This is a genomic window from Anoxybacillus sp. J5B_2022 (assembly GCF_026847645.1).
Classification (GTDB): domain Bacteria; phylum Bacillota; class Bacilli; order Bacillales; family Anoxybacillaceae; genus Anoxybacteroides.
Map to the genome: position 1 here is coordinate 1 of NZ_JAPSMC010000018.1, position 53144 is coordinate 53144.

The window sequence follows — 53144 nt, forward strand, 5'->3', positions numbered from 1 at the left end:
TTATATTTATTTTAATATTTTTCAATATTTGTTATAATGATGGTTGCAAAGATAATTTTTAAATAATAAGGGGTTTATATGGAAAATAAAAATGAAGATTTGATAATTAAGAAAACTAAACAAAATACTTTAGCTGGCTGCCTTATTGTTTTATTAGTATTAGCCGGTATTGTTTCCTATTTTATTTACCATTTTATGTTTTCTATGTCTAATTTACCAAAAGGTGAATTTATTAGTAAATTTGATTCCCCTAATAAAACATACACTATTGAAATATATAGAGTAGATAGTGGCGCCACTACTTCGTATTCTATTAGGGGTGAACTTGTTAATAATAAAAGTAATAAGAGAAAAAATATTTATTGGGCGTATAAAATCGATAAAGCTATTGTAGAATGGGAAAGTAACTATGTAGTTGTAATTAATGGGGAAAGGCTAGATGTTAGAAAAGATGTGTATGATTGGAGAAGGAAGTAAATACTATGTATTATCACGCGTGTTGATTAACCAGTAATATCCATAAACATCATAGAAAAAAGAGCACCTTTCCTGTAGAATGTAAGTAGCTACACAAACAAACTCAGGAGGTGCTCTCCATGAACAAGCATACCACACTCCCAAATTTGATGCAAAAAATTGTTTCTGATAGATTGAGTCAAGAGTTTGTGGGAGTTTTTTTGATATTCCGATTATCTGGATATATTTGATTGGAATAACCTAGTTTTTGTAAGCATTTTCTAATTCTCTCATCCTGTTTTCGTTCCCTTTTTTCCCTTTTTTAAAAACCTTTCAATGCCTTCAACGCTTCATAAATAGGCGTTCCACACGACTGTTGGAGATAGCGAATATTGCCGCGTACCACTTCCGCCACCTTTGCTTCTACCTTCTTGGTTCCTTTCTATCGAAATTTATCCGTCTGAAACTTCTCCATCACCGCTTGTAGTTCATCGGTCAATTGCCGCATCATTGTCACTTTTTCTGCCATATTTTCAAACGCGGTAAGCTGTTCAGACATGGAAGCCGCAATTTCTTCGCTGCCAGCTGCTGATTCTTCTACAACCGCACTAATGCTCTCGACGTTTTGCAACACTTGCTCGCCTAGCTGCTTCGATGCCGCTACCGCTGTCACCAATGAATGAATATCGCTCGAAATACCAGCAACTTTCGTTTCAATTTCAGCAAACGCCGAAGCGGTCGCCTCAAGCGACTGCGATTGCTGCTCCGCAATTTTCACTCCTTGCGCCACAGCAGAAGATACAGATACGACACCGTGCTTAATCTGGGAAACGGTCGCAAAAATTTGCTTCGTCGCCTGCCCGGATTGTTCCGCCAATTTGCGCACTTCTTCCGCAACGACCGCAAATCCTTTTCCTGCTTCCCCTGCTCGCGCTGCCTCAATTGCCGCATTTAACGCCAGCAAATTCGTCTGCTCCGCAATGTCCGCTACAGCCTTGGCCATTTGCTCGATGTTTGCAGCATATCTTGTAAACTCATTCGTTGCCTTCTCAATTAACGCAGTTGCCTCAGCGTTATCACGAATACATTTCCCTTGCTGTTCAATCGCCATCTGCCCGTTACGAATCGCCTCAACTGCCATCTCGCTATATTGTGCCGTTTGCTCCGTCCTTTCCACTGTTTGTGCAAACGTCTCATCCATCTTTTCAATGAGTAGTACGGCTTGTTGCAATTCTTCCGAAATGCTTTGCGCACCGGATGATAGTTCGTTAGTTGATACAGCCACTTGGCGATTAATTTCCGTTAACATTTGATTTTCTTTTTCAATTTCTTTCGCAAACGTTTCAACCTGCTTGCTGGCAGCGTCGACCGAATGAAGCAATCGCTGAAGTTCATCGACCATCGTATTGAACGCTGCGCTCAGTTCGCCAATTTCATCGTGATGCTTGTATGAAACGCGCTCCACCAGCAAATTGCCGCCCGCAATCTCTTTCGCATTGCTTGCTAGGAGCTCCATCGGCTTCGTAATGGAGCGGGTTAATCTTAAGCTGCTTCCTCCAGATAATAACAAGAGCACGAAGCTGCCGATGATTGCTGTCCAAACAACAAAACGAATTTGCGTCTGTAAATCCCGCTGCAGTTGGTTATAAAAATCGTTTGTGTACAACTGCAAAACATGCAAATCGTTAATCGCTCCTTCAATTCGTATCGCTTGTCGTCTCGTTTCGGATGCATCGCGGCTCTCCAGCGCTGCGAAAGAACGGGTATGTACATCCGCAAACTTTTGTTTCGCATTTTCTAACAAAACGCGGAACTCTTTTTGCTTTAAGATCTTGTCGAGTTTCTGTAGCAACTGTTCCGTTTCGTTGACTTGAGCGGTTACATCTTGCTTATTCCCCTCTGTCATATTATAGGCAAAGTTATTCAAGCTTTGTTTCGTCGCTTTCATGTTTGCTTGCGCTTGCTGCACCGTCAACAACATCGGAACAACATCTTTATTCATCGCTTGAATTGACAACATGTTCACAATAATAAATCCCATTATGCCCATCGATAGTAAAATAGAAATAATCGAATGAAGCCAGAGTTTTTTTCGAAGCGTCATCATAATCCCCTTTTCTATTCATTCGTTGTGACTTCGCCATTTTCAATTTTTTCTTTCCATTGCTCGACCAGTTTTTGCTGCGGTTCGCTCCATGGCACAACACGAATCGGCGCAAGACCAACCCCGTTTTCTTTCAATCCAAGTTGAACCGTTCCGCTTTCTAACTTTCCTTTCTCTACATATTGTTTTAAAACAGTGAATAACGCCACATCCACATTTTTGACCATCGATGTGACAACGGCTTTTTCCGCGTAAAAATATTGGTCGCTATCTACGCCAATAGCATAAACACCGTGCACTTCTGCTTCTTTTAGTGCACCAACTCCCGTAAACCCTGCCGCTGTATATACTATATCGCACCCTTTCGCAAACATTCCTTTTGCAATATTGGCTCCGAGTTTGTCATTCCCAAAATCGCCGGCATACACCACTTCGACAGCAGCGGCCGGTTTTAGCGCATGTACCCCTTTTTCAAACCCAACGGCAAATTTACGAATAAGCGGTACATCTGCCCCGCCGATAAATCCGATTTTATTCGTTTTTGTCGTCATCGCCGCGACAACCCCAGCAAGGAAGCTTCCTTCATCTTCTTTGAACGTAATGGATGTGACGTTTTTCAAATTCGACACAGAGTCAATTAAAATAAATTTTTGCTTCGGATATCGTTTCGCCACCTTTTCCAAATCTTGCTGCACCATAAATCCAAGCCCGATAACGATATCATTCCCTTCTTTCACTAACTCCTCTAACCCTTGTTCATACGTTTTCGTTTCATGCAATTCCCGGTAGTCAAAAATGATACCTAATTCGTCACGCGCTTTTATTAATCCGCGAAAAGCAGAGTCGCTAAACGATTGATCGCCAAGTCCGACGTCAGACAACATAATCCCGACTTTTATCCGTTTTTTCGTTTTCACACTCTCCTGTGCCGAACAACCGGCAAAAAGGCTTACAACCATGATCATTGCCATGATAAGACGGAATCGTTTCATCAGCCTCGTCCTTTCAATATAAATATGTCCACTATTTTTATCGGTCATTTAGCAAAATATTTTTAGTTTTTCAAGAAAAAAAACGGAGCCTTGTTTGCTCCGCTTTATTCACTCTTCTTCTTTTACGATATATGTCCATCCGTTTTCTTGATATACTTTTTTCGCTTTCATTAGACGGCCTAACGCTCGTTTGAAGGCTGCTTTGCTCATGTGGAAGCGCGCTTTGATATCGACTGGGTCGCTTTTATCATGATACGGCATCGCTCCACCTCGGCTTTCTAAATAACGGTAAATCATGTCCGCATCTTCATCTAAACTTTCGTGTTTACGCGGAAGAAGCGACACGTTCACCGTCCCGTCTTCTTTCACGCCGATCACCCGTCCTTCGACGACTTCGCCAAGGCGCGGTTCTGTGCGGCGTTGCGATTCATGAATAAATCCGATATAGCCAACGTCAGAAATCATAAACGCCCCCGCTTTTATTAAACGATACACGCGGCCACGAATATTTTGATTAAACGCAGACTCCGTCGCTCTCACCGCTAGTTGCTTCATCACCTCATCTGTCGCTAGTTGTGCCAGCAGCCGTCCGCGCTTATCTGTTTTTAACGAACAATATAATTGATCTCCACGCTTTGGCCATAGCTCCGGAAGCGGCGGCAAATCATCGATCGATACGAGTACATCTTTCGAAATACCGATGTCGACAAACACACCAAGTTTCGGCACTATATCGACTACCTCGACCCAATCGTATGTATCGTTCGTAATTTTCGGCGTTTTCGTCGTGGCACATAGCCGCCCTTGATGGTCGTGGTACAAAAAGACCGTCACTTCTTCATCTACTGTAAGTGCATGTTCTGTTTCGCTCTTATGAAGCAACACTTCTTCCGTACCATCTGTCAAAAAATACCCAAACGGCACTTCTCGTTTTACTGTTAATGTCATCATTTCTCCAGCTATCATGGTGGCATCTTCCTTTTTATTGTTTCTCACGCTACATTTTACTATAATAAAAACAAAATGACCAAATCTTGTTGGAGGTAATATATGTCGAAAGAAAGTTCATTTGATATCGTATCCAAAGTAGACCTTTCTGAAGTCACCAATGCGGTAAATATTGCGTTAAAAGAAATTCAAAACCGCTATGACTTCAAAGGCAGCAAAAGCGACATTTCGCTCGAAAAAGATGAGCTCATTTTAATTTCCGATGACGAGTTTAAACTTGAACAATTAAAAGACGTATTAATTGGTAAACTTATCAAGCGCGGTGTTCCGACGAAAAACATTCAATACGGGAAAATCGAGCCCGCCTCTGGCGGAACGGTGCGCCAACGTGCGAAACTCGTCCAAGGCATTGACAAAGACAACGCAAAAAAAATTAACACCATCATTAAAAACACAGGCCTAAAAGTAAAAAGCCAAATTCAAGAAGATCAAATTCGCGTCAGCGGCAAAAGCAAAGACGACTTGCAAAAAGTAATCGCCGCCATCCGCGAAGCCGACTTGCCAATTGATGTGCAATTTGTAAACTATCGCTAAGAAGGCGTTATGCCTTCTTTTCTTTTTCAAAAAAGAATAGTTGAATATTTCAAAAAAATCCGTTACATTTATATATAAATATTTTTTACAACCGCATACGCAATCTTATCGAGAGAGGGGGAGGGACTGGCCCGGTGAACCCTCAGCAACCTGACGCATGTCAAGGTGCTAATTCCAGACAAGCGATCCGCTTGAAAGATAAGAAGAAGAAAAAGAAAAGTCTTCTTCTTCGAAGGCTTTTTTATTTTATAAGAAACGGGGGAACGCACGTGGGTCTTTTAGAAGACGTCAAGAACCGAATCGTCCTCGCCGATGGAGCGATGGGAACGTTATTATACTCGCACGGCATCGATCGTTGCTTTGAAGAATTAAATCTATCAAAACCGGAGGAAATCGTTCATATTCACGAAGCTTATATCGCTGCCGGCGCGGAAGTCATTCAAACGAATACGTACGGCGCCAATTATGTCAAGCTCGCTCGCTACGGGCTACAAGATGACGTCCAAGCAATTAACCGCGCCGCTGTCCAGCTCGCTAAACAAGCAGCAATGGGACGCGCCTACGTCCTCGGAACGATCGGGGGCTTGCGCAGCATTAACAAAAGCGCCATTACTCTTGAAGAAATAAAGCGCACATTCCGTGAGCAATTATACGTCCTTTTGCACGAAGATGTTGACGGATTGCTTTTAGAAACGTATTACGATTTAGAAGAATTAAAAACGGTGCTAGCCATTGCCCGAAAAGAAACAGATAAACCGATCATCGCCCACGTCACCTTGCACGACGTCGGCATTTTACAAGACGGCACCCCACTAAGCGAAGCATTAACACAGCTTGAACAGCTTGGGGCTGATATCGTCGGGCTTAACTGCCATCTCGGCCCGTATCATATGATTCGCTCGCTTGAAGAAGTGCCGTTGCCAAATCAAGCGTTCCTTTCTGCCTATCCGAACGCAAGCCTCCCTGATTATCGCGACGGCCGACTCGTCTATGAAACAAACGCGGATTATTTTAAAGAAACCGCGTTAGCGTTTCGCGACCAAGGCGTTCGCTTAATCGGAGGCTGCTGCGGAACGACGCCAAAACATATTGAAGCAATGGCAAAAGCGTTAGTCGACCGGACACCTGTCCAACAAAAACACGTCAAACAGCGGACGCTCAGTATTTCCGTTCCAGCGCCATCAGAGCAAACGGAACCGCCGTTGCCAGACATCGTGCGCAAGCGCCGATCCGTCATCGTGGAGCTTGATCCGCCCAAAAAGCTAGGCATCACGAAATTTTTAGAAGGGGCACAAGCGCTCAAAGAAGCGAACATCGATGCGTTGACGCTCGCCGATAATTCATTAGCGACTCCGCGCATTAGCAACGTCGCCCTTGGTACGATCGTCAAACAACAAATCGGCGTTCGCCCACTCATTCATATTACGTGCCGCGACCGCAATTTAATCGGCTTGCAGTCGCATCTCATGGGCTTGCATACGCTCGGCATCACCGATGTGCTCGCCGTCACGGGCGATCCTTCAAAAATCGGTGATTTTCCTGGCGCAACGTCCGTCTATGATTTGTCATCGTTCGATTTAATTCAGCTCATTCGCCAGTTTAACGAAGGCTTATCGTATTCCGGACAGCCGCTCGGGCAAAAAACAAAGTTCTCCATCGCGGCCGCCTTTAATCCAAACGTGCGGCATTTAGACAAAGCGGTGCAACGGCTTGAGAAAAAGATTCAATGTGGCGCGCATTATTTTATTACGCAGCCGCTCTATTCAGAAAAACAAATCGAAGCCGTATATGAAGCAACGAAACATTTAAATACACCAATTTATATCGGCATTATGCCGCTGACAAGCGCGCGCAACGCCGAATTCCTTCACCATGAAGTGCCGGGCATCACGTTATCGGACAACATTCGCGCCCGGATGGCCGCTTGTGCCAACGATCCGATTCAATCAACAAAAGAAGGAATCGCTATCGCTAAATCATTGATCGATGCTGCCTTTGATCTATTTAACGGCATTTACTTAATTACGCCGTTTTTACGCTACGAAATGACCGTCGAGCTCGCTCAATACGTCCACCAAAAAGAGCAGGCGGCAAAAGAAAGGAAGGTGCTTCATGGCTAACCAACAGCTATACGAACAACTACAAAAGAAAATTTTAATTATTGACGGAGCAATGGGAACGATGATTCAAAGCGCCGGATTAACAGCTGCTGATTTCGGCGGCGAGGAATACGAAGGATGCAACGAGTATTTGTCGCTTACCGCTCCACACGTGATCGAACGCATTCACGAAGCTTATTTAGAAGCAGGGGCAGACATTGTCGAAACGAATACATTTGGCGCTACGAACATCGTTCTCGATGAATACGGCCTCGGTCATTTGGCGCTTGAACTGAACATTCAAGCAGCAAAATTAGCTAAACAAGCTGCCGAAAAATACTCAACCTCCACTTGGCCGCGCTTTGTCGCCGGCTCAATGGGACCGACGACAAAAACATTATCGGTCACTGGCGGCACGACGTTTGCGCAACTCGTTGCCGCTTATGAAGAACAGGCGCGCGGACTGCTGATCGGCGGCGTCGACCTGCTTCTTTTAGAAACGTGCCAAGATACGTTAAACGTCAAAGCCGGATTTATCGGTATTTCCGAAGCGTTTAAAAAGCTTGGAAAACGCGTGCCAATTATGATTTCCGGAACGATTGAGCCGATGGGAACGACGCTAGCCGGACAAACGATCGAGTCGTTTTTTATCTCCGTCCAACATATGAAACCGTTCGCGGTCGGATTGAACTGTGCGACCGGCCCGGAATTTATGACCGATCATTTGCGCTCGCTTGCCCAGTTAGCCAACACCGCCGTCAGCTGTTATCCGAACGCCGGCCTTCCGGATGAAGAAGGGCATTACCACGAAACGCCGGAGATGCTTGCGAAAAAAATCCAGCGCTTTGCCGAAAAAGGTTGGATTAACATCGTTGGCGGCTGTTGCGGAACGACGCCCGATCATATTCGCGCCATCGCCGAAGCGGTCCGTGATCTTCCACCTCGGGAAATTCCGGCATCGTTTGACATGCACGCCGTTTCCGGAATCGACCCGCTCCTTTATGATGAAACGATGCGGCCGCTTTTTGTCGGTGAACGGACGAACGTCATCGGTTCGCGTAAATTTAAGCGGCTCATCGCTGAAGGAAAATATGAAGAAGCGGCGGAAATCGCCCGCGCACAAGTGAAAAATGGCGCGCACGTCATCGACATTTGCTTAGCCGATCCGGACCGCGACGAAAAAGAAGACATGGAACAATTCATCCAGCAAGTCGTCAAAAAAGTAAAAGTGCCGCTTGTGATCGACTCCACCGATGAGAAAGTGATCGAATGTGCTCTTTCCTACTCACAAGGAAAAGCGATTATTAACTCGATTAACTTAGAAGACGGCGAAGAGCGGTTTGAAAAAATTGTCCCGCTTATTCACAAATACGGCGCTGCGGTCGTTGTCGGCACGATCGATGAACAAGGAATGGCGGTTCATGCCGAACGAAAACTCGAAATCGCCTTGCGCTCATACGATTTGCTCGTCAACAAATACGGCTTATCGCCGCACGACATCATTTTTGACCCGCTTGTGTTTCCGGTCGGCACAGGCGATGAACAATATATCGGCGCCGCCAAAGAAACGATTGAAGGCATCCGTCTCATTAAAGAACGGCTTCCGCACTGTTTAACGATGCTCGGTATCAGCAACGTTTCATTCGGCTTGCCGCCGGTCGGACGCGAAATTTTAAACTCCGTCTTTTTGTATCATTGCACACAAGCCGGACTCGATTATGCGATTGTCAATACGGAAAAATTAGAACGGTTTGCTTCCATTCCAGAAGAAGAAGTAAAAATGGCCGAAGCACTTCTATTCCACACAAACGACGAAACGTTGAACACGTTCATTCAATTTTATCGTGACAAAACGAAAGAAACGAAAAAAGCGAACGAAAACTTAACGCTGGAAGAGCGGCTTGCAAACTATGTCGTCGAAGGCACAAAAGAAGGATTGTTTGCCGATTTAGAATTGGCGCTACAAACGTACAAAAGCCCGCTTGATATCATTAACGGGCCGCTCATGGCCGGCATGGATGAAGTCGGGCGATTGTTTAATGATAACCAGCTGATCGTAGCCGAAGTATTGCAAAGCGCAGAAGTGATGAAAGCAGCCGTCGCTTTTCTAGAGCCACATATGGAAAAAACGGAAACAAGTACAAAAGGAAAAGTGATACTAGCAACAGTCAAAGGCGATGTTCATGACATCGGCAAAAACTTAGTCGACATCATTTTAAGCAACAACGGCTTTCACGTCGTCGATTTAGGCATTAAAGTAACGCCACAGCAGCTCATTGAAGCGGTGCGGGCCGAACAGCCGGACATGATCGGATTATCCGGGCTTCTCGTCAAATCGGCGCAGCAAATGGTGCTCACCGCCCAAGATTTAAAGCAGGCGGGCATTTCGCTGCCGATTTTGGTGGGCGGCGCGGCGCTGTCACGGAAGTTTACGGAAAATAAAATTGCGCCTGAATATGACGGCATTGTGCTCTATGCGAAAGATGCGATGGACGGATTGGCGCTGGCAAATCGTCTACAACAAAACGAAATAGAATATGAACGAAAAGAAAGAAGCAGCCCTATATCAAAACAAACGACGCTAACAGCTACGCTCGTTCGCTCGAACGTTTCTACCACCGTTCCTGTTTTTGTGCCGACTGATCTAGAGCGCCATGTGTTAAAAGACGTACCGCTTGCCCATATCGAGCCGTACATTAACTGGCAAATGCTGCTCGGTCACCATCTCGGCTTAAAAGGAAACGTGAAAAAACTGCTTGCGGAGCAAGACGAGAAAGCGGTCATGCTGAAACAACTTTTAGATGATCTTCTTTCGGAAGCAAAACGGCAACAGTGGATCACGCCAGCGGTTGTATATCAATTTTTTCCAGCTCAAAGCGATGGCAACAAAATCTACATTTATTCTCCAGCGGACAACAAAACGATCATTGAAACGTTCGAGTTTCCGCGGCAGCCGAAAGAGCCATACCTTTGTTTGGCAGACTATTTAAAATCCGTCGACAGCGGCCAAATCGATTATGTCGGCCTATTTGCCGTCACCGCAGGAAAAGGAATTCGCGAACTCGCACAGCGTTGGAAAGAAAGCGGTCAGTTTTTGAAAAGCCACGCGATTCAAGCGTTGGCGCTTGAAGTTGCCGAAGGATTGGCCGAGCGCACGCACCAGGTAATGCGCGACCGCTGGGGCTTCCCAGACGATCCGGACTTTACAATGGAGGAGCGTTTTGCGGCAAAATATCAAGGGCAGCGCTTCTCATTCGGCTATCCAGCTTGCCCAAATTTAGAAGATCAAGAAAAACTATTCCGTCTCTTGCATCCTGAAGAAATTGGCATTCATTTAACGGAAGGATTTATGATGGAGCCGGAAGCATCCGTATCCGCGATCGTTTTCGCTCATCCGGAAGCGCGATATTTCAATGTATTGTGAAAAAGCTGACCCGATGCGGTCAGCTTTTTACGTGCCTTTGATCGATGTCCCATATTTTTGATGAATATGTCCCTCACTCGCTTGCTTTCGAATCTGATCCCATTTTCTTGCGCTTTTAATGCTTTTTGGCGGCATACTGCCAAATAACAATAACAACGGATGCTTTCTTTTCAACTTTACCATCACATCCTTTTTTCACCTTATATTACCTCACATTATAACATATCCAATTTTGAAGCACTTCAAATATTTTTTTTACATTGTTCCATACTAACGATGAAATAACGATTCGAGGAGGAATGACCATGGTCACAAAACAACAGGCAACGCTGCCGCCGCAGCATCAAAACCGTCAGCCGGGCTTGCAGACGGAAATGAACCCGCAGCCGATTTCTGAGGATCCGAGTTATCGCGGCAGTGGGAAACTAAAAGATAAAGTTGCGCTCATTAGCGGTGGTGACAGCGGCATCGGCCGCGCTATTGCTATTTACTTTGCTAAAGAAGGGGCGGACGTCGCAATTATTTATTTGAATGAACACGAAGACGCGGAAGAAACGAAACGGCAAGTCGAACAAGAGGGGCGGCAATGCCTGCTCATCGCTGGAGATGTCGGTGACGAGCATTTTTGTAAAGAAGCGGTCAAACAAACGGTTCAGACGTTTCGTAAACTTGATATCGTTGTCAATAACGCAGCGGAGCAACATCCGCAAAACAGCTTACTTAACATTACATCGCAACAATTAGAAAAAACGTTCCGCACGAACGTTTTTGGCTACTTCTATTTAACAAAAGCCGCGCTCCCTTATTTAAAAGAAGGCAGTTCGATTATTAACACCGCTTCGATCACCGCTTATGAAGGTCATGAACAGCTGCTTGATTATTCCGCGACAAAAGGAGCGATTGTGACGTTTACACGGTCATTGGCCAAGTCGCTTGTTCAGCAGAACATTCGCGTGAACGGCGTTGCCCCCGGCCCGATTTGGACGCCGCTCATTCCATCAACGTTTTCGCGCGAACAAGTAGCAACGTTCGGTTCCAATACGCCGATGAAACGACCGGGTCAACCAGAAGAAGTCGCGCCAAGCTACGTTTTTTTAGCGAGCGATGACGCTTCTTACATCACAGGGCAAGTGATTCATGTCAACGGTGGAAAAATTGTGAATGGATAGAGGAAGAATTTTTAACAAATTCGCACATTTAATGTTAGGTTTTCTAACATTTTTCTTGATTTTTTGTCAACAAACCGATTATGATGAGAATGTGCATTGTTTCATATTCGACCTTTTGAACGCAAACAAAAGGTCTCCCTCTCTTCCCTTTGAACTTGCAACAGCTGTTGCAAGTTTTTTTATTTATAAAAAGAAAATAGTGGTGGCAGCGAATACGTTCTACTACATGAGTTATAAACATATGTTGATATAAAGGGAGGGTTTCTCTGTGTTTAAAAATAAAAAAATATGGGGGAAACGTGGTCCGCTACCATTTAAACATGCGTTTTTACTATCATTTGTAATTTTTATGATTATAACATCCCAAAGCTTATGGCTTACGAATACACTTATTGAACCAACTTTACTTAGTATAGCTAAAACAAAAACTCGCCAAATGGTATATCAAGCTATTGATAATGCCATTTCAAAGGAAATTGTAGAGAACATGGATATTAGGAAGTTAATCATTATTCATGAAAACAATAAAGGGGAAGCTATAGGTTATAGCTTTAATCCTCAAATATATAATCGTCTTCTTGCAGAGACAAATATGAGAATACAACAGTACTTAAACTACATTGAAACTGGTGAATTAGAAAGGCTAGAATCCTTTGAGATGAATGATATACATGTTGATTATGATCAAACGAAAAAGCAAAGGGGAATTGTTTATTATATTCCACTAGGTATGGCTACAGGCAATGCTCTTCTCGCAAATTTAGGTCCAAAATTGCCGGTTCGATTTGAAATGATCGGAGATACGAATTCTGATATCGAAACAAAGGTAAAAGAATTCGGAATCAATAATACGTATCTTGAAGTTTACCTAAATATTCGTGTTCGGATGAATCTTATCGTTCCTTTTTCAGATATGACTATGAAAATATCCCATTCAATGAAAATAGCTGACTTATTTTTGCAAGGAAAAGTCCCACGGTATTATAACGGATCAGGTAGCACGAATGAGGGAATTGATATCCCCCCGCTCGATTAAAAAATTTTTTCTTTCAACGAAAAGACCACACGCGCGTGGTCTTCTCGTTTTACTTTCGCACATAATCGCATGAGAACCGTTTTACGAGCTTGTGAGGAATAATGATTCGTTTCACCGGTTCGTTCGGATTGGCCACTTTTTCGATTAAGTTTTTCGCCGCTTCGTAACCGAGCTGGAAAATGTGGATATCGACCGATGTTAATGGCGGGCGCGACATTTCCGCAAGCAACGTGTTGTTAAAGCTGACGAGCGAAATATCGTCTGGAACGCGTAAATTCATTTCATCAAGCAATTTTAATACGTCAAGCGCTATTAAATCGTCAACAACCACTAAAGCGGTCGGCGGTTCGTCGAGCGAAAGCAAGTTTCGCATTCCTTCTTGGTTCGCTTTTTGCAAAAACTCTTCATAAATCACATATTCCAGACGATAAGAAAGCCCTGCCTCTTCGAGTGCTTCTTTATAACCTAATAGCCGATCTGCCGTCACTAAATACGTTTCATTCCCTCCGACGAACGCAATTCGTTCATGTCCAAGCTCGATTAAATGTTGCGTCGCTTCTTTTCCGATCCGGTAGTTGTCGTTGTCTACGTGCGTAATTTGTTCCGCTCGTTGATGCGGCTTTCCGATCACGACAAACGGAAAATCGTGTCGCAGCAAATATTTCATCAATTTATCGTTCACACGCGAATAGAGCAAAATCACGCCGTCCACGCGGCGGCCTTGCAACATTTCAATGACTTCTTCATAAATTTCATCCTCTTTTTCCCCTGTTGACATTTGCAGCGCATATTTTTTTTCATGCGCTGCTTTGCTAATGCCGCGAATCACTTCTGGGAAAAACGGATGCTGTAACGCCTGATCAGCCGAGCTTGGCATGACGATCCCGATCACTTGTGATGTTTGGCTAGCTAGGCTGCGGGCAATAAAGTTAGGATGATAACCTAACTCTTTCATCGCTTCCCGCACTTTCCGTTTCGTTTTTTCACTAATGCGCGGACTATCTGCAATGACCCTAGAAACGGTCGAAGGAGCAACATTCGCTCGTTTCGCAACATCTTTAATCGTCACATTCATTGTATCCCTCCTTTACTCGTTTTTGATCCATAATATGCTCCGCTCGCGATCCCACGTTCCTTGCTGCTCATTTCCGTTCAGCATTACTTTCGTCTGCTCTGTTGCTCCGTGGATCGCCAACGACCATGTCCAGCTTGGTTCATATGTTCCTTCCGTTTTCGTCACCAGTTGAACGGTATGCTCGCTGTACTCCATCTCGAGGTGCATGCGGAAATACTGTCCTTTTTCGTAAGCGAATGTCTGACCGTCATCGTCGTACAGCGTATACATCGCTTTGCCTTCATCGGCTTTATATAGGTGAATGAAGCGCTGTTCATCGGGGCTGTCGGTAGAACGGCGGACGTTGCCGAGCGCGATGGCGGAACCTTGTTTCACAAAAATCGGTAACGTTTCTAAATCGGCATGAACGAGGTGATGACGTTCCCCTTCCAATACCTCGTCCGTCCAATAATTGACCCATTTCCCTTTTGGCAAATAGACAACTCGGTGCATCGTCTTCGGCGTCATGATCGGTGCGATGAGCACGTTATCTCCCACAAGAAATTCATCCGACAAATGGTATGTGTTTTCATCATTCGGGTATTCGAATACGAGCGGCCGCATCACTGGTGCCCCAGTTTCATGCGCTTCTGCAAATAACGTATACAAATGCGGCAACCATTCATAGCGCATTTGTATATATTTTTTAATAATGCGCTCATACGTTTCACCGAATGCCCACGGTTCTTGACGGCGGAACCCGATGGCGCAATGGTTGCGAAAATATGGCATAAACGCTCCCACTTGCGTCCAGCGCGTCAAAAGTTCTCCATTTGTATGATGGGCAAAACCGCCGACGTCCGGCCCGCAAAACGCCACACCAGATAATCCTAAATTCATGCACATCGGCAGCGACATTTGCAAATGCTCCCAAAAGCTACGATTATCCCCCGTCCAAACGGCTGCATAACGCTGAATGCCGGAAAAGCCTGCACGCGTCAACAAAAACGGCCGTTTTCCGTTTAACAGCTTTTTCATTCCTTTATACGTCGCTTCTCCCATCATCAAGCCGTACACGTTATGAAGTTCGCGATGTGTTTTCCACTCCCCATCATAATCGTGCATGACCGTCACATCCATCGTTTTCGTTTCATTAAATACCGATGGCTCATTCATATCGTTCCAAATGCCTTCGATGCCTAAATCCGTATAAAATTGATGATTCCCCCCCCACCATCTGCGCACTTTTTTATTCATAAAATCCGGAAACGCGCTTTTTCCCGGCCACACTTCACCAAAGAAAATGTTCCCCTCCATGTATTTACAGAAATAATCACGGCGAACGCCTTCTCGGTACACGTGATATTCCGGATCGGCTTTTACCCCTGGATCGACAATCGGTACAACGTGAACACCTTCTTCTCTCAAGTCGTGGATAAGCTGTTTCGGATTAGGAAAACGGTTTCGATCAAAGGTAAATACACGGTAGCCGTCCATATAATGAATGTCTAAATAAATGGCGTCGAGCGGAATGTCTTTTTCTCGGAACGTTTGCATCAATTCTCTCACTTCTTGTTCCGTTTCATAGCTATAGCGCGATTGATGATACCCGAGCGCCCATTTCGGCGGAATCGGCATCCGCCCCGTCAAATCCGTATATTGCTCGAGCACGTCTTTCGGAGCCGGACCGGCCAAAATGTAATAGTCAATAGCTCCTCCTTCTGCGGAAAAACAATATTCGTCATCGGCCGTTTGAAAATCAAACGTTGTTTTATGTGTGTTGTCAAAAAACAAGCCGTGTGCATATCCGTTTCTTACCGTCATAAAATATGGATGCGACTGGTAAAGCGGATCCGTTTCTGGATTGTGCGGCGCATACACATCCGTATTCCACATCGTCATCTTTTCGCCGCGCTTATCAAGAAATCCCGTTTTCTCACCAAAGCCGTAAAAATGATCGGCTTCATCCATCCGTTTATAACAATAGACATGTCCTCGATGCGTAAACGCCATTCCTCTTTCGCCTTCTGCGACAAGGAGGCGCCCTGCATCATCATAAACAAAGACACGGAACGGACGCTTTTGCAGCACGACGGTCAATTTCGTTGATGTGAGCGTAACGGCTTCATCTGTTTCGCGCGCTGCAACTTCCACTTTTTCTGGCTGTTTGATAACCGCAACGCTTGTTTTTAAACTTGTTTCTCCAAAAGGATGAAAAACGACACGAACTACATCCTCACGATAAAAACGAATTTTGACAACACCTGTATCGCATGAAAAAGAAAAAACATGTTTTTCCCGCAAAAAAGCAAGCATATTTCCGATATCGATCAAGCGTCCTTCATTCGTTCCATCATTTTGTTCTGGCAAAATCGCAAAACTTGTATCTTCAAGCATCTGCTCCGCCTCCTACGTCGTCTGTTTCGACCGCTTTTTTGCATAATATAAAAACCAGCCAAATAACACGTAAATCGCTATTAACATGACAATAAACGGAATATTCAGCCCTGTCTTTTTCGCAACCACATAAATTTCGGCAGTTTCTCGATTCAAAATCACATCATATCCGTTTTGATCACTCCGAACTAAATCATCGGCAAGCAGCCCTCGGAGCTCTTTTCCAGGTTCAAGTTGGTCGTTTGTCAAATGGACCTTTTGCGTTTTTCCTGTATTGTTAATAGCGATGACCGCGGTTTCTCCTTTATATGTCCGTTTAAAGACCGCCATTCCGTTTTTCTCATAAAGCAACGTAAAATCACCGCGCCGCAATGACGGAAGCTGTTTTCGCAATTCCCCTAACTTCTTAATGTAATCCACAATTTCTTGATCCGTACGGAAATTCATTAGTCGGCGATTATCTGGATCTTTTCCACCGTCTAGCGCAATTTCCGTTCCATAATACATGATCGGTATGCCCGGTGCCGAAAACAAATACGTTAATCCGAGCTTGATTCTCGTAATCGGATTTTGTTTATTTTCTAAAGCCAATCTCGTAAAACGAACCGTATCATGATTGTCTAAAAACGTCCCGAGCAAATACGGGCGATCGTAAAACGTTCGGTCATATTCCCACACATCGTAAAGCGGTCGTAACGATTGATCGCGCTTTGTCAACGTATTCGTGATTGCATTGTAAAGCGGATAATCGACGAATCCGTCGATTCCGTATTTTCCGTAATCGGCAATGTAGCGCGGATCGTCATGCCACACTTCGCCAAGCAGGAAAAAGTCTTTTTTGACCGATTTGACTTCTTTCGAAAACTCTTGCCAAAACGATTTTGGAACATGCTTGACTGTGTCAAGGCGATAGCCATCGATGTCTGTTTCCTTAATCCACCATTTGGCGGCATCGATTAAATAACGTTTCACTTCCGGATTTTCTTGCGCTAAGTCCGGCAGACCAAACAGCCAGCCGTTTTCTACTTCGGTTTGATCGGTCCAGTTGAAAATGTCTTTTTTCTCATGAAACCAATCTTTTTTCGTTGGATCGTTCAGCCATGGATGATGAGGCCCTGTATGGTTGACAACAAAATCTAAAATGACTTTCATATCTCGTTTATGCGCTTCTTTCACTAGCGTTTTTAAATCGCTTAGCGTGCCAAAATGCGGGTCGACTTTATAAAAATCAGAAATCCAATAGCCGTGATAGCCGCCCGGTTCATTTTGAAAAATCGGGGTTAGCCAAACTGTGGTAAACCCCATTGCTTTTATGTAGTCAAGCTTATCGATGATCCCTTGCAAATCGCCGCCGTGATACGCTTTCGGATCGTTAATGTTTACGTCCGCGTCGTTTTGCGGATTGCCGTTATTGAAGCGGTCGACCATGATAAAGTAAATACTTTCATCTTGCCACGTTCGCTCATCAGTTGGTGCTGCTTGCGTCGGCATCGCCGCAACCACTAGGAGAAGCGCAAGCAAAATCGAAAAAAACGTCCGTTTCATCATTTTCCCACTCCCATTCATTCCACTTCTACTGTTTAAATATAGCTCGAAATAACGCGAAAGGAAAGAACCTGAGCGATTCTTTCCTTTCTTCTCTCATCCTTTTGTCCCCCCTGCAGTTAAGCCTGATACAAAATATTTTTGGAATGAAAGGAAGAGAATAGCGATTGGTACGGCAATAAGTACCGAACCTGCGGCAAATGTCGTAAACTCGTTACCAAACTGTTTTGCCACTAAATCGTACAGCCCGACCGCCAGCGTATATTTTTCTTTACTGCGAAGTAAGACACTCGCTAAAATAAAATCACCGAACGGCGCGATGAAAGTAAAGAGCGCAATGACAGCGATGATCGGCTTCGCTAGCGGCATAATAATTTGAAAGAAAATGCGCAAATGCCCTGCTCCGTCGATGCGTGCCGACTCATCCAATTCTTTCGGAATCGTGTCTAAATACCCTTTCATCAGCCACGTATTCATTGGAATAGCCCCGCCGACGTACACAAGAATCAATCCTAAGTGCGTATCGATTAATTTAGTGAGCAATCCAAGCACATAAATCGCAATTAATGCGGCAAAGTTCGGAATCATTTGCAAAATTAAAAACGTCATCAAACCGTTTTGCCGTCCAATAAAACGATAACGAGAAAATGAATAGGCCGTTAAACTGACTAAAATGACGGAAAAAATCATCGTGAGTGTTGAAATTTTGAGCGAGTTCGCGTACCAAATTAAATAATCACTTTTCGACGTATCAAACAACTCTTTATAATGAGCGAGCGTCGCATGATCCGGGATCATCTTCGAGCCGGACAGGCTTTGGCCTGGGTTAAACGATGAGCCGACAACCCAAAGAAGCGGATACACAATGATGACCGTCATCGCCAAAATGACGAGATACGACAACGTTAAGCGGATGATTTTTTGCCTTTTCATATTCATGTTACATCATATCCTCTTCTTTAAATGATTTTGTTTTTCTGAATTGCCATAGCGCTACGGATACAACGACAAGCGATAAAAGCAATGTAATCGCCGCTGCTTTGGAGTATTGCGCAGACGTCATCGTTAAACGGTAAATCCATGAAATTAAAATATCGGTTGCCCCAGCGTTTTGTCCAGAGACAGCTGGACCGCCACCGTTAAATAAGTAAATAATGTTAAAGTTATTGAAGTTAAACGTATATTGCGTAATCAAAATTGGTGCGACCGCGTACAACACGAGCGGAAGCGTAATTTTCGTAAACTTTTGCCACGCCGTAGCACCGTCCACGATTGCCGCTTCGTACAATTCATCCGGAATCGCTTGTAACACTCCGGTCGTCATTGCAAAAATAAAAGGGAAACCGAGCCACGACTGAATGAAAATGAGCGCAACTTTCGTCCAAAATGGATCTGTCATCCAATCAATGGGACCGATGCCAAGCGACGCTAAAATCGTTTTATTAATGACCCCGAACGATTCATTAAACATGCCGGAAAAGACAAGGATAGATACAAACGCTGGCACGGCCCAAGGCAAAATGAAAATCGTTCGAATGGCCGCTTTTCCTTTTAAATCTTTTTGATTGACGATAATCGCCAAGAAAATGCCAATAGCAATTTGCAACGTCGTTGCTCCAAACGTCCAAACGATCGTCCACGCTAAAACGTTAATAAACGTTTTCCGCCAAAGATCGAGTTTGACTAAATCAATAAAGTTTTGCAAGCCAACCCAATCTACTAATTTTGCTGGCGGTGAATGATATAAATCGTAGTTTGTAAACGCCAACAACACAACGAAAATAATCGGGAAAATGACAACAAACACAAGGAGAATAAATCCTGGTGACACCATTAAATATGGAAACCCGCTATCGACGAGCGTATGGTATTGCTCACGCAACGAGTTGGTTTTAAGCCCTAAATCACGCTTTTGTCCATTTTTGTACGCATCGTACAAATTAAAAGCGTAAAACCCAAGGCCGAACACTAAAACAATCGCAGCTAAAATGCCTTCTACGAGCAAAAAAATCGAATGATCGCGCCCGATGACTTCTCCTAGTGTCACAAGCCCCCATAAACCTATATCAAGCAAATCTGCAAACACGATATAATAGGAAACTGCTAAAATAAGAAAAAGAACGCCTTTGACATATTGGCGGTTGTATAGTTGGCCAAGACCAGGCACAACGGATAGACCGAGCGCGATCTTCCGATGGCTGGAGCGATACACTGATGTTTCCATTGTTCTGTCTCCTTTCTCAAACATCGCGAGGAGCTCCGATTGATTGTGAACCTATAAACAAACGGTCAAAAGCGGAAGCAGTACCTCGAACAAGAGGTACCGCCTGCTCTTTACTTGCTTGGATGGTTTGTTTCAATGTTCGTTTTGATCGTTTTCACTGCTTCATCCAGCGCTTTCTTCGGCTCTGTTTTTTGGTTTGCGACAAGCTGAAGCGCTGTTGCCATCGGTCCCCACACTTCCGCCATTTCCGGAATGTTTGGCATTGGAACGGCATATTGCGATTGAATTGCTACTGCTTTTGCTCCTTCATCGTTCGCAATTAACGGATCGTTAATTAACGATTTCACCGGCGGAATTTCTCTTGTCAACTCAAAGCGTTTTTTCGCATTCTCTTCATTCGTGAGGAATTCAATTAATTTCGTTGCCCACTCTGGGTTTTTCGAGAAGGCAGATACGTGCCATCCTTTTACACCCATAAACGTTTTGACATGTTCGCCGTTCGGCAATGTCGGCATTGGCGCTACACCGATGTCGATTCCGGCATCACGCATGCCTTGGAACGCCCACGGACCGTTCATGACAGACGCAACTTTTCCTTCGTTAAACAAGCCGTCCATCGTCGAACCGCCGTTTTCACCAATAATTCCTTTCGGGAACAACTCTTTGTACCATTTTTGGATGTACTCTGTACCTTTTACTGCCCCTTCGTTATTTAAACCAATGTCATTACGATCTAATGTACCGTTGTTATCTTTGAACACATAACCGCCCATACCAGCGATAATACCGTGCGCAAAGTAAAAGTTATCCCAAAGCGCCAAGAAACCGTACTTGTCTCCTTTTGTAAAGTCTTTCGAAAACTGATACAACTCATCCATCGTTGCCGGCGCTTTGTCCATTAGCTTTTTATTATAAATAAATACAGGCGTTTCTACTGCTTTTGGCAAACCGTAAAGTTTTCCGTTATAAGTTTCCGCTTTCAGCGATGACTCTGTAAACGTATCCAATACCGATTGATCTACGTTAATTTCGCGAATGAGCCCTTCAGTCACAAGCTGACCGACTTGATCGTGCGGCACAGTGATGACGTCCGGTCCTGTTCCCGCTGGTCCGTCTAAGCGAAGTTGATCGCGCTGCTTCGTGGCCATTTCGACTTCTTTGTACTCTACTTTAATGCCATACTTTTGTTCAAACGCCTTAATCGCCGGCTCCAACGCCACACCGCGCTTGACGTCCTCCCAAACCACGAGTTTTTCCGGCTTCGGCGGCATTCCGTTTTCTGCTGTAGCTGCTTTCTTTTCTCCTTCATTGTTTTTTGTCTGCGTTGCTTCCTTGCCAGGACCGCAACCAGCCAGCACTCCGGTCATTAAAGCAAGTGACGAGAAAATAGATACTGCTTTTTTCATTTCGACCCCTCCTAATTGTAAACATAATAGATTACAAGCGCTTTCACAATTTCACAGATGAGTTTGATTGTGAAAACGATTGCGCAACTCTTATCACTAATTATACAACCATTTGCCCATTTGACAACCATTTTTTTTAATTTTTTGTTCATTTTTTCTGAACATTTTCTGAACATATGTTGACTTTTTTACTACAATCCTTTATTCTAAGCATAAAATCCCTTATACATTTTTTGGATGTGCATCTATCTAATCTTTGGAATAATAGTAAAAATAACAATCATTCAAAGCGCAATCGATTGCACTATCATTAAGGAGTTGAGAATGATGCTGAAAGAAGCGGTTTACCACCGTCCAACCGATCATTTCGCCTACGCTTACGACGACAAAACATTGCACATCCGGTTGCGGACAAAAAAAGATGATGTTCAATCGGTGTATCTTCTACATGGAGATCCCTACGTCTGGAAAGATGGCCAGTGGCAGTTTACGAAAAAACAAATGACAAAAAGCGGTTCTGATTCGTCGTTTGATTACTGGTTTATCGCCATTGCGCCGCCATATCGTCGTCTCCGCTACGGCTTTGAATTGCTCGCTGGAGAAGAAAGATGGATCTATACGGAAAAAGGGTTTTTCAATGAAGCTCCTGCTGATGACATCGCTTATTATTTCTGCTTCCCGTTTTTAAATAAAATCGATGTCTTTCAGGCGCCGGAATGGGTGAAAGATACGGTTTGGTATCAAATCTTCCCTGAACGGTTCGCAAACGGCAACGAGTCTCTCAATCCACCCGGAACACTTCCATGGGATAGTGCCGACCCAACACCGACAAGCTTTTTTGGCGGAGATTTTGAAGGGATTATTCAGCGTCTTGATTATTTAGTGGAGTTGGGAATTAACGGCATTTACTTTACCCCTATTTTTAAAGCGCCGTCCAACCATAAATACGATACGATTGACTATTTTGAAATCGACCCGCAATTTGGCGACAAACAGACGTTTAAGCAACTCGTCGATCGTTGCCATCAAAAAGGCATTCGCGTCATGCTCGATGCGGTATTTAATCATAGCGGATATTTTTTCGCTCCGTTTCAAGATGTGCTCAAGCATGGAGAAAAGTCGAAATATAAAGATTGGTTCCATATTCGCGAGTTCCCATTACAAACTGAACCGCTGCCGAACTACGATACATTTGCCTTCGTGCCAACCATGCCGAAATTAAATACGGAAAATCGAGAAGTCAAACAATATTTATTAGATGTGGCGACGTATTGGATTCGCGAATTTGATATTGACGGCTGGCGTTTAGATGTCGCAAATGAAGTCGATCATCAATTTTGGCGCGAGTTTCGTCAGGCGGTGAAATCGATCAAACCGGATGTGTACATTCTCGGCGAAATTTGGCACGATGCAATGCCATGGCTAAGAGGTGATCAATTCGATGCGGTAATGAACTACCCGTTTACGAACGGCGTATTGCGTTATTTCGCCAAAAATGAGATCACAGCAAGCAAATTTGCCCACACGATCACGAACGTGCTTCATTCATATCCGAACAACGTGAATGAAGCGGCTTTTAATTTACTTGGCAGCCACGACACGCCGCGCATTTTAACGGAATGCAGTGAAAATAAGGAAAAAGTGAAGCTGATGTTCACCTTCCAACTTTCGTTCACAGGCACTCCGTGCATTTATTATGGCGATGAAATTGGACTAACTGGCGGACAAGACCCGCTTTGCCGCAAGTGCATGGTATGGGAGGAAGAAAAGCAAGACCGCGAGTTATTCGCCCACGTCCAAAAATTGATTTCGTTGCGCCGCACGTATCGCTCTTTTTCACGAGGCGAGCTGCGCTTTATTGAAGCGAACGACGAAACAAACCATCTCGTCTATACTAAAACATATGAACAAGAAACGATTGTATTCCTGCTCAATAATAGCGACCGAAAACTCGACATCACGTTGCCGCTTTCCCTAAAAGGAAAAAGGCTCACCGACCTATGGACGAACGAGCAGTTCGCTGCGGAAGCAGATCAGTTAAAAGCAACACTCCCGCCATACGGCTTTCTCATTCTCTTGATCGAGCAATGGAAATAAGCGAGGGAAACCCTCGCTTATTTTTGTTGTCCAATCAATCGCCTCCACTTTTCGATGATGTCTAGCTACGAACTAACATCCTCCTCCGCGTTTGCTTCCTCCGTCGAAGCAAAAAGCGCTTCTCGTCGGAAGAACGTTTGGCTTCGAGAGCTGAACAGTTGCCTCCGCTTTTCTTATGTTCGGTGGACGGTGCGACGGTATTCTGTTGGCGTAATTCCTTCGATTTTTTTAAATAGACGCGAGAAATAGGCGCCATCTTCAAATCCAACTTGCTTCGCGATCGCATCGACGGTATCGTTCGTTTCCGCCAGCCTTTTTTTCGCTTTGGCGAGCCGATAATAGTGTACATACTGAATAGCGCTCATCCCTAGCGTTTTTTGCATGCAGCGCGTAATATAATCTGGATGAAAACGTAACGCCTGAGCAAGCATTTTCATGTCAAACGGCTCGCGATAATGCTCTTGAATATATCGAACCGCTTCGGCACTCACGTTTTCGGATGCTATCGGAATATAGAGCGCCTGCTTTTGCAGCTGCAAAAGAAATTCCGAAAAATAAAGCTGCTGTTTTAGAGGGCTGTCAGGCGCACTATATTCATTCAAGTCGACAATATGTTCTAATAGTTGCTCAATCCGCTCTCTTTGCTTCACGTTACCGTGCTGCGGAACATAAAACACATATTGTGCTGCTTCGACATACGTCGCCTCCCGCTGAATAAGATCGTGCCAGCTCACCTCTTCTTTTTCGACCAGTTGATATTGTTCAATCGTAAAATGAAGCCAAATAAATGACGTATCTTCCGTACACTCGCGGTTTCCATAATGCTCTCGTCCAGGAACTAAAATGACATACTCCCCCGCTCTAACTTCGAAAAAAGTCTCCTCTTCCGCCATATATAAACATCCTTTTTTCACATACAGCAAATCAAACACCGTAAACGTCCGCCGAAAATGTTTTTTTCCTTTCGCGAATACCGCTTCTCCCCCTTTAATAAACGTTGGAAACGGCGGCACAGAAAACATAACATGCATCCATAACCCTCACTTTATGTCGGAAATGTACAAATGGAATCGTGTTGCTCTCTTTTTATTATGCCATGAATCCGCTACACTAAATATAGTTTTTACGTCGGAATATGGAAAGGGGGCTGTCTTGATGCTAAAAGAAAAGAAATGGTCGTTGTTTTCGCTAACATGGCCCATATTTATTGAAACGTTATTGTATATGCTGATGGGAAATGCAGATACGCTTATGCTTAGCCAATATTCGGACGATTCCGTTGCCGCCGTCGGTGTCGCCAATCAAATCGTGTTTCTCGTCATCGTCATGTTTGAATTCATCGCGATGGGGACAGCCATTTTAACAGCCCAGTATGTTGGGGCAAAAGATAAGAGAAGCGCGGTCGAAGTATCGCTCGTGTCGATCGGCGCCAATTTTCTATTCAGCTTTCTATTAAGTGTCGTACTTTTGCTATTTGGCAAACCATTATTATATGCCATGAAACTGCCTCATAAATTATTAGACGAGGCGTACGCTTATTTAAGCATCGTCGGCGGTTTTTTATTTGTGCAAGCGCTCATTATGACGATCGGGGCTATTTTAAAAAGCTACGGATACACACGCGACACGATGTACGTGACAATCGGCATGAACATTTTAAACGTCATCGGAAACTATCTTTTTATTTTCGGACCATTGGGAATCCCGGTGTTAGGTGTCCAAGGAGTAGCGATTTCTACAACGGTCAGCCGGATCATTGGGCTTATCGTCATTTTTCTTCTATTCGTGAAACGGACGAAGCTCTCCTTTTCACCATCGCAACTGCTGTCTTTGCCATTCTATCACGTTCGTCACTTGTTGAAAATCGGCATTCCTTCTGCCGGGGAACATTTGGCGTACAATACTGCGCAAATGCTTATTACGTACTTTATTACTTGGTTCGGTACAGAAGCGTTAACCACAAGAGTTTATACGCAAAATATTATGATGTTTGTCTGGCTGTTTGGAATCGCTATTAGCCAAGGAACGCAGATTCTCGTCGGCCATTTTGTCGGCGCGAAACAATATGATGATGCATACGACCGGTGTTTAAAAAGTTTGCGTAGCGCGATCGCCATTTCCGTTGTGATGTCATCGGTATGTTTCGCATTCTCTGATTCTCTTCTTTCATTTTTTACAACGAACAAACACATTATCGAAACAGGCAAAACGCTGTTATTGCTAACGATCATTTTAGAGCCGGGGCGCTCGTTCAACCTCGTCATTATTAACTCGCTCCGTGCCGCAGGCGATGTAAAATTCCCAGTATATATGGGGATTTTATCGATGTTCGGCGTCAGCGTCACCATTTCCTACGTTCTCGGAGTATATTTTGAGCTCGGTCTTGTCGGTATATGGATTTCCTTTATCGCCGACGAATGGCTGCGCGGACTTTTGATGCTATGGCGCTGGCGCTCTAGAAACTGGCAAACGAAATCGTTCGTACAACAACGCATTGGAATGGCGTGATAAAAGGAGAAGCAGCCGCTGCTTCTCCTTTTATTCTTTAATATCAATGCCGTAATGCTCAAACCAGTCATGAACTTGGCATAAATACGCCAACAGCTGCGGGCCTGTCATTAACTGACCAAACCATGGCGCTTGAAAAGATTTTCCTCCCGTTTCGATCATTTCTTTCAGCTTTTCCGCTTCAAAAAATTCATGTAAGATCGATGAGCGTTCGTTCAATAGATTGGTTAATCTCGCTTTTACAAGTTCCGTATAAAGCGGGTGATGCGTTTTTGGATATGGACTTTTTTTCCGGTACAACACCTCTTCAGGCAACAATCCTTCCAACGCCCGGCGCAATATCCCTTTCTCTCGGTTGCCGTACATTTTCATCTCCCATGGAATATTCCACACATATTCTACTAACCGATGATCCGCAAACGGTACACGTACCTCCAAACTTGCGCCCATACTCATCCGATCTTTTCGATCTAAAAGCGTGCTCATAAACCAAATCATGTTCAGATAAAATAGTTCCCGGCGCTTCGCCTCGATGGCACTTTCCCCTTCGAGCCTCGGCACTTCCGCCACCGTTTCTTGAAAGCGTGTATGCACATACTCATCAAGTCGCAACTTTTGCTGCCACTTTTCTTTTAGCATCCCGATGCGTGCCTCTGTTGACCGCATCCACGGAAACCCGTTCCGCGTTAAATCGTCTGGACGGTGAAACCATGGGTATCCGCCGAAAATTTCATCGGCACATTCCCCCGATAGACTAACGACAAAATTTTGTTTAATTTGCCGACAAAACCAAAGCAATGACGAATCAATATCCGCCATCCCCGGCAAGTCACGAACGATGACCGCTTCCGTTAAATAATCGGCTAAATCACGCTGGGAAATCGTGCAGCGGTGATGAACCGTTCCAAACGTCTGAGACATTTTCTCAATCCACGGGCCGTCTGCATTTGGCTGAAAATCGTTCGCTTGGAAATAATGTTCGTTCCCTTCGTAGTCGATCGAATACGTATGAAGCGGGCCTTTTCCTTCTTTCTCAAACACGTTCGCTGCAATCGCCGTAATAGCGCTTGAATCCACTCCTCCAGATAAAAACGTGCACACCGGCACATCCGATACAAGCTGCCTCGTGACTGCATCCGTTAACAGAAAACGGACATGCTCTACCGTTTCTTCCAGCGTATCGCGGTGAACATCGCTTTTCACATTCCAGTAACGCCATATTTTCATCCCTTCGCGTGAATAGCGTAACGCATGCGCTGGTCGCAACTCATTGACATCACAAAACACGCCATGCCCCGGCGTCCTTGACGGTCCTAAACCAAAAACTTCCGCTAACCCTTCCCGATCAACAGCTCGTTTAACGTCCGGATGAGCTAAAATTGCTTTCATTTCCGAAGCAAATAACAAGCTGTTACCGTCGTGTCGGTAAAATAGCGGTTTTACTCCTAGACGGTCACGCGCTAAAAACAGGTGCTCCCGCTTTTCGTCCCAAATCGCAAACGCAAAAATACCGTTTAAATAGTCGACGCATTGTTCTTGCCACTCGATATAGGACGTTAATAGCACTTCCGTATCAGAGTGCCCTTGAAACGTATAGCCTCTTTTCAACAACTCTTTGCGGAGATCCTCGGTGTTGTATAACTCTCCGTTATAGCAAATCGTATATGCGTGGCCGTTTTTTTTCCTTGTCATCGGCTGCGCGCCGCCTTTCGGATCAACGACAACAAGCCGCTTATGGCCAAACGCCGCATGCTCCACTAGCCAATAGTTTGTATCATCCGGACCACGCTTCGCTAATGTTTCCGTCATTTTGTCGATCGTTTTTTGTTCGATTTGTATATTTCGTTGGAAATCTACCCAACCGGTGATCCCACACATATCAATCAATCCTTTCTCTTCATCAGCGTAAAAACAGATCGCTTTCCTATATGATATGCAGTAACGCAATAACAGGCGCCTTCCCATTCGTGTGCCAAAGCACACGTGCCCATCGCGGTTGGGCATGTTGCCTTAGCCTTTCTCATTGTATGCAGATGTGGGGATTTCGATGAATTGTCCGATCGGAATGAATAAAGAGAGAAAAAATCGGCGAAAACGAAAATAAGAAAAACGCAAAGCGCCCGCCTATCGGCGAAAATCGCACAAGCTGGAGGCTCATCCCAAGCAAAGCTTGAGCTTACGTGGGCAATTTCAAAGAAGAAAATTCAATGTGTTGCCGCCACAGTGTGGGGGAGCGATTCGGGCTGATGGCGCTTAGAGCTAGCAACAATTCCGAATTTTATACTTTCTTAATATTACAAAGAGAGGAGATGAGAAGATGAATTTAGAACAGCTGCTTTCCTATATTCCTGAACAAAAACGGGCTTATATCCACGGGGAAGTCGAATGTGTCAACGATGAATGGATTTTTTTCGACGAAGAACATGAAGAAGCAGCACTATTAGAAGAAATGACAGAGGGCGAAATTGAAATTTTCCGCCACGAACGATGGCTACACGGTTATTTACAAGAAAACGGAATCGTTCATTTAGGTGGGAGCATCTTGTCCCTTCATAACGGAGACATCGTTCGCTTTCGCAAATTACTGCCATATGCATACCGGCAATGGCTAGAGGGGCTTCCAGAAAAAACATTTTTTTGTTTCGTTGAATGGCTTAATAGCCTTCATTTTTCTTTATATGACTGCCTCTATTGTTACAATGGATTGTTGTTTGCCAAGCAGCTCGGCGTGAACTTTATCATCTTTGACAACACCGAATTAATCGCCAACGTCCAACATTATTACGAGCGAAGCAACATTAGCAAAGATCGCTTTGAAATGACACTCCATACAGGCAACCGATTTATTTGCACACAAATCGGCTAAAACGACAACCTCACGCGAGATTGTCGTTTTACGAAAATAAGTGAAACCCTAACGGGAGCTTCAACCCTAGATATAAAACAATCACAAATGCAACTACGAGCTGTAGCCAAGCGATTTGTGTGCTTTTCCCTTTTTTCACACGAGCAATCACCATTTCCATTGCCCCGATTACCCACAGCCCCACAACAGCTTTAACGATATATAGCGGTGGTGTGGATGCGAGCATCTGCAATAAAAGGGCACCCGTGACGATAATTAAAAGATAGAAAAGGCGCAACAACATCGATACCATTTTCACTTTCGGCGAGTTCGCTTTTTGCAATGAAAGCACGACAAAAAACAAAATAAAGGTAATCACCCACGTAGTAATATGCGCATGCGTCATGATCCTCTCCTCCTTTCCCAACATATATACCATCATAACACGTTTTTCTAAAAAAACGAAATAAAACATATGATTCCTGTCTAACAACCTTATCATCTTTTTGATATAATGTATAAAGTGATGTATAAAATATTGCAATAGGAGGAACGTGCATGAGTAAAACGATGGAAATCATTCATTTAACTGAGCGATATGGCGCAAACAACTACCATCCACTTCCAGTGGTTCTCTCCAAAGGCGAAGGGGTATGGGTGGAAGACCCTGAAGGAAACCGCTATATGGACATGCTTAGCGCTTATTCTGCTGTCAATCAAGGTCATCGCCATCCAAAAATCATTCAAGCGTTAAAAGAACAAGCTGACCGCATCACCTTAACATCCCGTGCATTCCACAACGATCAATTAGGTCCATGGTATGAAAAAGTAGCTAAATTAACCGGCAAAGAAATGGTGTTACCGATGAACACAGGCGCTGAAGCAGTCGAGACCGCGGTCAAAGCAGCGCGTCGTTGGGCTTATGATGTGAAAGGTGTGCCAGCTGATCAAGCGGAAATTATCGTCTGTGAAGACAATTTCCATGGCCGGACGATGACAGCGGTATCGATGTCCTCCAATCCGGAATATAAGCGCGGGTTCGGTCCGATGCTTCCAGGCATCAAAGTCATCCCATTCGGCGATGTTGAAGCATTAAAGAAAGCGATTACGCCAAATACAGCTGCGTTTATTTTCGAACCAATTCAAGGAGAAGCAGGCATTAACATCCCATCAGAAGGATTTTTGAAAGCTGCGTTTGATGTGTGCAAAGAACACAATGTGCTATACATTGCGGACGAAATTCAATCTGGTTTAGGCCGATCTGGAAAAATGTTTGCCTGCGATTGGGAAAATGTCGTTCCAGACATGTATATTCTTGGGAAAGCATTAGGTGGCGGTGTATTTCCAATTTCTTGCGTTGCAGCCAATCGCGACATTCTTGGTGTCTTTAACCCTGGATCACATGGCTCTACATTCGGTGGAAACCCGCTCGCTTGCGCGGTTTCGATCGCTGCCATCGACGTGCTTGTCGAAGAAAAACTCGCAGAACGCTCATTGGAATTAGGTAATTATTTCCAAGAGAAGCTGCGTGAAATTCAACACCCTGATATTAAAGAAGTGCGCGGTCGCGGATTGTTCATTGGAGTCGAATTGCATGGGCCTGCCCGCCCTTATTGCGAAAAACTACAACAGGAAGGCTTATTATGTAAAGAAACACATGATACAGTCATTCGTTTCGCACCACCACTCATCATTACAAAAGAGCAACTCGATTGGGCGATTGAAAAAGTAAAAAAAGTATTTAGTGAGTAAGCAAAAAGGGCTTCCCTATACGGGTGCCCTTTTCTTTTATTCCCCGATGGAATTGCGAAGCGTGCCAATTCCTTCGATCGTAATTTCGATGACATCGCCCGTTTCTAAAAAGCGCGGCGGTTTCATGCCTTTGCCGACCCCTGCCGGCGTTCCTGTCGCGATAATATCGCCCGGCTCTAATGTCATTCCTTGCGAAATCGTCGCAATAATCGTTTCGACTGGGAAAATAAACTGCTCCGTATTTGCCTTTTGCCGCGTTTCCCCATTGACTTTCGTTTCGATATGTAAACGGTTCGGATTAGCAATGAGCGACTTATGCACAATCCACGGCCCCATCGGGCAAGACGTATCAAGGCTTTTCCCTAGCAAAAATTGCTTGTGTCGCTGCTGCAAATCACGGGCGGTAATATCATTAATAATCGTGTAGCCAAATACATACTCAAGCGCTTCCGCTTCTGAAATGGCTTTTCCCTTTTTGCCGATCACAACCGCAAGCTCGCCTTCATAGTCCAGTTCGTTTGTCACATCCCGATGGCGCAACACCGTTTCTTCATGTCCAACCACCGTTGTCGGCACTTTGGAAAACAGCATTAAATGTTTCGGAATATCAGCGGCGCTGCCTAGCTCAAGCGCATGTTCGACATAGTTTTTCCCGACGCAAAAAATGTTTTTCAGCGGCCGCGGAATCGGTGCCAACAATCGAACCTCCTCGAGCGAATAGACGTATTGCGGCGACGGATGTGCCTTTACCCAGGCGAGTAGTTCACGAACTTTCTGAATGAACACATCCCCGAGCGCGATGCACTCAACGAGCGTTTCTGGTAGCGTTGTAGATGACTCCATCATTTGTTCTGCCAACCGCAAGTCGATGACTGCTTCATTTTCTGTGACAACCCCAATGAATCGAGCGCTGTTTCGTTCAGCTGTAACAAATTTCATTTCCACATCTCCTCATTTTTCGTTTTCGATAACATATATTCGTCTTCGTTTGCGAAAACCCTACTAAAAATTTTGTAGAAATTTGTAATATTATGTCTTATTTTCACGAAATCCTTTCCTTTTTTTCCATTCCGTGTATAATGATTGTAACTAGGTTTTTGCACCTTTGAAATGAGAATAACTAAACGTTGGTGAAAACAATGATCATGTTGATTGAAGAAAAGCGACAACAAATGATCGAAATGGCTTTAACATACGGTTTCACAGCAAAAGAAACGATTCAATGCAGTCAAGAATTGGACGAGTTGATTAATCAATACGTAAAAAAGACGTTACCGATGTTTCCTGCTCCAGAGCATTCCCTGTCGCCTGTCCCTCAGTAGCTAGCCGAGGGACTTCTTTTATTTATGACCGCCGGCGAAATAGCGGCCAATTTCCGTATGTCACTGCTCGCCATAGCCACTCGACAGGACCGGTATAAAAGTGCTGCAGCCATTTTCGGCTAGCGATCGCTTGCAAGCCGTAAATTACAGCGACCCCTATCGTTCCATATAGAGGACGAACGCTCCCATACAAGCCGAGCCCATAGCTGTAAAAGACAAACGTGCAAAGCACCGACTGAAGTAAATAATTCGTGACCGACATGCGGCCGGCTGCTGCTAAATAGTCAAACACTCCCCATCTTTTTTGCGCTAACAGCCACATTCCCGCTGCGTAAAACAGCGCCAACGCTGGACCGCCGAACGTATCTTGCACATACTCTGTCCACATATTTTTTCCCATCCAATACGGCAACAACTTTAACGGTAGCCCGATCAAGAAAGAAACGACCGCTACTCGCTTAATAGTACGCGCGGACAAAGCCGATCGGTTTTGCGCCACATATCCGCCGAACAATCCGAAAGAAAGGAGAGTCATCGCAATGAATAAAAACCCTTCCGTATTGTTCACGTACACCCAATCATGCAGGCGTTGCCAAAAAATATCGGAAGCCGTTCCATGCCGATAGTTTTTTAACGCTTCTCGCGCAAGTGATTCCGCTTCAACAGATACCCCATTTTCTCCTGTGCGCCCCGCAACCACTAATAAAATAGCGATGATCCCACGAGGAACGTAACAAACAAGTGCAGTAAACAGCCAAACACGGGAAGAAACTTGCTGAAAAAGAAGAAGCAATACTCCGGTTGCTGCATACGTAATTAAAATATCACCATGCCAAATGAAAAACGCATGAATACCCCCAAGCACTAATAACGCTACCATTCGGCGCATAAATAAACGCGGAAACGGCAGCCCTTGTTCGCTCGCCTGCTCACGAAATAATATCATGCTAAATCCAAATAAAAACGCAAAAAGCGGATAAAAACTCGCCTGCGCCGCCACATCAATGAACGTAATTGTCCAGCGATCAAGCGGGCTTTTCCACCAGTTTTCAAGACGTATGTACATGACCGGAGAATGGAAATCGAGCATATTCACTAAAAAAATCCCGAAAAGCGCAAACCCTCTTATACTATCAACTTCTTTCATTCTCAAATGCTTCCCCTCCAAATGAAAAGGCGCCGCTTCGCTGGCGGACGCCCGATTATTTTAGTTGACATACCGGCTTGTTTTTCCGTGTGTTTTCCAGTATTCATTACGCAAATGAACTTTTTGAATTTTTCCTGATGCTGTTTTCGGAAGTTCTTTCACAAACGTTACGCCTGTAATCGCTTTGAAGTGGGCTAATTTCTCACGGGAAAAGACGACCAACTCTTGTTCAGTGACATGATGGCCTGGTCGAACGACTACGAACGCATGCGGTGTTTCTCCCCATTTTTCATGCGGAGCAGCAATGACCGCTGCTTCTAACACCGCGGGATGGTCATAAAGAACCCCTTCCACTTCAATCGAAGAAATATTTTCGCCGCCGCTAATAATAATATCCTTTTTCCGGTCGACGATGTCAATGTTTCCGTATTCGTCGACGGTCGCCATATCGCCGGTATGGAGCCAGCCGTTTCGAATCGTTTCCATCGTCGCCTCTGGATTTTTCCAATACCCTTTCATGACACCGTTGCTTCTAACAACGACTTCGCCGATCGATTGCCCATCGTGCGGCACTTCTTCCCCATGTTCATTGATCACTTTTACTTCACAGCCAATCATCGCATGACCAGCTTTTGCTTTCATGCGATATTGTTCATGAAGCGGCAAGTGGCTTAAATGCGAACGAATCGTAGAAACAGTGCTTAATGGCGATGATTCGGTCATGCCGTATACTTGAATGAATTCCCATCCCAGTTCTTTTTCAACGCGCGTCACAAACGCAGGCGGCGGTGCTGAGCCGGCAATAACGACGCGAACAGGATGATCAATCGTTGGCACGTGCTGTTCGTAATATTGCAACAGCGAATTTAATACGGTCGGCGCCATATGCATAACGTTCACGTGATATTTTTTTATGCAGTCAAAAATAAGTTCCGGCGCGGCCTTGCGCAAACAAATGTGCGTTGCGCCATTGGCGGTATAATAGAATGGCGCTCCCCAGCCGTTGACATGAAACATTGGCAATACGTGCAAATAATTATCGCAGTCGGATACACGTAAATGGTGCATCGTAACTAATGCATGAAGATAGTTATTGCGATGCGTCAGCATAACCCCTTTCGGATTTCCTGTCGTTCCGCTCGTATAAAGAAGGCTGCATACATCATTTTCATCGATTTCTGGCCGGGAAAATGGCGCGGTCGGAAATTGCGCGAGCCATTCATCGTAAGCGATTTCATCGGTAGCATCGTCTTTGTAATGAACGATGATTTTCTCGACCGTTTCGAGCTTGTCCTTAATCGGCACAATTAAGTAATATAATTCTTGGTCGACAAATAGCACTTTGCTTTCGCTATGATTCAAAATAAACAAATAGTCATCCGGCTTTAGACGAATGTTTAGCGGCACCATAATCGCTCCGAGCTGAAAGACACCGTAAAACCCTTCGAACATTTCAAGCGTATTTGGCGCTAAATAAGCCACGCGATCGCCTTGTTGTACCCCTAGCTCCCTTAGTCCGTGCGACAGCTGATTCACTCGATCGTTCAGCTGCCGATATGTAAGCTCTCTTTCTCCACAGATGACCCCTGTTTTTTCGCCATACAACGCCACCGCTCGGTCTAAAAATTGCGTTAATACTAACGGTACATTCATCTCCCCATCCCCCTTTTTGTTTGAAAATTCAATAAAATTATAGCATATTTTTCAAGAAAAAGCGTTACAATTTTTTGCAACGCTTTTACTTATTGGCGATATTATTTGAGCCGTTCAAATCGGCATCAAACGTATTCGTGACACTGCAAAACGTATTCGTTTGCAAAAAATCGCCGGTATTGCTGCCGCCTGCTCCAGAATTCGATTTAGCCGTACTTTTCGGGGCGATTTGGAGCACATCTCCCATATTGACCGTACCGTTCCCGCCAACGCTCGTCACTTTCACCCCACCAATAATTACCGCTGGCATGTCCATCATCCTCTTTCATCTTTTATGTTTTATTCTATGAAATAAACAAAAAAACGTATGGACATCTACCCGCATTCAACACTTTCTTTCCGATTTCATACAATACAATAAGGCGTATAAGAAAGGATGTGAACATATGCCGTCTTTTATTGGTGGACCAATCAAAATTACAAACGTTAGCGGCGACGGAACGGTAAACTTTGGTGACGTCTTGCAAATTACACCGAAAAGCACTGTAAAATCCCATTTAGGTTCAGGGGGAGGGAATAACGGGGATTTTATGCAAACGAATACATTTGTTAGCTTCACGAACACGGCAGATCCAGACATTGCCGATGCAAACAATGTAGCAAACAACTAACCGCACCTTTTCCCGCCCATGCCCATACGATATACTGAGAACGAAAGAAAGGTGTTTATGTATGCCCGCATTCGTTGGAGTCGTCAAACTGAACAGCATCGGGAGCAGCGGGGTTTTTCATATCGGCGATGTGTTTGCGATTTCTCCGTACAGCGTTGCTAAAACGTTTGCTGGTGCTGGCTCGTTCAATACCGGAAACGGGTTGCATGTTTATAACTATTACAGCAATACAAACACAAACGATGCAGATGTGGCAGATGAAAATATTGTCGGCAACGCGTAAAGGAGGGGAACGATGAATTTCTATATCAATCAAAGTATATGGATTTATCAATTGAAAATCGGCTCCGTATCGAACTCATCTGTCTTGCAAATCGGCAGTGCCGGTAGCATTCAAGCGCATTCAACGTTAAGCAATACAGGCGGATTTACTCAACCCGCTCCGGAAGCGAAGTTGGCTGGTCCGTTCACTCCGTTGGTTCCGCTTCATTCTGCGACTCGCCAAAAAAGTGATGACAACGAGTAGCTGTTCATATACTAGAAAGAGAGGGGACCTTTGAGAGGATGATCGCCACATGAGCACTTCGTTTCCACACGATTACTTCACAAAATTGCACCATTATTTAACTTGGCAGACAAATAAAATCAAGCATCTCGAACAGCAGATTGCTCACCTTGAAAAAGAAATTCAAGAGTTAAAACAACGTCCGCAAACGATGATCGAAAAAATTGAATATAAATTTGACCAACTAAAAGTCGAAACGTTGGAAGGAACGTTAAATATCGGGCTGACACCGAACGGGGGCACGCTGATTGAAGATTTTTCCGTCAGTCCTGAAAAAACGGTCGTTCCGAAGCCAGAGCCGGTATTGTTCCGCAGCATTCAAAGCAAAATTAACGAATATTTAGCGAACGACTGTAAAACGATATTGGAACAGTTGGAAACAAAATATGCCTATCCGCTCGATGAAACGTATCGCCAATTTATTTTGCAAGACGTTCAGCGGCAAATCGATGAACGAATTCACTTTTATTTGCAACAAAAAATGAATAGCGGCTACGTTCCAGATCCGAGTTCTTCCGAAGCAGTGGAAACGGAAATTGTCAATAAAGTCAAACAAGACATTGAGCAATCGTTAGACAGTTTTATGAAACATTTACCAAAGCAAGGAGGAGAAAGATGAATTATACCGTCGTTAACCGTGAAATACAAATCGGCGATATTTATTTGACGGCCGTCACGAGTTCATCTATCTTTTTAATCGGCGATGCTGACATCATTAATCTTGCATCCGCTTTTGATACCCCGCCGGAATCGTTGATTATCGGTCCGTTCGTTCCGCTTACGCCAAAAGGGTCATAAACTACTAGATGAAAGGTTGTCTGCGCCGTGAAACGATTATCAATGGTTCAGCTACTCAATAGTAAAGTGTTTCTTCTCAGTTCCGTTCTGCAAATTGGCGACTCACGCGAAATTACCGCCCGCTCGAACGTATTAGCTGTTCAACGGCAATATGAGCTTTTTTATGGAGGCGAAGGAGAAGTGGGATTTCCGGTGCTTACTAAACCGATTCCAAAGCTCGATGTCCCCGCCTCTGTTCGCACGTATCGCCTCAATGAGTCCCCGGTTTTGTCGGTTCGTTCCGTTTATTTGATCGCTGCTTCGACAGCGTCCGTCGTTCATATTGGCTCTACTTCCACGATTAGCGGCGAAACGAGAATTAAACATATTCGCCAATTAGCCGATTCCATCGCCCCCACTCCAAAAACAGCGATTCGCATAACAAAGGATGGATAAATATGCCTGCAGTAGTCGGTCCGATTAAGATTACAAATATAGGAAGCGGTGCCGTGTTCCAAGTGGGGGATACGCTCTACATTGCACCGAAAATAGCCACGAAAACACTAGGAGGTGCCGGAGGATTCAATACTGGAGATTTTATTATTACGAATAACGGGATCAGTTTGACTAACACGTTTGATCCTGATGTGTTTGACAGCAATGTTGCTGGCAATAATTAAAGGTGGGAATAATCCCACCTTTTTACATTATTTCTAAACTGACGAGTGTGCCGCGCCCCGATGGTTCTGCCGGTTTGACGACAAGCCGTTTCGGCAGGCGGGCACGCAGTTCTTGAACGTGGCTGATCACACCGATTGCCATATCGTTTGCTTGCAACCTTTCAAGCGTCGTAATGACGACATCGAGCAATTCACTATCGAGCGTGCCGAAGCCTTCGTCTAAAAAGAAAAATTGCAATGGATATTCACCGCGCAATTGAATTTGCGCAGATAAAGCAAGCGCCAATGATAAGGATGTTAAAAATGTTTCTCCACCTGACAACGTCGTCACCGGGCGACGAACTCCGCCATTAGCGTCATCACGGATCATAAAGCCGCCTTCGGAATCAACTTCAATCGCATATCGTTGCCGCGTTAACGCACCAAGTCGCTCAGAAGCATCGCGTGTCACACGAATGAGTTGCTCTTCTGCGATAAACTCGACGAAGCTATTGCCGCGTAGTACACTTTGCAGCTCGCGGTATTGATTAACTAGCCTTTCTACAACGATTCGTTGCCGTTCGAGCTCTTGAAAACGGACGTGTTTTTCTTGCAACTCTTCCATTTTCGTTTTTGCTGAAGCGGCTCGTTCAATGCATTCCGTCATCTTCGTTTCTTGTTCGCGGCGTAGCTGTTCTGTTTGGCGCCATTGCTCTTCTGTCATTTCTTCCCCATTCATCATCGTTGTAATTCGTTTCCATTCGTTTTGCCATTTGAGCTTGTTGTCACGATGCTGCGCGATCTGTTCAGAAATAGCCGCTTTCTCTTCTACCGTTAATAGCGCTTGGCGGATGTCATCATTTGACGACCACTCACTTTTCGCCAGTCGTTCATTCCATTCGGCTTGCGCTTGTTCCCAGCGCTTGTTACTTTCCAAAAACGCCAGCTGCGCAGCCTGATAGTTTGCTTGTAGCACTTGGTATTGCCGTTGTATCTGCGTCCATGTTTCGTACGTTTCTGTTTCTTGCTGTTGCAGTTGTACTATCTGTTGCTCCGTTTTTGCTAGTAAATGAGCAACCTCTTCTGGCTTCACTTGAAACGGTAGTGCCCGTTCGTATTCTTCGTATTGCTGCTGTTTCATTTGTTGCAATGTAGCTTGTTCTGCTTTTGCCCGTTCAAGCTGTTGCCACTGTTCTTTCAGTTGTTCGCGCTCATTATTTTTTTCTTCTAAAAAACGGATGCTTTTCTCAATGCGCTCTTGCAGCGACTGCGCTTCTTTTTCATCTGCTTGCAATTGTTTCATCGTTTGTTCGATCGTTTCAAACACTAAATCTGGATATATCTCCCGCCACTTTTGCAGCCGCTCCTCACGAACAAGCATGCGCTCCTTGTATTTTTCGCCCCGTTCGTTTATTTCCCGTTCCAACGCCGCTTGTTGGTGCAATAACTCTTGTTGCTTCATTTCTAGCATTTTTCGCTGTTTCAATAGCTCATTTGTTGCTTCTTGGCATTGCACATAATCTTGCTGCAACGCTTTCACTTCTACGGAAATATGCTTTAATTGTTCCGTGAACGAACGTTCTTTTGCACTTTCCACTTCCCTCTTTACTTTTTCAGCATCGCTTGCTAATAGTGTCTCTGTTGTTCCCGCCGTCATAAGCTCTGCTAATTGCTGTATCTTCATTTTCAACGTTTGCAGCGGTTGAACAAGTAACTGGGCTTGCTCTAACTGCTGCTCCCATTCTTCGAGCTGTTGTTCGTTCTCGCTAGTCGGCGGCTGTGCCGGTTGTGGATGGTGAACAGAGCCGCAAACGGGACAAGGGCTACCGGCTTGCAATGTCGCAGCTAACAAAGCAGCTGTGTGACGCATTCGCTCTTGTTGGGCTGCTTTTTGTGCCTGTTTCATTTTATAAAGCAGCTTTTCTAGCTCCGTTTCGTGCTCACACACAAGGTGATATAGCCTTTCGGTTCGATGAAAATGCGCTCGCTCTTTTTTCTTGAAAGTTTCCCATCGTTCTGCTTCCGCCTGTACTATTTTTACAAGTTCGTCATGCTGCGCTTGCTTTTGCCGCCATTCGTCACGAATTTCTTGAAGCGCCCGCTCCAGTGAATGAATTTCTCTTTTTTCTTCGTATGCTTGGTAAATACGTTCTTTTCGTTGCACGTCGACTTGTTTTTGTTGCCACGATTCTTTTAGCCATTTTTGTTTTTCCAATGCACGTTCGTAAAGGTCGGATAGTTGTTCGAGAGCTTGTTTGATTTGCTCTTCTTTTTCCGTGAGAGTCGCAAGCTGACTTCCGCTCGCTGCGATCTCTTGTTCGATGCTTTTCATCCGCTCAAACAGCTGTTGCGCCTGTAACAACTGCTCTTTTTTTTGCAGCCACTTCGGCTCTTCCTCGCTTTTTTTCGTTCGAATCAAACGGTATGCCTCCGCCGCTTGCTCATATTGTTGCCGTACAACGTGCAGCTGCTTTTCTGTTGTTTCCAACTCCTTTGCCCACTTCTCGGCCTCCTGCTTCGTTTGTTCGTATTGTTGAAGATACGGCAGCAATCGCTCCGCTTCCTCTGCTCGCTTTTGCTTTCGTTCGAGGTGGGCGATCGTTTCTTCGTTTTGCTGACATAGAGCTAGCTGCTGTTCAGCGTATTCTTTTTCCTTCTGCCATTGCCATAGTTGTTTCTCTCGCTCATAGCGTTCGATTATTTGCGCGAGCCGCTCTTTTTGTAGTTCAAGTTCACACTCAAGCGCCTCTAGCTGCCGTTTTTGTTCCGCAAGCGCTGCTTGAGAAGCGTCGCCAAGCCCTGCCTGTTCAGCTCGGATCGCATCTAAATTTGCCATTACCGTTGCCAGTTTTGTTTTTAATTTTTCGTTCAGTTCGTCACCGTATCGTTCAAGGTTAAACAGCCGTTGGAGCATTTGCCGCCGCTCTACGCCCTTTAGCGATAAAAATTCCGCGAACTTCCCTTGGGGAAGAACGACTGCGCGAGTAAAGTCTTTCATTTCTAATCCGAGCAGCTGCTTCACTCGTTCATCGACATCCCGCGCTTTGTCCGCCAGCACGACCCGTTCGCTTCCTTCTTCTATCAAGCGGCTGATGGCCGTTTTGACGCGCCATTCATCGCTCCGTTTAAACGTTCGTTCGACCGTATATCGCTTTTTTCCGGCGGCGTTCATTAATTCAAACGTGAATGAAACGGATAGCTCGTTTTCTGCATGGTTCATAATGCCGTGCGTATTGTTCGCGGCCCGTTCCACGTTGCCGTATAATGCCAACGTCATCGCATCTAAAATCGACGATTTCCCGCTTCCCGTCGGTCCGAAAATGCCAAAAAGCCCACCTTCGCACAGCTTTTCAAAATCAATCGTTTGCTTTTCGCGGAAGCTATGTAATCCTGCCACGGTTAAGCGAATTGGCTTCATTGCTCCACACCGTTACAGAAAACTTACAAGACTTTATAAGAAACTTATAAAGGTCTACGTTTCCTTCCTTGTTCATCGCGTCCGATTTCGCCAAAGCTACTCTCGTTTTGTGCGGCGCTCCGAAGGCTTTACTTCCCCACTAACGTATGGGTACATGTCGTGCTATATGCTAGATGTGGCATAGTTTCTCAAATTGATGCTAGCATTCAAATCACGATCGATTTCCATCCCACACGCTTCACAGCGGTATATTCGTTCGGATAAAGAAAGCTTCTCTTTCACATGACCGCAACGGCTACACCTTTTGCTTGAAGGATAAAAACGATCTGCCACGATCAACTCGATGCCATGCCATGCACATTTGTACGTCATTTGTCGTTTGAACTCGTGGAATGTTTGTTGTTGAATCGCTTTGGATAGCTTACGGTTTTTTAACATGCCACTTGTATTTAAATGTTCCATCACGACATACGCTGGCTTGGTTTTCACCAACGCTGTTGTGATGTGGTGGGTGTGGTTTAACTGTATGTTTTTCAGCCTTCGGCGTTTTTTCAACACAAGGAATTCAAGTTTCTTGATATTTTCCGTTTTTCTGTAACGGAATTCACCTCCTTCGGTTTGAATTTTATTCATTTCATATTTTCGCGACAGTTTTCTTTGTAGTCGCTTGATCTGTTTTTCAAGCTTTTTCACTTTCGGCGTGTGGTTGATGTTAGGAAATGTCATGCCATTGCTGACAGTAGCTAAATGTTTGACACCTAAATCAATCCCGATGCCTTCGTTGTACGTTTCATGATTCCCTTCGGCTTCTTCTACACCGATTGTTAAAAACCAATGCAGTCCATCAAACACGATTCGTGGGTTGACGTATTTCACATGTTTTCCATATGAAATACGACCTCGTTCCGCCAAACGAATCCAATTGAATTTTTGTTTGTTTTTCTTTTTCGAAGGTGTGAGTTTCTCTAGTTTCACGTGTGTGTCGGTCACTTTGATTTTTGAAGTATCTTGATAAAAACTTGGGCGCGTTCGTTTTTTCGTTTTGAACTTCGGAAACTTCGTCCGCCCTTCAAAAAAGTGTTTGTAGGCATTCGTTGCATCTTTGATCGCTTGTTTTGTGATGTTGTTTGAGAATTGATTGAGCCATGCATATTCTTTCGTTTGTTTCAGCTTCGTTAGCCTTTTTCTTATTTCACCGTCTTTCAAAAACTTACCGCCTTGTTTGTCATTCTCTTGTTGTTGTGCTAATGTAAAGTTATATGCCCATCTATATAAGTTGAATTTATGTTTTACAGTGAATCCATTCAATAATCTCGTCTTATCCCACTATGAATAACATAATTATAAGCATTCAAAAGCACGAAAATCTTTATTGCTGCTTATATAGCAACACCAGCGCATTGAAATAGCTTCGTCTTTTGCTTATTGTTGGGCAGAAGCATGACTTTGTACGTTTTAATCATCCTGACCCAACTCCTGAATCATTTTCTTCGCTTTGTTGGCAATACCGAAAAATATATAAAATGTATACAAATGTTTATAAAATTTTGTAGATATTATTTAACAGTTCATTCACCCCCGTCTTCCTCAGCAAGCAGCTCCATAAACAGCCGAACTAGCTCCGCTGTCGGCTTAGCCCCGCCCGTTTGTTTTTCGTAAAAACGTTCGAACAACGTTTCCATCGGAACGTTTTCTCGCATTTCCCATGCGAATTCTTCTTTCTGTAAAAAGTGCGGGCGAATGTAGACGAATCCTTCATGTCGCTTGCGCAACCGCTGAATGTCTTCTAGCGTCAATGAATGCTCGACGTAAATTTCTAAGTCAATCCACGCATTTCGGTCTCTTCCCTCATCTAGCCAACGATATACTTGCGCGATACCTTCCGTCGCTTTCCATTTGACAAGCGGTCGCCCGCTAGAAAGCGGAATTTCCAATACATTTGCCGGCTGGCCGGGTTTTACATCAACAATCGTTACCGACTTCGCATATCCTGCTTCTGAAAAGCTGTAAGCTAGCGGTGAACCGGAGTAGCGGGCCGGCTGAAGGGCGTGTTTTACGTTTTGCGGGCGGTGCAAATGCCCAAGCGCAACATACTGTGCATCTTTTGGAAACCGTTCCGGTGAAACGGTATAGGCCCCGCCGACTTCAATCGGCCGCTCTGAATCCGATGTCGCTCCACCGGCGACATAAAGGTGGCTCATGGCGATATTGACCGCATCAGCGCGAAACTGTTTATTCATCGCGGCAAACAACTCGCCAATTTTTTCGTCATATCGGTTACGCAGTTGTTGCTCGTCGCCCTCAGCGGCCAATAGTTGCGAAAGCCGCGATTCAGACGGATACGGAAGGGCGGCTAGCACCATCGTTTCGTCACATGATGGAACATAAATCGTCTGTACCTCAATGGTCGGCAAACCGAGCAAAATAATCGAATGGGTAGCCGCCAACACGGACGCAGCCGTGAGGCGGTCCGGATGGTCATGGTTTCCTGCAATGACCGCTACCGGCCGCCTCCCACCGTCGGATAGCCTCGCAAGACTTTCGTAAAAGAGCTGCTCGGCTGCTGCTGGCGGGTTAACGGTATCAAACGCATCGCCTGCTAGTAATACGGCGTCGATCTGCTCTTGTTCCACAATGGAAACAAGTTCATCGATAAATTGTTCTTGCTCGCGGAACCGACTCCGGCCTTCGAGCGTTTTTCCTAAATGCCAATCGGCAGTATGCAAAACTCGCACCCTTCTCCCCTCCTACATTGGAAACAGTTGCGCACAGTCAAACACATAAATGTAGCATTCGTCGACGCGCTTTTTCCAAATTTGTTCGATCGCTCGGCGATACAGTTCCATTTGCACACGATAACGCTCGATCATCAATGTTTGCACATCATTCACCCAACGAACATGATCGGTTTTAAAATCAATGAGCACGAATCCTTGTTCATCTTCAAAGATGCAGTCAAACACCCCTTGAACGAGCACCGTTTCTTCCCCGTCGTTCCATTGTGCATACGTTTCATGCGCCGGAAGTGCCAAGCTGAATGGTACTTCGCGTTCCACATGCGCTGCTTGGCGCAGACGGCGACCGATATCAGTTTGAAAAAAGGTTAAAATGCTAGCAATATCCACTTCTTGCGCCTGCTCGTCGGTCAACCATTCCCCGTGCACCATTTTCGCAATTTGTTCGCGAATCGCTGCTTCCGTGATGTCCCGTGTTAAGTCGATATGCTGCATCACAAGGTGCATGACCGTTCCTTTTTCAGTGGGACTTAATTTTTTCGCCTGCATAAAACGAGGCCGTTCCGTTATTTCCGTGCGAAACGGACGCAACAACGCTTGATCGCCGTGAACGCCAAACGTTTCCCGCTGCCGTTTTAATTCTGACACAGTCTGTTTCGCACGAGAGATGGTCGATGACCAGTGCGGATATAACCAATTCATCCGCCGTTTCACTTCTTCATGAAAGCTGCTTTGCAGCGGGACAGGCTCAAGCCGTTGCAATAATTCGCTCATTTGCTCCGCTGTTCGCTCCGGCTCATGCGCTTGCTTGTAAAACTCCGAAGCAGCAACGACTTGCACAGTCCATCGGGACGGATGGACAGCAATTTCGCTTTGTTCAATGCGGCCGTGATGAAGCGGTAAGCTGTCGGCATGGCGGATGAGCGCATGTCCAATCCAGTCTAAATAGCTTTTCGCTGAAGCGCGCACATAATCAGGCAACAGCCAATTTTCATGCGCCCGTACGGATTGCCATCTTTTTTTCTCGTTTTCTAGCTTTTTCACTGTCCCGACTAAATATAGTTTTTCTTTTGCCCTCGTTAACGCGACATATAAGACGCGCATTTCTTCTGCGAACAATTCAAGCGCCTGCTTTTTTTTCACCGCTAATTGCGCGAGTGTCGGATAGCTGACGCGCAAATGCGGATGAACAAAATGCGTCGCAAAGCCGAGATCTTTATCCAATAAATCGTTTCGCCGTAAATCTTGCATATTAAAGCTTTTTCCTAATCCAGCGACAAAAACGACTGGAAACTCTAAGCCTTTGCTTTTATGAATCGTCATTAACCGTACGACATCTTCTTGCTCGCCGAGTGCTCGCGCTGCGCCAAAATCATCGTTGCGCTCTTGCATGCGCTCGATAAAACGTAAAAACCGGAAAATGCCACGGAATGACGTTTTTTCAAATTGCCGCGCCTTTTCATATAACGCCCGCAAGTTCGCCTGCCGCTGTTTGCCGCCTAGCATGCCGCCTACAAAATCGTAAAAGCCAGTATCGCGGTATATTTTCCAAAGCAATTCCGCCAGCGAGTTTTGTCGTGCAGCTGTCCGCCAAGTTGGCAATTGTGCGGCAAATGGTGCAATTTTATGATGTAGCACTGCTTCTTTTTCACCTAACGGCTGTTTAGTCAAAAAGGCCGAAAACGCTTCATAAAAAGATCCTTTCGGTTTTTCAAGCCGCAAAAGCGCTAGTTCGTTTTCATCCAATCCAACAATCGGCGAGCGAAGCACCGCTGCAAACGGAATGTCTTGATACGGGTTGTCGATCACTTTTAACAATGACAACATGATTGATACTTCCGTTGCCGCAAAATAGCCCGATGAAAGTTCGGTATAAATTGGGATTCCTTGCTTCCGGAATTCTTCCATCATTTGCGAGGCCCATGGCATCGAGCGCAACAAAATAACGATGTCGCGATACATAATGCGCCGTTCTTTTTGCAAATGACGGTCGTATACGTAAAATGGCTCGTCGATCAATTGCTTAATTTTTTGCGCCATCCACCGCGCCTCTAGTTCCGCGTTCTCTAGCTCTTGTTGTTCATTTACCTCGTCTTGTTCTTCTCCCCCATTATCGGCACGATCGATCACGATACACTCAATCCGATGCTCTTTTTCTGGATAGTACGCAGCCCCAAACTTCAATTCCGCATCGTCGTCATACGCAATTTCGCCGACCGTTTCGCCCATGATCTGCTTAAAAATAAAGTTAGTGCCGTCCAAAATTTCACGGCGACTGCGGAAATTTTGCGCCAAGTCAATGCGAACGCCCGTCCCTGCTTCATTTGGTGAAAACCGACGATATTTCGTTAAAAAGAGAAACGGCTCAGCCAAACGGAATCGGTAGATGGACTGCTTTACATCCCCAACCATAAATAAATTGCCCGCGGCTTCTTCCTCGTGAATCACTAGCCGCAAAATCGTTTCTTGGACCATGTTGACGTCCTGGTACTCGTCAATGAGCACTTCTTCAAACTGCGCGCGGTAGTCAAGGGCCGCGTCAGAAGGAAGTAGCTGTTTCGGCGTCGACGAAGGATGCCGCAAAATTCGCAGACAGTAATGCTCTAAATCGGAAAAATCGACAATGCCTTTTTCTTCTTTCCGTTTTTGGAGTCGTTCGGCCAGTTGTTGAACAAGGTCGACGATCACCTCGACGATCGGCTTCATTTCTCGCAAATGGCGAAGCCATGTTTCCGGTTGGAACGAGAACAATTCTTCTTTTACGTCTTTCAGTTTCGCTTTCGCTTTGTCTCGTAACTCTTTTACAACTTCCGTCAGTTCTTCATCATATGTCCCGTTTTTCGGCTTCCGCTTCGCCGTCGGCCATGTGAGCGCCTGAAACGCTTCATAAAGCTTTTGCCACGAAGCGTTGCGTGCTTCCTCTAATTGTTGCAATTTCACCAAATCGCCTTCTAATGTTTCTCGAAGATAATCGGGGCCGTTTGGCTCACCCGTCCGCTCAAGCGCTTGCTGAAGTAAATGTCGCGCCGCTTGCAATTGAAAGTCAATATGTTGCCATAAATAGCGCACAAACGGAAGCTCATCAATCGCTGTTTCGTCTGCGATATCGTACAACGCGATAAGCTGGTTGAGCCATTCGTCCGGATACGGATGGGAACGAGAAAATTCGTATAAACGTAAAATTATCGTTTGTAAATTGGCATCGGTCCGATCGCTCGTGTAGCGGTCCACCACACTTAAAAACGCCTCATTTTCTCCTTTTCCATACTGTTCTTCAAACAGTTCTTCGATCACTTCTTCTTTCAGCAATTCGATTTCTGTTTCATCCGCAATCCGGAAAACAGGATCAATGTGAATCAAATAATAATACTTGCGAATCACTTCTAAACAAAACGAGTGGATCGTGGAAATCGCCGCTTTTTGTAATAGGCTGAGTTGCCGCCGTAAATGAAGCGAGTGCGGCTTTTCCGCCAGCGCCTTTTCGATTCTTTCTGCGATCCGTTGACGCATTTCCGCCGCTGCGGCGTTCGTAAACGTCACAACAAGCAACCGATCAATATCAAGCGGGCACTGTTCATCGATAATTTTTTGAATAATCCGTTCGACAAGCACGGCGGTTTTTCCCGATCCAGCCGCTGCGGCAACGAGCGTATGTGCTCCATCCGTCACAATCGCTCGCCATTGCTCGTCCGTCCATTGTACTCCTTCTGGTTTTTTCATTGATTTTCACCCCCAGTTTGACGAAGCGTATCCAATGTGGCATTTTTTAATAGGCGGTAGCGGTCTTGGTCGAGCGATTCATCCAATTGGCACACCGCTTTAAATTCGCAATATTGACAAGCTGTTTCGCTCTTCCGCTTATATGGGGCAATATCGACAACCCCGTCTATCATCTGCATACCTACTTGCTGAAAAATAGTCCGAACATGGCGACGCAACAACGCAAACTCTTGTTCTGATACGACTGCCGACGTTTTTGAGACAGACCCGTCTTTATTGATTTTCACTGGTACAATCGCAGATCCTTTGCCAGCATCGATCGTCTTGTCCATTAACTGAATAGCTTCGTAGTCCTCTAATACCAATCCGTTCATTTTAAAGCTTTCCAATATTTTTTGTTCCGCTTCTTCTGCTTTTAAAATCCCGTTCGGGCTTTTAATGATCGGGTTATGGATATGAAAATATAGCACGCCTGCTGGAAACGCATTTGTTCCGACAAGCTGCTCAGCATATTCGATAATAACATCCAAATATGCGAGCATCTGCAACGTCAAGCCGTAATAAATTTCCGTAAAGTCTAGTTTTTTATTGCTTGATTTATAGTCGATCACGCGCAGTAAAACTCCCCGCGAACTTTCCGCTCGATCGATTCGGTCAATGCGTCCGACAAGTTCTAACACCGTGCCGTCCGCTAACGGAAACAAAAGCGACGGAAGTGGCCCATTGTCGCCAAATTGCAATTCCACTTCCAACGGCGCAAACCCACTTCGTTTCGCTTGTTCGCTCAATACGCTTGTTGTGCGCGCCATAATTCGTTGGAGCTTTCGTTTTACGTAATGATAGCGATGGGAGCTAAGCAAAATTTCTTGCTGAATGTATGGCACAATTTGTTCTACCGCTTCGTACGACAATTTCTCGCATTGCTGTTTAGACAGCTCTGCCCAATCAAGTTTTTCCGCCCGAATCCGCTCAGTAATCATTTTCAGCGCATAGTGAAACAGCTGGCCGACATCTGGCGCTTCCAAACGAAAGACGTTTCGTTCTTTTAAACGAAGGCCGTAGGAAGCAAAATGGGCAAATGGACAACGGTTGAATTGCTCGATGCGGGACACGCTCGCCTTTATTTTATGGCCATACAGCTTTTTCCCTATCGCTTTTTCAAGCTTTTTCGGCTTATTCTCATAGAACAGCGCACGTAATACTTTTTTCGCGCGTTCCTTCCATTCGCCTTGTTCCGTATAGCAGTTATATACGTCCCACCAAATCGGCTCCACAGAGTATTGCCGCTTCCACGCTTGCAGTTGGACAGCGAGCGATTTAAGCGTCGTCAAATGGTTCGTAATAAACGAAAGCTGTTCCTCAAGCGATAAGCTAAGCGGCTCATTTCCCCACTGTTTTTCTAAAATAGACGGAAACATTTCTTTCATTCTTTTAATGAACATAGACGGCAATAGCGATTTTCCTTCTTCGTCTGCTAAAGGATACGTCATATACAACCGCTCGCTTGGACTTGCCAGCGCCAAATACAAGGCAAACGGCTCGTCCAACAGCTGTTCCCGGCTTGGCGGAGCAACGCGCACCGAAAAATGATGGAGCAGTTCACGATCTTGTTCTGACAGCATGCCACCATCGCTTTTCTTCGCGGGAATGACCCCTTCATTCACGCCAATGATAAATACGCATTTCACATCCGTAAGGCGGGAACGGTCAAAATGAGCAATGAGCACTTGGTCAATGGCCGGCGGTACGAGCGAAAATTGCAAGCTATCTAGCCCCGTTTCGATAATCGCCGCAAACAGTTTTAGCGGCATCGCTTCTTCGCCGAGAATTTCTACGTATTGATCGAGCAACTCGATAACCGCACCCCACGCTTGTTCATGATGGCGCGCCTCAAGCAATTGACCGTTTTGCTCCGCTTCGTCACGCAGCTTTTCCAACTTCTTCGGAATATCGAGCTGCTCAAAATATAAATAAAGCGCTTCGCACATGTCGCGTCCCGTTTTTGCTTTTTGCAGCCGTTTTTGTAGCGTCAGAAGCGGAACAGCCACCATCTCCCGCCATTCGTTCAGCTTCTCTTCAAATGCTTTTTCTTCATTCGTTTGCGGCACAGAAATGCCTTCAAGCCCCCGATAACGACGGTATGTCCAGCGTTCAAGCCACTTTGCTCCATAAATCCCTTGACCTAGTACGTAATTTTCTAGCTGATCCATCGCCTCGCGCATTGCTTGAACATCGCTGTCCGGCGGAAAAAAGAGATCGGTTTTGACCGCGCGAAAAATCGCTTCGTATCGCCAATTCGTGTGAATCGCTTCTAAACTTGCGCGGATCAGTTCAATAAACGGATGGTGCATCATCGATTCTTTCTCATCGATAAAATACGGGATGTTGTAATCGGCAAAAATTGTATGAAACAAATCGCGATAATCTTCGGAGTTGCGCACTAAAATGGCCATCTCGCGATACCTGTACCTTTCGTCGCGAGCAAGGCGAATTATTTCACGCGCAATGCCCTCTACTTCGGCTCGCCGATTGGTCGCTTGATAAATTTGCACGGATTCAGAATCTCTAGGAAACGAAACAGCCGGACGGGCGTCGTAGTGCATTTCTAAATGGCGCAACGCCTCGTCACGATGACGCACGTTTTCTTGCAACATTTCTAGTTCCTCAATCGACACGTTGTTTAAAAGGGCAATGTTGCGAAGCTCATGGTACGTTTTTCCCGTCATGCGAAACAAATGTAGATCGTGAGGAAGATGTTCATTGTACGGAGCATCAACGGTTAAGGCGACCGTCACCCGCTTGGCGCAGCACAATAGCTGTTCAAGCACCATATATTCTTGCGGAGTAAAATGATGAAACCCGTCTACATAAATATCCGCTTCTTGGATGTAGCGAGAGTGCGGAATTTTTTCCGCTAACAGCCGCAAATAATCTTCAGAATCGACGTACCGCTGCAATAGCTGGCGTTCAAATTCGGCGTAAATAAGCCGCAAGTCTTTCAGCTTATCCGCCAGCACTTTTTCGGCGGCGCTGGCACGATGGCGTAATTGCATTTCCGTTTGCTCAAGCTGCGCGGGTGTAATGCAGTAACGTTTGCACTCGATTAACATTTCTTCTAGCTGTTCAATAAACCCATGTTTATCGGTCGCACGAGCAAACAGGACAAGTTCTTCTTTCTGTTTTTCAACAATTTTTCTTAACAACATCCGAACGCCTGTTTCGTTTAAATGGTAGCGGCTCATGCCGCCGGTTTCTTGCAATACCCGCCATGCGAGCCGCGTAAAACTCAATACTTGGGCGCGAATCATTCCGCCAAGCCCTGGCGTTTCCACGAGAGCATACTCCGATTGAAACGTCATTTGCTCCGGAACAAGATAAATAATCGGCGGGCCAGCAGGTTGCTGCCTAAGCTGTTCGCGAATTTCGTTTAAACATTTCGTCGTTTTTCCTCTCCCTGCTCTTCCGATGATTAAGCGAAGCGACATAATTATCATCACGAAACTTGTGCAAGGAAGCCCCTGCCTAAAGACTAGGAAGGAATTGCGCCTTACGCAAGTTCCGCTTCCTCCTTTCTGTACGCATATCCATCAAATCAAGCCCACGACTTTAGTCGTTGGGTTTTTGACCTTTATTTTCCATTGTTTTCTCTTATTTTAGCACATACGTTCGTTTTTTTTAAAGAGGATTGTAGTAAATCCCTTATTTTACTAAAAAAGAAAAAGGTATTCTGTGCTGAATACCTTTTAAAATCGAGTCGCAAATTCGTGAACTGGCCAGTAGCGTACATTGACTTTTCCAACGATTCTGCTCATTTTCACAAATCCGAAATGACGGCTGTCCCAACTGTTCAAACGATTATCTCCTAATACGAACACGCACCCTTTTGGCACTACCTTTTTTCCCGTCACTTCTTCTAGCGTGAAATCTCCGGTCAATTTCCCATCAATTAATTTTCGTTTATACGGCTTTAAATACGGTTCTTCCATTGGCTTACCATTGACATAAAGCACATCGTTTTTATAAGCGATTCGGTCCCCAGGCAATCCGATGACACGTTTGACGTAATCTTCTTGCGTATTGGCGTGAAAAACGACAATATCAAACCGGTGAATGCTTCCCCATTTATTAATAATGAGCAAATTCCCTTGCTGGAGCGTTGGCATCATCGATTCGCCTTCCACGATGTAATTGGTAAACACTAAAAACCGAATAACTAAAATAACGGATAATCCGATTCCCCATATGACCGATTTTCTTCGATAGATTGGACGTTTGCTCATACCGTTGCTCACCTAATTTAAGAATCTCCCTCGCTCGGTTTTTCTGTCAATGAAAACTTCGCTTCCACTTTCTTTCCTGCGTACCATAAAAGAAAAACAATCACAACCACCGCCACTGTACGAAGCGGTTGTTTCGCCAGCGCTGCTAGGTCATAGCCAATAAAGCTGATCACAAAAATCATCACCATTTTCCCGAGCAGAACTGCTAAAATAAATTGTTGTCTGCTGACGCGTGACAACCCCGCCACGACGTTAATAATGGCGGATGGAGTAAACGGAAAACAAAATAACAAAAACAGCGGCCCGAAGCCGTGGCGCTCTACCCAGCTTACAAGTTGTCTCACTTTTTGATGGCGATTTAAAAATCGAAAGAATCGCTTTTGTCCAATTTTTCTAGCAAGCAAAAAAACAAAAATCGAGCCGAGGGAAGCCCCAATCCATGAAATCATAATGCCTTTCCATAAGCCAAATGCAGCGGCATTGGCCATGACAAGCACGAACATCGGAAGAATCGGAAAAAACGATTCCAGTAACGTGACGATCACGCCCGGCAACATTCCAAAAGAGCGGTAGTGTTCGAGCAATTGTAGTACGTGTTGTAGTGTAAACCATTGTTTTAATGTTTCAACGTCCATGAATACTCCCCATTCACATTGTTGCTATCCACTTTTATTTTACACGGTTGTAGGGGGAATATAAATAGAAAGAGCTTAAATCCGCATGAAAAATTTATTATGCTTCATCTTGCGGCTCATTATCTTTTTGTTTTTTTATCTGTCTAGGTTTTTCTAAATCTTCTGGCTTGTCCATTCGAAATAAATATTGCATTTTTCGTTCGCGCGCTTCCATCCGTTCGGACAGTTTCGTTCGCAATTGTGCAGTACGGTATAGCTGGTTGACAAATGAGTGGTAGGAAACATCGAGGCAAATCTTTTTGTTGTTTTTTAAATAGACGATCGTTCTCTCCCGGTGAGAAGGCTCATATTTCATGACATGCATATGCGAGATCCACACGCAATGTGCGTCATTTGGTGAGGCTGTTGGAAACACATAAATTTCATTTAGTGGCTCAACGGCGATCGGTGCTTTGTGCGTAATCCCGATAATGGCTTTTGTTCCTTCTTTTCTCCCTTTTAAACTCGCTCCATAATAGCCGCAGCTTCGCTCAATGATGTCGATCGGCCTTTTTTTGACGATGTACTCACCGTCTTCTTCAATGACTTTTGAATAACATTGCCCTGAACCAAGATGTGGTAAAATCGCCATCGTGTAGCGGGTCATGATAAAACCATCAATAATTGTTCGTTCATTCAGTTTCATCACTCATCCACTCCTTAAAAAGTTTTTACGTTTCCATCATATCATTAATAGTTATATTTTTCTATATTTTCAAAAAACAAAGAGCGATTTTTTTTAATCGCTCATGAGTTATAAAATGTTTGCTTTATTTCTTCTTCTGCCAAATGTTCGTTCGCTTGCTCGATAGCTGTATGCTCCGCTACCGATCCGCCTGCGTATGCCTCTTCATCTAAAAACGCTTGGCGAAA

44 protein-coding genes and 1 riboswitch are annotated in these 53144 nt (G+C 44.8%); of the genes, 18 read left to right on the forward strand and 26 right to left on the reverse strand.

Annotation, left to right across the window (positions count from 1 at the left end):
* Positions 1–78: 78 nt before the first annotated feature.
* On the forward strand, positions 79–477 hold the full coding sequence (locus M4I42_RS07110; protein ID WP_268851513.1) for a DUF5412 domain-containing protein: 399 nt from the start codon (positions 79–81) through the stop codon (positions 475–477).
* A 421-nt stretch (positions 478–898) separates the two neighbouring features.
* Here M4I42_RS07110 and M4I42_RS07115 read toward each other — a convergent pair whose 3' ends face one another.
* The 3 genes from M4I42_RS07115 to M4I42_RS07125 form a co-directional block, all read right to left on the reverse strand.
* Positions 899–2560 (reverse strand): methyl-accepting chemotaxis protein, encoded by a 1662-nt coding sequence (locus tag M4I42_RS07115; protein WP_268851514.1) that lies wholly within the window; start codon positions 2558–2560, stop codon positions 899–901.
* Between the two features lie 14 nt (positions 2561–2574).
* A complete protein-coding gene (locus M4I42_RS07120; protein WP_268851515.1) occupies positions 2575–3552 on the reverse strand; it encodes a BMP family lipoprotein in 978 nt (325 codons plus the stop codon).
* Between the two features lie 108 nt (positions 3553–3660).
* Complete coding sequence (locus M4I42_RS07125; RefSeq protein ID WP_442864080.1) at positions 3661–4518, reverse strand: CvfB family protein; 858 nt, start codon at positions 4516–4518, stop codon at positions 3661–3663.
* Positions 4519–4602: 84 nt separating this feature from the next.
* Here M4I42_RS07125 and M4I42_RS07130 point away from each other — a divergent pair, with 84 nt between their 5' ends.
* The 3 genes from M4I42_RS07130 (at position 4603) to metH (ending at position 10617) form a co-directional block, all read left to right on the forward strand.
* A complete protein-coding gene (locus M4I42_RS07130) occupies positions 4603–5094 on the forward strand; it encodes a YajQ family cyclic di-GMP-binding protein (protein ID WP_004891900.1) in 492 nt (163 codons plus the stop codon).
* A gap of 102 nt (positions 5095–5196) precedes the next feature.
* Positions 5197–5299: riboswitch (SAM riboswitch) on the forward strand.
* Between the two features lie 64 nt (positions 5300–5363).
* A complete protein-coding gene (locus M4I42_RS07135) occupies positions 5364–7214 on the forward strand; it encodes a bifunctional homocysteine S-methyltransferase/methylenetetrahydrofolate reductase (RefSeq protein WP_268851516.1) in 1851 nt (616 codons plus the stop codon).
* Positions 7207–10617, forward strand: a complete 3411-nt coding sequence (gene metH / locus M4I42_RS07140) for a methionine synthase (protein WP_268851517.1) — start codon at positions 7207–7209, stop codon at positions 10615–10617. Before M4I42_RS07135 ends, metH begins: the two co-directional genes overlap by 8 nt.
* 27 nt (positions 10618–10644) lie before the next feature.
* Here metH and M4I42_RS07145 read toward each other — a convergent pair whose 3' ends face one another.
* Positions 10645–10803, reverse strand: a complete 159-nt coding sequence (locus M4I42_RS07145; protein WP_268851554.1) for a hypothetical protein — start codon at positions 10801–10803, stop codon at positions 10645–10647.
* A gap of 119 nt (positions 10804–10922) precedes the next feature.
* On the opposite strand from M4I42_RS07145, the gene M4I42_RS07150 reads away from it, so the two are divergent.
* Positions 10923–11786, forward strand: a complete 864-nt coding sequence (locus tag M4I42_RS07150; RefSeq protein WP_268851518.1) for an SDR family oxidoreductase — start codon at positions 10923–10925, stop codon at positions 11784–11786.
* 268 nt (positions 11787–12054) lie between these two features.
* Complete coding sequence (gene yunB, locus M4I42_RS07155; protein ID WP_268851519.1) at positions 12055–12822, forward strand: sporulation protein YunB; 768 nt, start codon at positions 12055–12057, stop codon at positions 12820–12822.
* A gap of 49 nt (positions 12823–12871) precedes the next feature.
* On the opposite strand, the gene M4I42_RS07160 is transcribed toward yunB, so the two are convergent.
* From M4I42_RS07160 to M4I42_RS07185, 6 genes are all read right to left on the reverse strand, one after another.
* Positions 12872–13897: a LacI family DNA-binding transcriptional regulator gene (locus tag M4I42_RS07160; RefSeq protein WP_268851520.1), complete on the reverse strand. Its 1026-nt coding sequence runs from the start codon at positions 13895–13897 to the stop codon at positions 12872–12874.
* A gap of 12 nt (positions 13898–13909) precedes the next feature.
* Positions 13910–16273 (reverse strand): glycoside hydrolase family 31 protein, encoded by a 2364-nt coding sequence (locus M4I42_RS07165; protein WP_268851521.1) that lies wholly within the window; start codon positions 16271–16273, stop codon positions 13910–13912.
* A 12-nt stretch (positions 16274–16285) separates the two neighbouring features.
* Complete coding sequence (locus tag M4I42_RS07170) at positions 16286–17818, reverse strand: alpha-amylase family glycosyl hydrolase (protein WP_268851522.1); 1533 nt, start codon at positions 17816–17818, stop codon at positions 16286–16288.
* Between the two features lie 96 nt (positions 17819–17914).
* Entirely contained in the window at positions 17915–18757 is an 843-nt protein-coding gene (locus tag M4I42_RS07175) for a sugar ABC transporter permease (protein ID WP_268851523.1), read from the reverse strand.
* Position 18758: 1 nt separating this feature from the next.
* Positions 18759–20042, reverse strand: a complete 1284-nt coding sequence (locus M4I42_RS07180) for a carbohydrate ABC transporter permease (protein WP_268851524.1) — start codon at positions 20040–20042, stop codon at positions 18759–18761.
* A 110-nt stretch (positions 20043–20152) separates the two neighbouring features.
* Positions 20153–21448, reverse strand: coding sequence for an extracellular solute-binding protein (locus tag M4I42_RS07185; protein ID WP_268851525.1), 1296 nt, complete (start codon positions 21446–21448; stop codon positions 20153–20155).
* A 327-nt stretch (positions 21449–21775) separates the two neighbouring features.
* On the opposite strand from M4I42_RS07185, the gene M4I42_RS07190 reads away from it, so the two are divergent.
* Entirely contained in the window at positions 21776–23545 is a 1770-nt protein-coding gene (locus tag M4I42_RS07190; RefSeq protein WP_268851550.1) for an alpha-glycosidase, read from the forward strand.
* A gap of 173 nt (positions 23546–23718) precedes the next feature.
* Here the strand turns inward: M4I42_RS07190 and M4I42_RS07195 are convergent, their stop codons facing one another.
* Complete coding sequence (locus M4I42_RS07195) at positions 23719–24576, reverse strand: helix-turn-helix domain-containing protein (protein ID WP_268851526.1); 858 nt, start codon at positions 24574–24576, stop codon at positions 23719–23721.
* Positions 24577–24697: 121 nt separating this feature from the next.
* Between M4I42_RS07195 and M4I42_RS07200 the strand changes: the two genes are divergently transcribed.
* Positions 24698–26053 (forward strand): MATE family efflux transporter, encoded by a 1356-nt coding sequence (locus tag M4I42_RS07200; RefSeq protein ID WP_442864081.1) that lies wholly within the window; start codon positions 24698–24700, stop codon positions 26051–26053.
* A gap of 30 nt (positions 26054–26083) precedes the next feature.
* Here M4I42_RS07200 and asnB read toward each other — a convergent pair whose 3' ends face one another.
* The gene (asnB, locus tag M4I42_RS07205; RefSeq protein WP_268851551.1) at positions 26084–27931 is read right to left on the reverse strand and encodes an asparagine synthase (glutamine-hydrolyzing); all 1848 of its coding nucleotides are present in this window, start codon (positions 27929–27931) and stop codon (positions 26084–26086) included.
* Positions 27932–28370: 439 nt separating this feature from the next.
* Here asnB and M4I42_RS07210 point away from each other — a divergent pair, with 439 nt between their 5' ends.
* Positions 28371–28919: a DUF2777 family protein gene (locus tag M4I42_RS07210; protein ID WP_268851528.1), complete on the forward strand. Its 549-nt coding sequence runs from the start codon at positions 28371–28373 to the stop codon at positions 28917–28919.
* Between the two features lie 28 nt (positions 28920–28947).
* Here M4I42_RS07210 and M4I42_RS07215 read toward each other — a convergent pair whose 3' ends face one another.
* On the reverse strand, positions 28948–29304 hold the full coding sequence (locus M4I42_RS07215) for a YisL family protein (protein ID WP_268851529.1): 357 nt from the start codon (positions 29302–29304) through the stop codon (positions 28948–28950).
* 152 nt (positions 29305–29456) lie between these two features.
* On the opposite strand from M4I42_RS07215, the gene M4I42_RS07220 reads away from it, so the two are divergent.
* A complete protein-coding gene (locus M4I42_RS07220) occupies positions 29457–30650 on the forward strand; it encodes an ornithine--oxo-acid transaminase (RefSeq protein ID WP_268851530.1) in 1194 nt (397 codons plus the stop codon).
* A gap of 36 nt (positions 30651–30686) precedes the next feature.
* Here M4I42_RS07220 and M4I42_RS07225 read toward each other — a convergent pair whose 3' ends face one another.
* Complete coding sequence (locus tag M4I42_RS07225; RefSeq protein WP_268851531.1) at positions 30687–31589, reverse strand: fumarylacetoacetate hydrolase family protein; 903 nt, start codon at positions 31587–31589, stop codon at positions 30687–30689.
* A 200-nt stretch (positions 31590–31789) separates the two neighbouring features.
* Between M4I42_RS07225 and M4I42_RS07230 the strand changes: the two genes are divergently transcribed.
* Positions 31790–31972: an aspartyl-phosphate phosphatase Spo0E family protein gene (locus M4I42_RS07230; RefSeq protein WP_268851532.1), complete on the forward strand. Its 183-nt coding sequence runs from the start codon at positions 31790–31792 to the stop codon at positions 31970–31972.
* A 22-nt stretch (positions 31973–31994) separates the two neighbouring features.
* On the opposite strand, the gene M4I42_RS07235 is transcribed toward M4I42_RS07230, so the two are convergent.
* From M4I42_RS07235 to M4I42_RS07245, 3 genes are all read right to left on the reverse strand, one after another.
* Positions 31995–33119, reverse strand: coding sequence for a DUF418 domain-containing protein (locus M4I42_RS07235; protein ID WP_268851552.1), 1125 nt, complete (start codon positions 33117–33119; stop codon positions 31995–31997).
* Positions 33120–33179: 60 nt separating this feature from the next.
* Positions 33180–34772 carry a long-chain-fatty-acid--CoA ligase gene (locus tag M4I42_RS07240; RefSeq protein ID WP_268851533.1) on the reverse strand — a complete coding sequence of 531 codons (1593 nt, stop codon included), beginning with the start codon at positions 34770–34772 and terminating at the stop codon, positions 33180–33182.
* A gap of 85 nt (positions 34773–34857) precedes the next feature.
* Positions 34858–35082 carry a spore germination protein gene (locus M4I42_RS07245; RefSeq protein ID WP_268851534.1) on the reverse strand — a complete coding sequence of 75 codons (225 nt, stop codon included), beginning with the start codon at positions 35080–35082 and terminating at the stop codon, positions 34858–34860.
* 136 nt (positions 35083–35218) lie between these two features.
* Here M4I42_RS07245 and M4I42_RS07250 point away from each other — a divergent pair, with 136 nt between their 5' ends.
* The 7 genes from M4I42_RS07250 (at position 35219) to M4I42_RS07280 (ending at position 37465) form a co-directional block, all read left to right on the forward strand.
* Positions 35219–35443, forward strand: a complete 225-nt coding sequence (locus M4I42_RS07250; RefSeq protein WP_268851535.1) for a spore germination protein — start codon at positions 35219–35221, stop codon at positions 35441–35443.
* Positions 35444–35504: 61 nt separating this feature from the next.
* Complete coding sequence (locus M4I42_RS07255; RefSeq protein ID WP_268851536.1) at positions 35505–35726, forward strand: spore germination protein; 222 nt, start codon at positions 35505–35507, stop codon at positions 35724–35726.
* A 12-nt stretch (positions 35727–35738) separates the two neighbouring features.
* Positions 35739–35969 carry a spore germination protein GerPB gene (locus M4I42_RS07260; RefSeq protein ID WP_268851537.1) on the forward strand — a complete coding sequence of 77 codons (231 nt, stop codon included), beginning with the start codon at positions 35739–35741 and terminating at the stop codon, positions 35967–35969.
* A 49-nt stretch (positions 35970–36018) separates the two neighbouring features.
* Complete coding sequence (locus M4I42_RS07265; RefSeq protein WP_268851538.1) at positions 36019–36627, forward strand: spore germination protein GerPC; 609 nt, start codon at positions 36019–36021, stop codon at positions 36625–36627.
* Positions 36624–36806 carry a spore gernimation protein GerPD gene (locus M4I42_RS07270; RefSeq protein ID WP_268851539.1) on the forward strand — a complete coding sequence of 61 codons (183 nt, stop codon included), beginning with the start codon at positions 36624–36626 and terminating at the stop codon, positions 36804–36806. Before M4I42_RS07265 ends, M4I42_RS07270 begins: the two co-directional genes overlap by 4 nt.
* A 27-nt stretch (positions 36807–36833) precedes the next feature.
* Complete coding sequence (locus M4I42_RS07275) at positions 36834–37241, forward strand: spore germination protein GerPE (protein ID WP_268851540.1); 408 nt, start codon at positions 36834–36836, stop codon at positions 37239–37241.
* A 2-nt stretch (positions 37242–37243) separates the two neighbouring features.
* On the forward strand, positions 37244–37465 hold the full coding sequence (locus tag M4I42_RS07280; protein WP_268851541.1) for a spore germination protein: 222 nt from the start codon (positions 37244–37246) through the stop codon (positions 37463–37465).
* Between the two features lie 22 nt (positions 37466–37487).
* On the opposite strand, the gene M4I42_RS07285 is transcribed toward M4I42_RS07280, so the two are convergent.
* The 9 genes from M4I42_RS07285 to M4I42_RS07320 form a co-directional block, all read right to left on the reverse strand.
* Positions 37488–40862, reverse strand: coding sequence for an AAA family ATPase (locus M4I42_RS07285; protein WP_268851542.1), 3375 nt, complete (start codon positions 40860–40862; stop codon positions 37488–37490).
* A 162-nt stretch (positions 40863–41024) separates the two neighbouring features.
* Complete coding sequence (locus tag M4I42_RS07290; RefSeq protein ID WP_268851543.1) at positions 41025–42170, reverse strand: RNA-guided endonuclease InsQ/TnpB family protein; 1146 nt, start codon at positions 42168–42170, stop codon at positions 41025–41027.
* Between the two features lie 71 nt (positions 42171–42241).
* On the reverse strand, positions 42242–42325 hold the full coding sequence (locus M4I42_RS17150; RefSeq protein ID WP_442864082.1) for a helix-turn-helix domain-containing protein: 84 nt from the start codon (positions 42323–42325) through the stop codon (positions 42242–42244).
* Positions 42326–42430: 105 nt separating this feature from the next.
* Positions 42431–43597, reverse strand: coding sequence for an exonuclease SbcCD subunit D (locus M4I42_RS07295; protein ID WP_268851544.1), 1167 nt, complete (start codon positions 43595–43597; stop codon positions 42431–42433).
* A gap of 12 nt (positions 43598–43609) precedes the next feature.
* Positions 43610–47317 carry a helicase-exonuclease AddAB subunit AddA gene (gene addA / locus M4I42_RS07300; protein ID WP_268851545.1) on the reverse strand — a complete coding sequence of 1236 codons (3708 nt, stop codon included), beginning with the start codon at positions 47315–47317 and terminating at the stop codon, positions 43610–43612.
* On the reverse strand, positions 47314–50802 hold the full coding sequence (gene addB, locus M4I42_RS07305) for a helicase-exonuclease AddAB subunit AddB (RefSeq protein WP_268851546.1): 3489 nt from the start codon (positions 50800–50802) through the stop codon (positions 47314–47316). Before addB ends, addA begins: the two co-directional genes overlap by 4 nt.
* A 258-nt stretch (positions 50803–51060) precedes the next feature.
* Complete coding sequence (lepB, locus tag M4I42_RS07310) at positions 51061–51597, reverse strand: signal peptidase I (protein WP_268851547.1); 537 nt, start codon at positions 51595–51597, stop codon at positions 51061–51063.
* Positions 51598–51614: 17 nt separating this feature from the next.
* Positions 51615–52232: a TVP38/TMEM64 family protein gene (locus M4I42_RS07315; RefSeq protein ID WP_268851548.1), complete on the reverse strand. Its 618-nt coding sequence runs from the start codon at positions 52230–52232 to the stop codon at positions 51615–51617.
* Between the two features lie 97 nt (positions 52233–52329).
* A complete protein-coding gene (locus M4I42_RS07320; protein ID WP_268851553.1) occupies positions 52330–52917 on the reverse strand; it encodes a competence protein ComK in 588 nt (195 codons plus the stop codon).
* Between the last annotated feature and the right edge of the window lie 227 nt (positions 52918–53144).

What these genes read in the sequence shown, in the direction of transcription:
- M4I42_RS07110 (WP_268851513.1), top strand. Translation starts at nt 79, where the DNA reads ATGGAAAATAAAAATGAAGATTTGATAATTAAGAAAACTAAACAAAAT.
- M4I42_RS07115 (WP_268851514.1), bottom strand. Translation starts at nt 2,560, where the DNA reads ATGACGCTTCGAAAAAAACTCTGGCTTCATTCGATTATTTCTATTTTA.
- M4I42_RS07120 (WP_268851515.1), bottom strand. Translation starts at nt 3,552, where the DNA reads ATGAAACGATTCCGTCTTATCATGGCAATGATCATGGTTGTAAGCCTT.
- M4I42_RS07125 (WP_442864080.1), bottom strand. Translation starts at nt 4,518, where the DNA reads ATGATAGCTGGAGAAATGATGACATTAACAGTAAAACGAGAAGTGCCG.
- M4I42_RS07130 (WP_004891900.1), top strand. Translation starts at nt 4,603, where the DNA reads ATGTCGAAAGAAAGTTCATTTGATATCGTATCCAAAGTAGACCTTTCT.
- metH (WP_268851517.1), top strand. Translation starts at nt 7,207, where the DNA reads ATGGCTAACCAACAGCTATACGAACAACTACAAAAGAAAATTTTAATT.
- M4I42_RS07150 (WP_268851518.1), top strand. Translation starts at nt 10,923, where the DNA reads ATGGTCACAAAACAACAGGCAACGCTGCCGCCGCAGCATCAAAACCGT.
- M4I42_RS07160 (WP_268851520.1), bottom strand. Translation starts at nt 13,897, where the DNA reads ATGAATGTGACGATTAAAGATGTTGCGAAACGAGCGAATGTTGCTCCT.
- M4I42_RS07165 (WP_268851521.1), bottom strand. Translation starts at nt 16,273, where the DNA reads ATGCTTGAAGATACAAGTTTTGCGATTTTGCCAGAACAAAATGATGGA.
- M4I42_RS07170 (WP_268851522.1), bottom strand. Translation starts at nt 17,818, where the DNA reads ATGAAACGGACGTTTTTTTCGATTTTGCTTGCGCTTCTCCTAGTGGTT.
- M4I42_RS07175 (WP_268851523.1), bottom strand. Translation starts at nt 18,757, where the DNA reads ATGAATATGAAAAGGCAAAAAATCATCCGCTTAACGTTGTCGTATCTC.
- M4I42_RS07180 (WP_268851524.1), bottom strand. Translation starts at nt 20,042, where the DNA reads ATGGAAACATCAGTGTATCGCTCCAGCCATCGGAAGATCGCGCTCGGT.
- M4I42_RS07185 (WP_268851525.1), bottom strand. Translation starts at nt 21,448, where the DNA reads ATGAAAAAAGCAGTATCTATTTTCTCGTCACTTGCTTTAATGACCGGA.
- M4I42_RS07190 (WP_268851550.1), top strand. Translation starts at nt 21,776, where the DNA reads ATGCTGAAAGAAGCGGTTTACCACCGTCCAACCGATCATTTCGCCTAC.
- M4I42_RS07195 (WP_268851526.1), bottom strand. Translation starts at nt 24,576, where the DNA reads ATGCATGTTATGTTTTCTGTGCCGCCGTTTCCAACGTTTATTAAAGGG.
- asnB (WP_268851551.1), bottom strand. Translation starts at nt 27,931, where the DNA reads ATGTGTGGGATCACCGGTTGGGTAGATTTCCAACGAAATATACAAATC.
- M4I42_RS07210 (WP_268851528.1), top strand. Translation starts at nt 28,371, where the DNA reads ATGAATTTAGAACAGCTGCTTTCCTATATTCCTGAACAAAAACGGGCT.
- M4I42_RS07215 (WP_268851529.1), bottom strand. Translation starts at nt 29,304, where the DNA reads ATGACGCATGCGCATATTACTACGTGGGTGATTACCTTTATTTTGTTT.
- M4I42_RS07220 (WP_268851530.1), top strand. Translation starts at nt 29,457, where the DNA reads ATGAGTAAAACGATGGAAATCATTCATTTAACTGAGCGATATGGCGCA.
- M4I42_RS07225 (WP_268851531.1), bottom strand. Translation starts at nt 31,589, where the DNA reads ATGAAATTTGTTACAGCTGAACGAAACAGCGCTCGATTCATTGGGGTT.
- M4I42_RS07230 (WP_268851532.1), top strand. Translation starts at nt 31,790, where the DNA reads ATGATCATGTTGATTGAAGAAAAGCGACAACAAATGATCGAAATGGCT.
- M4I42_RS07235 (WP_268851552.1), bottom strand. Translation starts at nt 33,119, where the DNA reads ATGAAAGAAGTTGATAGTATAAGAGGGTTTGCGCTTTTCGGGATTTTT.
- M4I42_RS07240 (WP_268851533.1), bottom strand. Translation starts at nt 34,772, where the DNA reads ATGAATGTACCGTTAGTATTAACGCAATTTTTAGACCGAGCGGTGGCG.
- M4I42_RS07245 (WP_268851534.1), bottom strand. Translation starts at nt 35,082, where the DNA reads ATGCCAGCGGTAATTATTGGTGGGGTGAAAGTGACGAGCGTTGGCGGG.
- M4I42_RS07250 (WP_268851535.1), top strand. Translation starts at nt 35,219, where the DNA reads ATGCCGTCTTTTATTGGTGGACCAATCAAAATTACAAACGTTAGCGGC.
- M4I42_RS07255 (WP_268851536.1), top strand. Translation starts at nt 35,505, where the DNA reads ATGCCCGCATTCGTTGGAGTCGTCAAACTGAACAGCATCGGGAGCAGC.
- M4I42_RS07260 (WP_268851537.1), top strand. Translation starts at nt 35,739, where the DNA reads ATGAATTTCTATATCAATCAAAGTATATGGATTTATCAATTGAAAATC.
- M4I42_RS07265 (WP_268851538.1), top strand. Translation starts at nt 36,019, where the DNA reads ATGAGCACTTCGTTTCCACACGATTACTTCACAAAATTGCACCATTAT.
- M4I42_RS07270 (WP_268851539.1), top strand. Translation starts at nt 36,624, where the DNA reads ATGAATTATACCGTCGTTAACCGTGAAATACAAATCGGCGATATTTAT.
- M4I42_RS07280 (WP_268851541.1), top strand. Translation starts at nt 37,244, where the DNA reads ATGCCTGCAGTAGTCGGTCCGATTAAGATTACAAATATAGGAAGCGGT.
- M4I42_RS07285 (WP_268851542.1), bottom strand. Translation starts at nt 40,862, where the DNA reads ATGAAGCCAATTCGCTTAACCGTGGCAGGATTACATAGCTTCCGCGAA.
- M4I42_RS17150 (WP_442864082.1), bottom strand. Translation starts at nt 42,325, where the DNA reads ATGATTAAAACGTACAAAGTCATGCTTCTGCCCAACAATAAGCAAAAG.
- addA (WP_268851545.1), bottom strand. Translation starts at nt 47,317, where the DNA reads ATGAAAAAACCAGAAGGAGTACAATGGACGGACGAGCAATGGCGAGCG.
- addB (WP_268851546.1), bottom strand. Translation starts at nt 50,802, where the DNA reads ATGTCGCTTCGCTTAATCATCGGAAGAGCAGGGAGAGGAAAAACGACG.
- lepB (WP_268851547.1), bottom strand. Translation starts at nt 51,597, where the DNA reads ATGAGCAAACGTCCAATCTATCGAAGAAAATCGGTCATATGGGGAATC.
- M4I42_RS07315 (WP_268851548.1), bottom strand. Translation starts at nt 52,232, where the DNA reads ATGGACGTTGAAACATTAAAACAATGGTTTACACTACAACACGTACTA.
- M4I42_RS07320 (WP_268851553.1), bottom strand. Translation starts at nt 52,917, where the DNA reads ATGAAACTGAATGAACGAACAATTATTGATGGTTTTATCATGACCCGC.